Source organism: Streptomyces sp. NPDC001941, assembly GCF_040296945.1.
In the GTDB taxonomy this organism is placed as follows: Bacteria; Actinomycetota; Actinomycetes; order Streptomycetales; family Streptomycetaceae; genus Streptomyces.
In genome coordinates this window covers 56489-114159 of the sequence record NZ_JBEOYE010000018.1, presented here as the reverse complement: position 1 = coordinate 114159, position 57671 = coordinate 56489, and the positions used below count along the sequence as shown (strand labels likewise).

The 57671-nt window shown below is 74.8% G+C and carries 44 protein-coding genes (2 of these 44 running past the window's edge); 23 read left to right on the top strand and 21 right to left on the bottom strand.

The window, feature by feature from the left end; all coding sequences use genetic code 11:
* Positions 1-134 carry the final stretch of a quinolinate synthase NadA gene (nadA, locus tag ABT160_RS15605; RefSeq protein WP_351647736.1) on the top strand. The gene continues 1039 nt to the left of window position 1, outside the view, so only the last 134 of its 1173 coding nucleotides appear in the window; the start codon falls outside the window, past its left edge; it ends in the stop codon at positions 132-134.
* 116 nt (positions 135-250) lie between these two features.
* Here the strand turns inward: nadA and ABT160_RS15600 are convergent, their stop codons facing one another.
* From ABT160_RS15600 to ABT160_RS15580, 5 genes are all read right to left on the bottom strand, one after another.
* Entirely contained in the window at positions 251-3373 is a 3123-nt protein-coding gene (locus ABT160_RS15600; RefSeq protein ID WP_351647735.1) for an efflux RND transporter permease subunit, read from the bottom strand.
* A 158-nt stretch (positions 3374-3531) separates the two neighbouring features.
* A complete protein-coding gene (locus ABT160_RS15595; protein WP_351647733.1) occupies positions 3532-4221 on the bottom strand; it encodes a response regulator in 690 nt (229 codons plus the stop codon).
* Positions 4218-5462 (bottom strand): sensor histidine kinase, encoded by a 1245-nt coding sequence (locus ABT160_RS15590; RefSeq protein WP_351647732.1) that lies wholly within the window; start codon positions 5460-5462, stop codon positions 4218-4220. Before ABT160_RS15590 ends, ABT160_RS15595 begins: the two co-directional genes overlap by 4 nt.
* 78 nt (positions 5463-5540) lie before the next feature.
* Complete coding sequence (gene pspAA, locus ABT160_RS15585; RefSeq protein ID WP_351647731.1) at positions 5541-5819, bottom strand: PspA-associated protein PspAA; 279 nt, start codon at positions 5817-5819, stop codon at positions 5541-5543.
* A gap of 75 nt (positions 5820-5894) precedes the next feature.
* The gene (locus ABT160_RS15580) at positions 5895-6698 is read right to left on the bottom strand and encodes a PspA/IM30 family protein (protein WP_351647730.1); all 804 of its coding nucleotides are present in this window, start codon (positions 6696-6698) and stop codon (positions 5895-5897) included.
* 258 nt (positions 6699-6956) lie between these two features.
* Here ABT160_RS15580 and ABT160_RS15575 point away from each other — a divergent pair, with 258 nt between their 5' ends.
* The 4 genes from ABT160_RS15575 (at position 6957) to ABT160_RS15560 (ending at position 10450) form a co-directional block, all read left to right on the top strand.
* Positions 6957-7553 (top strand): DUF3043 domain-containing protein, encoded by a 597-nt coding sequence (locus ABT160_RS15575; RefSeq protein ID WP_351647728.1) that lies wholly within the window; start codon positions 6957-6959, stop codon positions 7551-7553.
* A gap of 89 nt (positions 7554-7642) precedes the next feature.
* Positions 7643-8368 (top strand): class I SAM-dependent methyltransferase, encoded by a 726-nt coding sequence (locus ABT160_RS15570; protein WP_351647743.1) that lies wholly within the window; start codon positions 7643-7645, stop codon positions 8366-8368.
* Positions 8369-8436: 68 nt separating this feature from the next.
* Entirely contained in the window at positions 8437-9513 is a 1077-nt protein-coding gene (locus ABT160_RS15565) for a S1C family serine protease (RefSeq protein WP_351647727.1), read from the top strand.
* 4 nt (positions 9514-9517) lie between these two features.
* Positions 9518-10450, top strand: a complete 933-nt coding sequence (locus ABT160_RS15560; protein ID WP_351647726.1) for an esterase/lipase family protein — start codon at positions 9518-9520, stop codon at positions 10448-10450.
* A gap of 45 nt (positions 10451-10495) precedes the next feature.
* On the opposite strand, the gene ABT160_RS15555 is transcribed toward ABT160_RS15560, so the two are convergent.
* Positions 10496-10702, bottom strand: a complete 207-nt coding sequence (locus ABT160_RS15555; RefSeq protein ID WP_351647724.1) for a hypothetical protein — start codon at positions 10700-10702, stop codon at positions 10496-10498.
* 92 nt (positions 10703-10794) lie between these two features.
* Here ABT160_RS15555 and ABT160_RS15550 point away from each other — a divergent pair, with 92 nt between their 5' ends.
* On the top strand, positions 10795-11994 hold the full coding sequence (locus ABT160_RS15550) for a bifunctional adenosylcobinamide kinase/adenosylcobinamide-phosphate guanylyltransferase (RefSeq protein ID WP_351647723.1): 1200 nt from the start codon (positions 10795-10797) through the stop codon (positions 11992-11994).
* Positions 11995-12045: 51 nt separating this feature from the next.
* Positions 12046-12903 carry a class I SAM-dependent methyltransferase gene (locus tag ABT160_RS15545; protein ID WP_351647722.1) on the top strand — a complete coding sequence of 286 codons (858 nt, stop codon included), beginning with the start codon at positions 12046-12048 and terminating at the stop codon, positions 12901-12903.
* A gap of 10 nt (positions 12904-12913) precedes the next feature.
* On the opposite strand, the gene ABT160_RS15540 is transcribed toward ABT160_RS15545, so the two are convergent.
* From ABT160_RS15540 to ABT160_RS15515, 6 genes are read right to left on the bottom strand one after another with little or no spacing between them, the layout of a single operon-like run.
* Positions 12914-13972 carry a class I SAM-dependent methyltransferase gene (locus ABT160_RS15540; RefSeq protein ID WP_351647720.1) on the bottom strand — a complete coding sequence of 353 codons (1059 nt, stop codon included), beginning with the start codon at positions 13970-13972 and terminating at the stop codon, positions 12914-12916.
* Complete coding sequence (locus ABT160_RS15535; protein ID WP_351647719.1) at positions 13969-15126, bottom strand: glycosyltransferase; 1158 nt, start codon at positions 15124-15126, stop codon at positions 13969-13971. The genes ABT160_RS15540 and ABT160_RS15535 overlap by 4 nt, the downstream gene beginning before the upstream one ends.
* Positions 15123-15911: an alpha/beta fold hydrolase gene (locus tag ABT160_RS15530; RefSeq protein ID WP_351647717.1), complete on the bottom strand. Its 789-nt coding sequence runs from the start codon at positions 15909-15911 to the stop codon at positions 15123-15125. The genes ABT160_RS15535 and ABT160_RS15530 overlap by 4 nt, the downstream gene beginning before the upstream one ends.
* Positions 15908-16210: an acyl carrier protein gene (locus tag ABT160_RS15525; protein ID WP_351647716.1), complete on the bottom strand. Its 303-nt coding sequence runs from the start codon at positions 16208-16210 to the stop codon at positions 15908-15910. Before ABT160_RS15525 ends, ABT160_RS15530 begins: the two co-directional genes overlap by 4 nt.
* Positions 16207-20529, bottom strand: a complete 4323-nt coding sequence (locus ABT160_RS15520; protein WP_351647742.1) for a beta-ketoacyl synthase N-terminal-like domain-containing protein — start codon at positions 20527-20529, stop codon at positions 16207-16209. The genes ABT160_RS15525 and ABT160_RS15520 overlap by 4 nt, the downstream gene beginning before the upstream one ends.
* 2 nt (positions 20530-20531) lie before the next feature.
* Entirely contained in the window at positions 20532-27707 is a 7176-nt protein-coding gene (locus ABT160_RS15515) for an SDR family oxidoreductase (protein ID WP_351647715.1), read from the bottom strand.
* A 197-nt stretch (positions 27708-27904) separates the two neighbouring features.
* Here ABT160_RS15515 and cobT point away from each other — a divergent pair, with 197 nt between their 5' ends.
* The 3 genes from cobT (at position 27905) to ABT160_RS15500 (ending at position 31547) form a co-directional block, all read left to right on the top strand.
* The gene (gene cobT, locus ABT160_RS15510; RefSeq protein ID WP_351647713.1) at positions 27905-28966 is read left to right on the top strand and encodes a nicotinate-nucleotide--dimethylbenzimidazole phosphoribosyltransferase; all 1062 of its coding nucleotides are present in this window, start codon (positions 27905-27907) and stop codon (positions 28964-28966) included.
* 140 nt (positions 28967-29106) lie between these two features.
* Complete coding sequence (locus ABT160_RS15505; RefSeq protein ID WP_351647712.1) at positions 29107-30870, top strand: phosphatidylglycerol lysyltransferase domain-containing protein; 1764 nt, start codon at positions 29107-29109, stop codon at positions 30868-30870.
* Positions 30867-31547 carry a hypothetical protein gene (locus tag ABT160_RS15500; protein WP_351647711.1) on the top strand — a complete coding sequence of 227 codons (681 nt, stop codon included), beginning with the start codon at positions 30867-30869 and terminating at the stop codon, positions 31545-31547. Before ABT160_RS15505 ends, ABT160_RS15500 begins: the two co-directional genes overlap by 4 nt.
* Here ABT160_RS15500 and ABT160_RS15495 read toward each other — a convergent pair.
* Positions 31490-32251: a hypothetical protein gene (locus tag ABT160_RS15495; protein WP_351647710.1), complete on the bottom strand. Its 762-nt coding sequence runs from the start codon at positions 32249-32251 to the stop codon at positions 31490-31492. The genes ABT160_RS15500 and ABT160_RS15495 overlap by 58 nt on opposite strands.
* A gap of 95 nt (positions 32252-32346) precedes the next feature.
* Between ABT160_RS15495 and ABT160_RS15490 the strand changes: the two genes are divergently transcribed.
* Positions 32347-33111: an adenosylcobinamide-GDP ribazoletransferase gene (locus ABT160_RS15490; protein WP_351647708.1), complete on the top strand. Its 765-nt coding sequence runs from the start codon at positions 32347-32349 to the stop codon at positions 33109-33111.
* A gap of 10 nt (positions 33112-33121) precedes the next feature.
* On the opposite strand, the gene ABT160_RS15485 is transcribed toward ABT160_RS15490, so the two are convergent.
* The 4 genes from ABT160_RS15485 to ABT160_RS15470 form a co-directional block, all read right to left on the bottom strand.
* Complete coding sequence (locus ABT160_RS15485) at positions 33122-33736, bottom strand: spherulation-specific family 4 protein (protein ID WP_351647707.1); 615 nt, start codon at positions 33734-33736, stop codon at positions 33122-33124.
* Between the two features lie 27 nt (positions 33737-33763).
* Positions 33764-35185: a hypothetical protein gene (locus ABT160_RS15480; RefSeq protein WP_502984231.1), complete on the bottom strand. Its 1422-nt coding sequence runs from the start codon at positions 35183-35185 to the stop codon at positions 33764-33766.
* A complete protein-coding gene (gene pelF, locus ABT160_RS15475; RefSeq protein ID WP_351647706.1) occupies positions 35182-36702 on the bottom strand; it encodes a GT4 family glycosyltransferase PelF in 1521 nt (506 codons plus the stop codon). Before pelF ends, ABT160_RS15480 begins: the two co-directional genes overlap by 4 nt.
* A gap of 131 nt (positions 36703-36833) precedes the next feature.
* Positions 36834-38879 carry a hypothetical protein gene (locus tag ABT160_RS15470; RefSeq protein ID WP_351647704.1) on the bottom strand — a complete coding sequence of 682 codons (2046 nt, stop codon included), beginning with the start codon at positions 38877-38879 and terminating at the stop codon, positions 36834-36836.
* Between the two features lie 306 nt (positions 38880-39185).
* Here ABT160_RS15470 and ABT160_RS15465 point away from each other — a divergent pair, with 306 nt between their 5' ends.
* From ABT160_RS15465 to ABT160_RS15440, 6 genes are all read left to right on the top strand, one after another.
* The gene (locus tag ABT160_RS15465) at positions 39186-40697 is read left to right on the top strand and encodes a leucyl aminopeptidase (RefSeq protein WP_351647703.1); all 1512 of its coding nucleotides are present in this window, start codon (positions 39186-39188) and stop codon (positions 40695-40697) included.
* A gap of 283 nt (positions 40698-40980) precedes the next feature.
* Positions 40981-42369 (top strand): dihydrolipoyl dehydrogenase, encoded by a 1389-nt coding sequence (gene lpdA / locus ABT160_RS15460; RefSeq protein WP_351647702.1) that lies wholly within the window; start codon positions 40981-40983, stop codon positions 42367-42369.
* Between the two features lie 54 nt (positions 42370-42423).
* Positions 42424-44199: a 2-oxoglutarate dehydrogenase, E2 component, dihydrolipoamide succinyltransferase gene (gene sucB / locus ABT160_RS15455; protein ID WP_351647700.1), complete on the top strand. Its 1776-nt coding sequence runs from the start codon at positions 42424-42426 to the stop codon at positions 44197-44199.
* A 111-nt stretch (positions 44200-44310) separates the two neighbouring features.
* Positions 44311-44937, top strand: a complete 627-nt coding sequence (locus ABT160_RS15450) for a GntR family transcriptional regulator (protein WP_351647699.1) — start codon at positions 44311-44313, stop codon at positions 44935-44937.
* Positions 44938-45185: 248 nt separating this feature from the next.
* Entirely contained in the window at positions 45186-47885 is a 2700-nt protein-coding gene (gene aceE / locus ABT160_RS15445) for a pyruvate dehydrogenase (acetyl-transferring), homodimeric type (RefSeq protein ID WP_351647698.1), read from the top strand.
* A 95-nt stretch (positions 47886-47980) separates the two neighbouring features.
* A complete protein-coding gene (locus ABT160_RS15440) occupies positions 47981-48991 on the top strand; it encodes a helix-turn-helix transcriptional regulator (protein WP_351647696.1) in 1011 nt (336 codons plus the stop codon).
* Here the strand turns inward: ABT160_RS15440 and ABT160_RS15435 are convergent.
* The gene (locus ABT160_RS15435; RefSeq protein ID WP_351647695.1) at positions 48982-49911 is read right to left on the bottom strand and encodes an SDR family oxidoreductase; all 930 of its coding nucleotides are present in this window, start codon (positions 49909-49911) and stop codon (positions 48982-48984) included. The two genes, ABT160_RS15440 and ABT160_RS15435, sit on opposite strands and share 10 nt — an antisense overlap.
* A gap of 99 nt (positions 49912-50010) precedes the next feature.
* Here ABT160_RS15435 and ABT160_RS15430 point away from each other — a divergent pair, with 99 nt between their 5' ends.
* Complete coding sequence (locus ABT160_RS15430) at positions 50011-50526, top strand: DUF4240 domain-containing protein (RefSeq protein WP_351647739.1); 516 nt, start codon at positions 50011-50013, stop codon at positions 50524-50526.
* A gap of 58 nt (positions 50527-50584) precedes the next feature.
* On the opposite strand, the gene ABT160_RS15425 is transcribed toward ABT160_RS15430, so the two are convergent.
* Positions 50585-51346 (bottom strand): SDR family NAD(P)-dependent oxidoreductase, encoded by a 762-nt coding sequence (locus tag ABT160_RS15425; protein WP_351647694.1) that lies wholly within the window; start codon positions 51344-51346, stop codon positions 50585-50587.
* A 135-nt stretch (positions 51347-51481) separates the two neighbouring features.
* On the opposite strand from ABT160_RS15425, the gene ABT160_RS15420 reads away from it, so the two are divergent.
* Positions 51482-52108: a TetR/AcrR family transcriptional regulator gene (locus ABT160_RS15420; protein WP_351647692.1), complete on the top strand. Its 627-nt coding sequence runs from the start codon at positions 51482-51484 to the stop codon at positions 52106-52108.
* A gap of 127 nt (positions 52109-52235) precedes the next feature.
* Positions 52236-52424 carry a hypothetical protein gene (locus ABT160_RS15415; protein ID WP_351647691.1) on the top strand — a complete coding sequence of 63 codons (189 nt, stop codon included), beginning with the start codon at positions 52236-52238 and terminating at the stop codon, positions 52422-52424.
* Between the two features lie 37 nt (positions 52425-52461).
* Here ABT160_RS15415 and ABT160_RS15410 read toward each other — a convergent pair whose 3' ends face one another.
* The gene (locus tag ABT160_RS15410) at positions 52462-52992 is read right to left on the bottom strand and encodes a GNAT family N-acetyltransferase (protein ID WP_351647690.1); all 531 of its coding nucleotides are present in this window, start codon (positions 52990-52992) and stop codon (positions 52462-52464) included.
* Positions 52993-53035: 43 nt separating this feature from the next.
* Here ABT160_RS15410 and ABT160_RS15405 point away from each other — a divergent pair, with 43 nt between their 5' ends.
* Together ABT160_RS15405 and ABT160_RS15400 are read left to right on the top strand one after the other, a co-directional pair.
* On the top strand, positions 53036-53920 hold the full coding sequence (locus ABT160_RS15405) for a TIGR01777 family oxidoreductase (RefSeq protein WP_351647689.1): 885 nt from the start codon (positions 53036-53038) through the stop codon (positions 53918-53920).
* Positions 53921-54105: 185 nt separating this feature from the next.
* On the top strand, positions 54106-55407 hold the full coding sequence (locus ABT160_RS15400) for an NAD(P)/FAD-dependent oxidoreductase (RefSeq protein ID WP_351647688.1): 1302 nt from the start codon (positions 54106-54108) through the stop codon (positions 55405-55407).
* Positions 55408-55513: 106 nt separating this feature from the next.
* Here ABT160_RS15400 and ABT160_RS15395 read toward each other — a convergent pair whose 3' ends face one another.
* On the bottom strand, positions 55514-56953 hold the full coding sequence (locus ABT160_RS15395) for an NsdA family TPR-like regulatory protein (RefSeq protein WP_351647687.1): 1440 nt from the start codon (positions 56951-56953) through the stop codon (positions 55514-55516).
* A 207-nt stretch (positions 56954-57160) separates the two neighbouring features.
* On the opposite strand from ABT160_RS15395, the gene lipB reads away from it, so the two are divergent.
* Positions 57161-57671: the 5' portion of a lipoyl(octanoyl) transferase LipB gene (gene lipB, locus ABT160_RS15390; protein WP_351647686.1), read on the top strand. The gene runs 287 nt beyond the window's last position; only the first 511 of its 798 coding nucleotides appear in the window; the start codon lies at positions 57161-57163; its stop codon lies beyond the right edge, outside the window.

Below are 57671 nucleotides of genomic sequence, written 5' to 3'. Positions count from 1 at the left end.
GGATCGACCTGCCGCACCTGGTGTGGGCGCTGGAGTCGCTCGCCGAGGGCAAGCTGGTCAACCGGATCCAGGTGGACCGGGAGACCGAGGGCTTCGCCAAGCTGGCCCTGGAGCGGATGCTGGCGCTGCCGTAGCCGGTCGTCGGTACGCCGGTAGCCGGTACGCCGGTACGCCGGTACGCCGGTACGCGGACGAAAAGGGGCGCCCCCTCCCGTGCGGGAGGGGGCGCCCTTCGCGTGCGTACGACCGGTTACGCGTTCACCGGCTCCTTCGGACGCTCCGGCGTGCCGTCCGACTCCGCCTGGCGCCGGGCCTCCTTCTTCGCCCGGCGGCGCTCCTTGCGCAGCTCCACCATGGCGTAGAGGGTCGGCACCAGCAGCAGCGTCAGCAGCGTCGAGGTGACCAGGCCGCCGATCACCACCACCGCGAGCGGCTGGGCGATGAACCCGCCCTCGCCGGTGATCCCGAGGGCCATCGGCAGCAGGGCGAAGATGGTCGCCAGGGCGGTCATCAGGATCGGGCGCAGCCGGTGCCGGCCGCCCTCCACCACCGCTTCGACGACGCCCAGGCCCTGGGCGCGGTACTGGTTGATCAGGTCGATCAGCACGATCGCGTTGGTGACCACGATGCCGATGAGCATCAGCATGCCGATCATCGCCGGGACGCCCATCGGGGTGCCGGTGGCGATCAGCAGGCCCAGCGCGCCGGTCGCCGCGAACGGGATGGAGACCAGCAGGATCAGCGGCTGCACCAGCGACCGGAAGGTCGCGACCAGCAGCATGAAGACGATCGCGACGGCCGCGAGCATCGCCAGGGCCAGGTTGACGAACGCGTCGCTCTGGTCCTGCGAGACGCCGCCGATGGTCGCGGTGGCGCCGTCCGGCAGGTCCAGCGCGTCGATCTTCGACTGGAGCGAGGCGCTGACCGCGCCGGTGTTGTCGCCGACCGGCTTGGCCGTGATCGTGGCCGCCCGCGCGCCGTCGATGCGGGTCGAGGAGACCGGGCCCGGGACCACCTTCACGTCGGCGATGTCACCAAGCTTGACCGGGCCCAGCGGCAGCGCCTTCAGCTGCTCCAGGGTGGCGGCGGGCCTGGCCGAGGTGATGACCACGTCCCGCTCGGTGTCGTCCAGCATCGCCTTGCCGGCCGGGGTGCCGCTGACGGCCTGGGCCACGGCCATGCCGAGCGTGGTGTCGTTGAACCCGGCGTCGGCGGCCCTGGCGTTGGCCTTGACCGAGATCCTCGGCACCGAGGTGGCCAGGTCGCTCTCGACGTCCGTGACGTCCTTGAGCTTGGCGACCTCGCCGCGCACCATCTCCGCGGCCTTGTCCAGGGTGCCCGCGTCGGCGGCCTTGACCACGACGCTCAGGTCCTGGCTGCCGAAGCCGCCGCCCGCGCCGATGGTCGTGTCGCCGATGCCGTCGAGCTTGCCGAGCTCCTCGTCCAGCCGGTCCCGGGTCTTCTCGTACGACGCCGAGTCCTTCAGGGTCACCTGGTAGGAGGCCTGGTTGGCGCCGGTGCCGCCGCCGAAGGCGGCCATGAAGCCCGAGGAGCCGACGGTGACCTGGTAGTCCTTCACCTCGTCCAGGCCCGCGAGGACCTTCTCGATCTTCTTGGAGGACGCGTCGGCGGCCTCCAGGCTGGTGCCGGGGGCGAGCTCCTGCTTGATCGACAGGGTGTCCTGGTCGCCCTGGTCGAAGAAGTTGGTCTTCAGCAGCGGGGCCATGCCGAAGGTGCCGATCAGCACGACGACGGCGATGGCGACGCTGGTGAGGCGGCGCCGGGTGGCGAACCGCAGCACCGGCACGTACAGCCGCTGGAGCCTGCTGCGCTCCTCCTTCTCCTCCGCCTCGCGGCGGGCCCTCTCCGGGTCCTCGGCGGCGCCCTTGGGCGCGCGCAGGAACCAGTACGAGAGGACCGGCACCACGGTCAGCGACACCAGCAGCGAGGCCAGCAGGGCCGCCGTCACGGTCAGGCTGAACGAGCCGAACAGCTCGCCCACCATGCCGCCGACCAGGCCGATCGGCAGGAACACCGCGACCGTGGTCAGGGTGGAGGAGGTCACCGCGCCGGCCACCTCGCGCACCGCGGTGAGGATGGCCTCCTTGCGCTCCTCGCCGTAGCCCAGGTGCCGCTTGATGTTCTCCAGGACCACGATCGAGTCGTCGACCACCCGGCCGATGGCGATCGTCAGGGCGCCCAGGGTCAGCATGTTCAGCGACAGGTCCCGGGTCCACAGCACGATCAGCGCCAGGACCACGGAGAGCGGGATGGAGACCGCGGTGACCAGGGTCGAGCGCAGCGAGGCCAGGAAGACCAGGATCACGATCACCGCGAAGACCAGGCCGAGGGCGCCCTCGGTGGTCAGGCCGGAGATCGACTTGGAGACCGCCGGGCCCTGGTCGGAGACCACGGTCAGCCGGGCGCCCGCGCCCAGGTCCTTGCGCAGCTCGGGGAGCTTGTCCTTGACCGCGTCGGAGATGGCGACGGCGCTGCCGTCCTTGTCCATGGTGGCCATCACCGCGAGGCTGGGCTTGCCGTCGGTGCGGGTGATGGAGGTGCGGCGCGCCTCGGACTGCTTGACCGAGGCGACGTCACCGAGCCGGACCGCCTTGCCCTCGCCCGGCTTGGCGGGCGCGACGCGCAGGTCCTGGATCTGGGCCAGCGAGGTGTAGCCGCCGCCGACCTGGACGGTGCGGCTGGTGCCGTTCTCGGAGAACGAGCCCGCCGGGAAGGTGGCCCCGCCCGCCTTCAGCGCGTCGGCCAGCGACATCGCGTTCAGGCCCGCGGCCGCCAGCTTGGCGTCGTCCGGGGTGACCTCGACCCGCAGGTCCTGCACGCCGTCGACGGAGACCTGGCCGACGCCGTCGATGTCCTGCAGGGCGGGGACGACGGTGCGGTCCAGCTGGTCGGCGAGGGCCTGCTGGTCCTTGTCGGAGGTGACCGCGAGGACCACGGTCGGGATGTCGTCGGTGGAGCCCGCGACGACCTGCGGGTCGACGCCGTCGGGCAGTTGGGCGCGGGCCCGGTTGACCGCCTGCTGGACGTCGGCGACGAGCTGCTTGGTGGACTCGTCTCCGAAGTCGAAGGTGGCCATGATGACGGCGTTGCCCTCGCTCGCCGTGGAGGTCACGCCCTTGATGCCGTCGACGGCCTTCAGGGTGTTCTCGACCGGCTCGACGACCTGCTTCTCCACCACGTCGGGGGACGCGCCCTGGTAGGGCGCCAGGACCGACACCATCGGGAGTTCGATGGAGGGCAGCAGCTGCTGCTTGAGCTGCGGGATGGCGATCGCTCCGAAGACGATCGCGACGATCGACATCAGCCCTATCAGGGCCCGTTGCGCGAGGCTGAATCTGGACAGCCAGGACATGGGGTCTCTCTTCCGTGGCGGTACTCGGCAGGCGGGCGCGACGAGGGTCGGTGCGCCCGCCCTATACGATCTGCCATCCGCCGGGGCCCTTCCGTCGCCCCCAGGTCCCGTCCTGCGGGGGCCCGCCTACCGCGTTCGGAGTACGCGGGGCGCGGCCCCTACTCCACCTTCGGGCGTACCAGGCCCGATTCGTACGCCACGACCACCAGCTGGGCCCGGTCGCGGGCGCCCAGCTTGGCCATCGCGCGGTTCACGTGGGTCTTCACCGTCAGCGGGCTGACCCGCAGCCGGTCGGCGATCTCGTCGTTGGAGTGCCCGCCACCGACCAGCACCAGCACCTCCCGCTCCCGTACCGTCAGCGCCGCCAGGCGGTCCGCGTACGCGCCGGGCTCGCGGCCCTCCTCGGACGAACCGCCGCCCTGCGCGAGGAACTTGGCGATCAGGCCCTTGGTGGCGACCGGGGACAGCAGCGCCTCGCCCGCGGCGGCGATCCGGATGGCGCTGAGCAGCTCGTCGGGCTCGGCGCCCTTGCCGAGGAATCCGGAGGCGCCCGCGCGCAGCGACTGCACCACGTACTCGTCGACCTCGAAGGTCGTCAGCATCACCACCCGCACGCCCGCCAGTTCCGGGTCGGCGCTGATCAGCCGGGTGGCCGCCAGGCCGTCGGTGCCGGGCATCCGGATGTCCATCAGGACCACGTCGGCGCGGGCGGAGCGGGCCAGCGCGACGGCCTCGGCGCCGTCGGCGGCCTCGCCCACGACCTCCATGTCGGGCTCGGAGTCCACCAGGACCTTGAACGCGCTGCGCAGCAGCGCCTGGTCGTCGGCGAGCAGCACCCTGATGGTCATGTGTCCCCCGCGGTCTTCGCTTCGGCCTCGACGGGCAGTATCGCCTGCACCCGGAAGCCGCCGCCGTAGCGGGGTCCCGCGGTGAGGGTGCCGCCCAGCGCGGTCACCCGCTCGCGCATGCCGAGCAGCCCGTGCCCGCCGCCGTCCCCGGTGTCGCTCCCGGTGCCGGGCGGCTGCGGCGCGCCGTCGTCCAGGACGGTGACCTCCACGGTGCGGCCCACCCGCACCACGCTGACCTCGGCCTTGGCGTCGGGCCCGGCGTGCTTGCGGACGTTCGTCAGGGCCTCCTGGACGATGCGGTACGCGGCGAGGTCCACGGCCGCCGGAAGCCGCTCGTCGGTGTCGGTCCGGGCCAGCTCCACCGGCAGTCCTGCCTGCCGGAAGGTGGTGAGCAGCTCGTCCAGGACGCCGAGGCCGGGGGCCGGTTCGGTGGGCGCCTCCGGGTCGCCGGACTGGCGCAGCAGGCCGACGGTGGCCCGCAGTTCGTTGAGCGCGGAGCGGGACGCCTCGCGGACGTGGGCCAGCGCCTCCTTGGCCTGGTCGGGGCGCTTGTCCATGACGTGGGCGGCGACCCCGGCCTGCACGTTGACCAGGGCGATGTGGTGGGCGACCACGTCGTGCAGGTCCCGGGCGATGCGCAGCCGCTCCTCGGCGACGCGCCGCCGGGCCTCCTCCTCGCGGGTGCGCTCGGCGCGCTCGGCCCGCTCCCTGATGGCGTCGACGAAGGCGCGGCGGCTGCGCACGGCGTCGCCGGCCGCCGCGGCCAGGCCGGTCCAGGCGAAGAGGCCGAGGTTCTCCTGGGTGTACCAGGGGGTGGCGCCGAAGGTCATGGCGGCGCCGGTGAGCACCACCATGGTGAGCAGGCCGACGCGCCAGGTGGTGGGGCGGTCGGTGCGCGAGGCCACGGTGTACAGGGCGACCACGGCGCTCATCGCGACCGGGGACGGCGGGTCGTCGACGACCAGCTCGACCACGGTGACGGCGCAGGTGAAGAGCAGCACGCCGACCGGGTTGCGGCGGCGCAGCACCAGGGCGGCGGCGCCGAAGGCCATCAGGACGAGGCTGGCCCCGCCCGGGGTGCGGGCACCGAACCGGGGGCGGCCCTCTGGTCCGTGCGGGCCCGCGAACGACGCGATGATCATGCAGGCCAGCACGACGAGGGCCAGCGCCGCGTCGAGGGCGAGGGGGTGGGCGCGGAGCCAGGCGCGGGTGCGCGTGAGCCCGATTCCGATGGTGGTCACGGACCGACGGTACGCGCAGGTGCCCCGCTCCCGGGCGGGGAGCGGGGCACCCGTGTGCGTTGGAGTGGCCGCCCGGGGTCAGCCCGGGATCAGGCCGTCGTCGCTGAGCATGGCGCGGACCTCGTCCAGGCCCGCGTCGGGCGCGGGCAGGATCAGCTCGGACGGCTCAAGGGCGTCGTCCGGGAGCGGCTCGCCGAGGCGGCGGACCGCGTCGAGCAGGGCGCCGAGGGTGCGGCGGAAGCCGTCCTCGTCGCCCGACTCCATCTCGGCGAGCAGTTCGTCGTCGAGCCGGTTCAGCTCCACGAAGTGGCTGTCGGCCAGCTTCCACTGGCCCTCCCCCATGATCCGAACGATCATGATGTGCCGTCCCTCAGGTGTCGGGCCCGGTCCTGCCGGGACCATGTCCGCCGTGCCGGTGGGCCGCGGGGCCGCCTACTGCTTGTCGAAGCGGGGAGCGGACTGCTCCTGGCTCTGGCGGTCCTGCGGGGCGGCCTGCTGGCCGCCCTCGAGCGCCTGCTGCTGCGCGGAGGGGCCGCCGGCCAGCTCGGCCTTCATCCGCTGGAGCTCCAGCTCGACGTCCGTACCGCCGGAGAGGCGGTCGAGCTCGGCCTGGATGTCGTCCTTGGCCAGGCCGGACTGGTCGTCCAGGGCGCCGGAGGCGAGGAGCTCGTCGATGGCGCCCGCGCGGGCCTGGAGCTGCGCGGTCTTGTCCTCGGCGCGCTGGATGGCCACGCCGACGTCGCTCATCTCCTCCGAGATGCCGGAGAAGGACTCGGCGATGCGGGTCTGCGCCTGCGCCGCCGTGTAGGTGGCCTTGATCGTCTCCTTCTTGGTGCGGAAGGCGTCGACCTTGGCCTGGAGGCGCTGCGCGGCGAGCGTCAGCTTCTCCTCCTCGCCCTGGAGGGTCTGGTGCTGCACCTCCAGGTCGCTGACCTGCTGCTGGAGCGCCGCGCGGCGGGAGAGCGCCTCGCGGGCGAGGTCCTCGCGGCCGAGCGCCAGCGCCTTGCGGCCCTGGTCCTCCAGCTTGGCGGACTGGCCCTGCAGCTGGTTCAGCTGGAGTTCCAGGCGCTTGCGGCTGGTCGCCACGTCGGCGACGCCGCGGCGCACCTTCTGCAGCAGTTCCAGCTGCTTCTGGTACGAGTAATCCAGGGTCTCGCGCGGATCCTCGGCCCGGTCAAGGGCCTTGTTCGCCTTCGCGCGGAAGATCATCCCCATACGCTTCATCACACCGCTCATGGGCTTCGCGCGCCCCCTTCTGACGGACCGGCTCCAGCACTCCAACAGAACCCACAGTACGGGCCCTGACTCCATTACCGCACTGTTCGGGAGCGGATGCGCTCCTCCCCAAGGACGACTGCGCTCCGTCGCGATCCCGCGCAAGGAGTAGGTGGTCCCCGGGGTCGTGGGGTACTGCTCCTGAGAGACGCGGGCCGTTGCCGGATCGTTCCCGTCCGGGCTGGGGTCCGCGCGCCGCACCCCGTACCCTTGGGCTTTGTGTTCCGTAGCCGTTCCAAGGATGAGAAGGCCCCCGCCGCCAAGGCGGGCGACGCCCTCTCCACGCAGCCCCGTGACCCCGAGGCCCCGAAGGGCCGCCCGACCCCGAAGCGCAGCGAGGCCCAGGGCCAGCGCCGCCGGGCGTCGAGCGCTCCCGTCGACCGCAAGGAGGCGATGAAGCGGCAGCGCGAGGCCCGCCGCGTCGACCTCGCCAAGCAGCGAGAGGCGCTGGCCAGTGGCGACGAGCGGTACCTGCCGCCGCGCGACAAGGGGCCGGTGCGCCGCTTCGTGCGCGACTTCGTCGACTCGCGCTTCTGCATCGCGGAGTTCTTCCTGCCGCTCGCGGTGGTGATCCTGGTCCTGTCGATGATCCGGGTCGCCCAGCTGCAGAACATCGCGCTGCTGCTGTGGCTCGGCGTGATCGTGCTGATCGTGATCGACTCCATCGGCATCGCGTTCCGCCTGCGCAAGCAGCTCGCCGAGCGGTTCCCGGACGAGCCGCGGCGCGGCGCGGTGGCCTACGGCCTGATGCGCACGCTCCAGATGCGCCGGCTGCGCCTGCCCAAGCCGCAGGTCAAGCGCGGAGCGCGGCCCTGAGCACCGACGTCTCGGGACTGCGGGGCGCCGTGCAGGGCTTCTCGGGCGCGTCGGCCACCTGGCTGGCGGGCCTGGGAGGGCTGCGCAACATGGTCCGCCAGGAGCTGGTGGCCCGGCAGCTCGACGAGCAGATAGCCGCCCGGTACCCGGTCGGCCAGCGGCTGCGCATCCTGGACGTGGGCATGGGCCAGGGCACCCAGGCGCTGCGCCTGGCCCGGGCCGGGCACACGGTGACCGGCCTGGAGGCCGACCCGGAGATGCTGAAGGTGGCCCGCGAGGCGCTGGCCACCGAGCCCGCCGGGATCCGTGAGCGGGTCCGGCTGATCGAGGGGGACGGCCGGGAGACCGGGGTCCACTTCCTGCCGGGCAGCTTCGACGTGGTGCTGTGCCACGGGGTGCTGATGTACGTCGAGGAGCCGGACGCGATGCTCGCGGGCCTGGCCCGGATGCTGGCCCCCGGCGGCCTGCTCTCCCTGGTCGTGCGGAACGCGGACGCGCTGGCCATGCGGCCGGCGCTGGGCGGGGACTGGGCGGCGACGCTGGCGGCCTTCGACTCGCCGTCGTACACCAACCGGCTCGGCCTGCGGGTGCGCGCCGACCGCCTGGAGGACCTCACCGCGACGCTGGCGGGGATCGCCGCGCCGCTGTACGCCTGGTACGGGGTGCGGGTCTTCAGCGACAACGTGTCCAACGAGGCCGGGCTGCCCGCCGCCGACGAGCTGGAGCGGCTGCTGGCCGCCGAGGAGCGGGCCGGGCGCTCGGAGCCGTACCGCCGGGTGGCCGCGCTGCTGCACCTGTGCGGGGTCCGCGGCTGAGCGGCGCCGCCCCCTGATCGGGTGACTCCCGCAGGCCGTACCGTCCGGACGAAAGTGATACTCCGGACATGGACGCCTCTCGCGCACGCCGCCGTGCCCTGCTGCCCCTGACCGCCGCCGTCTGCGCCGCCGCCCTGGTCGGCGGCTGCTCGGGCGGCTCCTCGCCCGACCGGGGCGCGGCGCCGACCTCGCGGACCACGCAGGCCGCGGCGCCCAAGGCGGACGGCGGCCTACAGTCCGACTACCAGACGGTGATCAAGAACGTACTGCCGTCGGTGGTGCAGATCGACGCCTCGAACAGCCTGGGCTCCGGCGTGGTCTACGACGGGCAGGGCCACATCGTCACCAACGCCCACGTGGTCGGAGACGAGAAGGCGTTCAAGGTCACGGTGGCCACCGGCGAGCAGCCGCTGACCGCGAGGCTCGTCTCCGCCTACCCCGAGCAGGACCTCGCGGTCATCAAGCTCGACAAGGTGCCCGACGGGCTGAAGCCCGCGAAGTTCGCCGACTCCGCCGGCGTGGAGGTCGGCCAGATCGTCCTCGCCATGGGCTCCCCGCTCGGGCTCTCCTCCAGCGTCACCCAGGGCATCGTCTCGGCCGTGGGCCGCACGGTCAGCGAGGGCTCCCGGGGCGGCGGCACCGGCGCCACCATCGGCAACATGGTGCAGACGTCCGCCGCGATCAACCCCGGCAACAGCGGCGGCGCCCTGGTGAACCTGAACAGCGAGGTCATCGGCATCCCGACGCTGGCCGCCACCGACCCGGAGATGGGCGACGGCGCGGCCCCCGGGATCGGCTTCGCGATCCCCTCCTCGATGGTGCGCACGGTCGCGGACCAGATCGTCAAGGACGGCAAGGTCACCGACTCGGGCCGGGCCGCCCTCGGCATCACCGGACGCACCGTCCTGGGCGACGACTACCGCCCGGCGGGCGTCGCGGTCGTCGAGGCCCCCGCGGGCGGCGCGGCGGGCAAGGCGGGCCTGCGCCAGGGCGACATCATCACCCGGATCGGGGACACCGACGTCACCACGATCACCTCGCTCTCCGAGGCGCTGGCCGCCGACGAGCCCGGCCGGAAGGTGCCGGTCACCTACCTGCGGGACGGGGCGACGAAGACCGCCGACGTCACGCTGGGCGAGATGTAGCGCCGTGGGACGCCTGCTGACGGCCGCCGCCGCGGCCCTCGCCCTGCTGGCCGCCGCCACCGGCCAGGCCGCCGCCCGGGACGCGGGCGGCGCCGCGCCCGGGGACCTGACGCCCGAGGTGGTCGCCGACGTCGCCCGCTCGGTGCTGACGCCCGACGCCCCGCCGCGCGGGGCGAACGACTGGTCCTGCCGCCCCACGGCGAAGCACCCGCGCCCGGTGGTCCTGGTGCACGGCGCCACCGAGAACCCGCTGCAGAACTTCGCCTCGCTGGCCCCGGCGCTGAAGGCGGAGGGCTACTGCGTCTACACCGTGGCGTACGGCGAGCTGTCGCCGGGCGCGCTGATCAAGGGCCTCGGGCCGGTGCCGCAGTCGGCCCGGCAGCTCGCGGCGTTCGTGGACCGGGTGCTGAAGGCGACCGGGGCGGCCAGGGCCGACCTGGTGGGGCACTCGCTGGGCGGCGGGATGCTGCCGCGCTGGTACCTGAGGTTCGAGGGCGGCGCGGCGAAGGTCGGGCACCTGGTGGGCATCGCCCCGACCAACCACGGCACCACCGTGAGCGGCCTGGGCGAGCTGGGCAAGGCGCTCAACCTGATCGGCCTGGCCAGCGTGGTCACCGGGCCCTCGATGCCGGACATGCTGGTGGGCTCGGAGGTCAACCGGAAGCTCGACGCGGGCGGCGACACGGTGCCCGGGGTGCGCTACACGGTGATCGCCTCGATGAACGACCTGGCGATGTCCCCGTACACCCGGGAGTTCCTGACGGCGGGTCCCGGCGCGCAGGTCGGCAACACCACCGTGCAGGACCACTGCCCGTTCAGCTTCGTCGGGCACATCGGCATGGTGTACGACCCGGCCGTCGAGCAGCTGGTGAAGAGCGCGCTGGACCCCTCCGACCGGCGGGCCCCGCGCTGCACCCCGGTGGTCCTGCCCTTCTGAGGGGCGGCGGGGCGCGGCGCGGGGCCCGGTCGGAGGGTCAGCCGGTCAGCCCTCGGCGCGCAGCGACATCGGGCCGTAGATCTTGCTGCCGTCCTCGAAGAGGTGCACCTGCTCGGCGCCGCCCTCCAGGAGGTCCTTCCAGACCTCGCCGATCCAGGACTCCGCGTCGCCCTGCGTGGTGAACTCCTCCGGCTCCACCGCCGGGGAGACCTCCGTTCCGTCGGACTTCTCGAACCGCCACGTCCACGCCATGTCCGCCTCCCGAGATCCCACAGATGATCAGGTTCCTGCCCGCAGCGTAGCCGGGCGAGCACGCGCGGGGGCGACGCGGGAGGATCGTGCTTGTGGAACTGACACTGCTCGGCACCGGAGCGCCCGAAGGACTCCCCCGCCCGGACTGCCCCTGCGCCGGGTGCGCTGGCGCCCGGGGACCGCTGGCCCGCGCCGCGACGGCGCTGCTCGTGGACGGGGCGCTGCTCCTCGACCTGACCCCGGGGGCCGCGCTGGCGGCGGCCCGGGCGGGGCACTCGCTGGCCGGGGTGCGCCAGGTGCTGCTGACCCATCCGCACGATGGGCCGCCGGTGGAGCAGCCGGCCGGGCTGCCGTCGGCGGGCCGGGTGCCGGACGGCCGGGAGCTGACGCTGATCAGCGGCCACCGGGTGCGGGCGGTGCCGGTGGACGCGCCGGGCACCGGCTACGAGGTGGTGGCGCCGGAGGGCGAGCGGCTGCTGTACCTGCCGCCGGGCGGCGCGCCGGCCGGTCTCGGGGCGGTGGAGCAGCCGTACGACATGGTGGTGGCCGACGTGACCGGGCGGCCCGCCGCGCTGGCCCGGCTGCGCGGGGCGGGCGCGGTGGCGGCGACGACGGACGTGGTGGCGGCGCACCTGGACCACGACGTGCCGCCGGGGCCCGAGCTGGACCGGCGGCTGGCGGCGGCCGGGGCGCGGGCGGTGCCGGACGGCACGACGCTGGTGGTCGGCGAGTACCACGCGGTGCCGGACGTGCCGCGCCGCACCCTGGTGACCGGGGGCGCCCGCTCGGGCAAGTCGCTGGAGGCCGAGCGGCGCCTGGAGGCGTTCCCGGGGGTGGTGTACGTGGCGACGGGCGGCGGCCGGGACGGGGACGCGGACTGGGCGGCCCGGGTGGGCCTGCACCGGGAGCGGCGGCCCGCCTCCTGGCGCACCGAGGAGACCTGCGACCTGGTGCCGCTGCTCGCGGCGGACGGGCCGCCGCTGCTGGTGGACTGCCTGTCGCTGTGGCTGACGGACGCGATGGACCGGGTGGGGGCCTGGGACGACGACGTGTGGGCCAAGGGCGGCCGGGACGCGCTGCTGGAGCGGACGGCGGAGCTGGTGGCGGCGGTGCGGGCGACCCGGCGGCGGCTGGTGGCGGTGACCAACGAGGTGGGTTCCGGGGTGGTCCCGGCGACCCCGGCGGGGCGGCGCTTCCGCGACGAGCTGGGGCGGCTGAACGCCGCGGTGGCCGCGGAGTGCGAGCACGTGCTCCTGGTGGTCGCGGGCCAGGCGCTGGCGCTGCGCGGCTGACCCGGGCGCGCCTGCTTGCGGCCGGGGCCCGCATGCCGTGGTCTTTCGGACATGACTGTCGTACAGGACAAACAGCACACGATGGACAACGGCAAGGTCCGGGCCCGGCTGGAAGGGGTGCCCGAGACGCTCCTGTGGACGCTGTGGAACCGCGCCGTGGAGGCCGGGCACGAGGACCCCGTGCTCGACGACCCGATGGCGCTGCGGCTGGTGGACTCGATCGACTTCCCCTTCGAGGAGCGGTTCGGGGCGCCCCACCCGCTGTTCGCGCAGATCCAGGGGCTGCGGTCGGTCACCTTCGACCGGGCGGTGCGGGAGTACGTCGCCGACCACCCCGAGGCCACCGTGGTGGCGCTGGGCGAGGGCCTGGAGACCGGCTTCTGGCGGGTGGACAACGGGCGGCTGCGCTGGCTGAGCGTGGACCTGCCCGAGGCCGCGGAGCTGCGCCGCAGGCTGCTGCCGGAGCACGAGCGGGTGCGGGTGCTCGGCTGCTCGGCCACCGACACGTCCACCTGGCTGGACGCGGTGGAGGACCCCGCCAAGGGCGTGGTCGTCACCGCGCAGGGCCTGCTGATGTACCTGCGCCCGCCGGAGGTGCGCGACCTGCTCGCGGCGAGCGCGGGGGCGCTGTCCGGCGGGGCGTTCGTACTGGACTCGATGGCCCGCTGGCTCACCCGGGCCACCCGGCGCGGGAACATGCGCATCGGGACCATGCCCGTCCCGGCGATGCGCTGGTCGATGGCTGCCGACGAGCGGCACAAGCTCCACACCGCGCACCCCGGCATCACCGACGTGCGCGCGCTGACCATGCCGCGCGGCCGGGGCGTGCTCGGCCGGCTGATCGAGCACCAGCACCGGGTGCCGCTGTTCCGCTCGATCTCGCCGGCCGTCACGCTCGTACGCTTCTGAGGCCCCCGGCTCAGTCCTTGCGGGCGATCACGCGGTAGGCGTTGGAGAACCGGGTCCGCCGCAGCAGCGGTTCCAGGGCCCGGTCCACCAGGTGGGCCGCGAACAGCGCCGGGAACGAGGCGTACCAGAAGGCCTTGCGCAGCAGGGCCTCGCGCCGGCCCGGCGCCTTCGCCAGCCACGGCTCGTCGCGGTAGGGCATGTGCCGCACCACCGCGAGCCCGACCGCGCCGACCACGTCGATGGGCACGTGCGGCTCGCGGGTGTCGCTCGCCACCACCGTGAAGCCCTGCTCGGCGAGGGCCCGGCACAGGTTGGCCCGGGTCACGAAGTGCAGGTGCTGCGGCTGGAACCACGGCACCCAGTACTTGCCGAACACCCGGCCCAGCGGCGACTCCGGGTTGGGCACCTCGATCAGCAGGTGCCCGCCCGGGCGCAGCACCGTGTGGGCGGCGGCCAGTTCGGCGCGCGGGTCCACGGTGTGCTCCAGGACGTGGTGCATGCTCACCACGTCGAAGCGGTCCGCCAGGGAGCCGGCGAGCTCGGGCAGGAAGCCCCGGTGCGCCTTCTCGATGCGGCCCGCCCTGGCCGCCGCCTCGACGCTCTCCCCGCAGTCCACGCCCTCGAAGGCGGTGTCGGGGAAGACCTGCTTGGCGACCACGCAGAAGTCGGCGTTGGCGGTGCCGACGTCCAGCCAGCGCCCGGGCCTGGTGTAGGGCGCCACCGAGCGGGCGGCGGCCGCGTACCGCTCCTGGCTGGTGCCCATGGTGAAGGCCTTGCCCCAGGTGCCCTCGCCCAGGCCGTCGTAGAAGTCCCGGTAGTAGAAGTCCAGGCCCTCCGGGCTCAGCCGCGGGTTCTGGAAGCTGTGGCGGCAGCCCCGGCACTGGTCGACGACGAAGGTGCCGGGCTTGCGCTGGATGCTGTCGGTGGTGCGCAGCCGGGTGCGCAGCCGGGTGGAGCCGCACCAGGGGCAGTCGGGGCGCCGGTCCTCGTAGAACCGGTCGGTCCCCAGGGCCAGTTCGCGCTGGTACACCGGGCGCAGCCGGGCGACCTCGGTGGTGGTGTCGGTCATCGCGTCGCTTCCTTGGCTAGCTGCTGGAGGTGGGTGGCGGCCGCGGCGGCGCCGCCGGCCGCGCGGAAGGAGTCGCGCACGCGCGCGGCGCCCGCGCGGCAGTCGGGTCCGTCCAGGACGGTGTCCAGGGCGGCGCCGAGCCTGGTGCTGTCGCTGCGCCCGAAGCGCACCCGCACGCCCGCGCCGGCCGTGGTGACCTGGGCGGCCACCACCGGCTGGTCGTCCCGGATCGGGGCGACCACCAGCGGGACGCCGTGCCACAGGGACTCGGCGACGGTGTTGTGCCCGGCGTGGCAGACGACCGCCGACAGGTGCGGCAGCAGGTCGAGCTGGGGCACCCGGGGCAGCACCAGGACGTCCGCGTCGGGGATGGTGTCCAGGGCGCCGCCCGGGTCGGCGATGACGGCCTGGACCCGGCCGGCCCGCTCCCGTACGGCCTCGGCGCAGGCGGTCAGGAAGCGGGCGCCGACGTCGGTGTTGGCGGTGCCCAGCGAGACCAGGACGGTGTGCCGGTCCGGGTCGAGCCACTCCCACGGGAAGGGCCCCCCGTCGGTGCGGTGGGCGACGGCGGGGCCGACGAACGCGGCCTCGCGGGTGCGCTCCCCCACCAGCGCCCCGGTGGTGAAGGCGAGCACCAGGTCCGGGGAGAAGCGCGGGTCGTGGCGCCGGGCGGGGTCGCCCAGCTTGGTGCGCAGGTCGCCGAGGAGCCCGTGCACCCACTCGTCGACCTTGGGCATCCCGGCGAGCACGTCGGTGAACTCGGCGGAGGTCGTCGCGGACGTCGCGTACGGCACGCCCATCCGCTCGGCCACCAGCGCGCCCGCCAGCGCCTGCTGGTCGGCGACCACCACGTCCGGGCGGAAGTCGTCCACGGCCCGCTCCACGCCCGGCGCCATCGCCTCGGCGAGCGGGGCGAAGAACTCCTCCCACAGGAACCGCAGCGCGGCCACGCCCCGCAGCTCCGGCGGCCTGCGCACGTCGGCGGGCGCGCCGCAGTCGTACACCCGCGCCGCGGGGCCCGCCAGGGCCCGTACGAACTCCGGGTGGCCCGCCCACGCCACCCGGTGTCCCCCGGCCGCCAGTTCGGCGGCCACCGCCACGGCCGGGTTGACGTGCCCGACCAGCGGCGGCACCACGAACAGGAAGCGGCTCACGAGACCGGCTCCCGGTGGGCGCCGCGCACCCAGTCGAGCAGCAGCGGGCCCACCGTCTCCGGGGTGCCCACCAGGACCGAGTGGCCGTGCCCGGTGACCTCCAGGGTCCGGCAGCGCGGCAGCAGCCCGGCCAGCCAGGGCGCCATCGGCGCCAGGTCGGAGTCCGCGCCGTACACCGCGAGCACCGGCACGTCCAGGGAGCGCCAGCGCTCCTCGGCGGGGATGCGGCTGGCCGCGATGTCCTCGGCCAGCGTGGTGTCGTGCAGCAGCCGGCAGGCCCAGCGCACCAGACGGGCCTCGTGGCGGCCGTAGGTGCGCTCGATCCACGGCAGCGTGGCCTCGTCGCGCAGCTTGTGCGCGGAACCGGCGAGCAGCCCGCTCATCTTCCGGGCCCAGGCGGCCGTCGGCGGCTCCGACTCCACCACCAGGACGCTCGCGGTGCGCCCGGGGTGGTGCAGGGCGAAGTCCAGGGCGACGGTGCCGCCGAAGGAGTTGCCGACCAGGTGGACCGGGCCGGTGACCTCCAGGCGGTCCAGGAGCGCGGCCAGGTCGTCGGTGAACTGCTCCAGGCGGTAGCCGGAGCGGGGCCGCTCGCTGCGGCCGTGGCCGCGCTGGTCGTACATCACGACGTCGTAGCCGGCCGCCGCGAACTCGGGGGCCACCGTGAAGTAGTAGCTGGTCAGGTTGTCGGTGGCGATGCCGTGGACCAGGACGACGGTCTCGGCGCCGCGCTTGTCCAGGCGCTCGACGTTGAGCCGCCCGGTGGCGGTCTCCAGGAGGGTCACCGCAGGCGTCCCGCCACGTAGTCGACCAGCCGGCCCACGGTCAGGCCGATGATCTCGGAGAGCTCCAGGGAGGCGAAGAACGCCGGGAAGTCCACGCGGTCGCCGTAGCGCTCGCGCAGCGCCCCGGTGAGCGTGACCAGGTCGATGGACTCCAGGTCGAGGTCCTCCACGAACCGCGTCTCGCGGGTGACCGGGGTCTCCTCGAGCTCGGCGTCGTCGAGCACCGAGCGCAGCGCCTCGGTGATCTGGGCCAGGACGGCGGTCTCGTCCGCCTCGTCGACGGCGATCGGGCTGGTCATGGCTGTTCGGTCTCCTCTGTCCAGGCGACGGTGTACTTCCGGTCCCGCAGGCCGGGCGGGTTGGCCACCCCGGCGGTGCGGATGCGGTGGACGCGGCCGGAGGGGGTGCGGACGCGCGCGGTGTCCCCGGTCGCTTCGACGACGGTGAAGTCGCGGGGGCGCCCGCCAAGGCCGGTGCCCTCGGCCTTGGCGGCGGCCTCCTTGGCGCACCACAGTCGGGTCAGCTGCTCGGCGCCGCCGCCGAGGCGGGCGTACAGCGCGTGCTCGTCGGGGCCGAGCACGGCGTCGACGGTGGCGTCGGTGCGCTCCACGACCTCCTCGATGTCGATGCCGACGGGCGTGCCCGCCGGACGCACCAGGGCGACGGCGGCGTCCTGGCAGTGCGCCAGGGACAGCTCCAGGGGCGGCAGTTCGCGGCCGTGGACGCCCTCGGGCACCGGCCGGCCGCTGGGCTCGTTGCGCACCCGGACCTCGCCCGGGTACACCGGCTCGTCCGGGTCGGCGGCCCACAGGGCGCGGCGGACCGCGTCCTTGGCGGCGATCCGGCCGAGCAGCCACTGCCGCTTGCCGCGCGGCGCGTGCCGCTCGTAGCGCTCGCGCTCGGCACCGGCGAGCTGGTTGCGCATCATCAGGTCCCGCGAGGCCGGGTCGGGCCAGCGCTCGAAGACCAGCTCCCAGCCGCCCGGCCGGGTCTCGGACAGGGTGCTGTGCTCGGGCCTGCGCTTGACCGCGTCGGTCTCCGGCGGCGAGTCGAAGCGCCGGTCCTGCCAGCCCTCGATCCGCGCCCACACCGCGCCGGTCGCCCGGTCGGCGAGCTCGACGTCCGCCTCCAGGAGGGTGTCGGTGAGGGCGGTGACCCGGATGTGGCAGTCCAGCCGGGTGCCGGGGGCGGGGTGCGGGCCGAACAGCTCGGCGCGCCGGATGCCGACGGGGAAGACCACGGTGCGGTCGGTGTGGGTGGCCATCAGCCAGTAGCCGAGCAGCTGGCCCACGTTGTCCAGGAGCGCCCCGGGGGCGGGCGGCGCGGTCAGCTCGCCGCGCACGTGGCGCCCGCCCAGCGCGGTGATCGCGCTGACGCCCTGGAAGAGCGGGCCGTGGAACATCCAGCGCTCGGCGTACATCCGCGCCGCGCTCACCTCGGGCGCCCGCTCGCCGTCCGGCACCGGCCAGCGGGCGGGGGCCGTGCGGTACCCGGCGGCGGTCTCCACCTCGGCGCGGGCGTGCCGCCCGAAGGCCGCGCGGAACCGGCCGGGGGCGCCGGGTTCGAGCACCAGGTCCACGCTGGTGCGCGGCTCGGCGACGACCCACTCCAGGAAGCGGGCGTCGTGCACGGCCACCGGGGTGCCGGCGTCCGCGGGGACGGCGTCGAGCAGCATCTGGACGATGGTGGTCGCGGGCACGACCGGCCAGCGGTCGGCCAGGTCGGGCCAGTCGGGGCGCTGCTTGAAGAAGCAGTGGTCGCGCAGGTACGGCAGCGCGTCCACGCTGATGTCCAGGGTCCGCTTGACCGGGGCGGGGGCGTACGGCGCCGGGGCGGCCGGCGCGGACACCGGTACGGGCCCGGGCGGCCGGACCCGTACGGGCACCGGCCGCGGGGCGCGGGCCCCGCCCAGGGCGCTCACGTCCGCGACCGCCCGGGCCGTCTCGGCGAGCAGCGCGTCCAGCTCCGGCACGCCCGAGGCGGAGGCGGTGGCGGCGACGGGCGCGGCGGCCGGGGCGGCGGGCGCGGTCAGGGTGCCCACCGACGGCGGCAGCGAGACCAGGGCGGCGCCCAGGTCCAGCGGGACGCCCCGGCGGCGGTGGGCCAGCGCGTCGAAGTCCGGGTCGCCGCCGAACGCCCACAGGCCCGCCGCCACGCAGCGCAGCTGGGCCAGGCCCTCGCGGCGCGGGGAGTTGGCGGTGATCGCCAGGTGGTCGCGGCCGGCCAGGGTGTCGCCGACCAGGGCGGGCAGCTGGCCGGTGCCGAGCTGGACGAAGGCCCGGGCCCCGGCCGCGTACAGGCCCTCCACCAGGCCGCGGAAGCGCACCGGTTCCAGGAGGTGGCGGACGAACAGCTCCCGCACGCCCGCGCCGTCGGCGGGGAACGGGGCGCAGGTGGTGCCGGACCACACCGGCACCCGCTGCTCGTGCAGGGCGAAGCGGAGCGTGGCGTCCTGGATGGGCGCCAGGTAGGGCCGCAGCATCGGGGTGTGGAAGCCCGACTCGAAGGGCAGCACCTGGCCGATCACGCCCTCGGCGCGCAGCTCGGCGGCGAGCGCCTCCACCTGGGCGGCGGGGCCGCAGGCGACGGACTGGCGGGGGGCGTTGTCGTGCGAGAGGACCACCCCGGGGTGGCGGTCCAGCGCCGCCGCGACGACCTGCGCGCCCGTCCCGAACGCGGCGAACGCCAGGCCGGGCACCCGCAGCGCCTCCGGGTCGAAGGAGGCCAGGAACGCGTCGACCTCGGCGTCGGCGAACATGCCGCCCGCCACCATCGCGGTCCACTCCCCCACGCTGTGCCCGGCGACCGCGTCCGGGACGACCCCGATCCGCTCCAGGGCCGCCGAGAGGAGCCGGCCCACGCCGACGACGCCCGCGCCGTGCTCGGCGACGTCGCCGACCCGGGCGCCCTGGCGGCCCGGCGCGGGCAGCCCGAAGTGCCGGGCCAGGTCGTCGACCTGGGGCGCGAACTCGGCCTCCAGGCCCGGGAAGAGGAAGGCGGTGCGCCCGCCGCCCGCGCCCAGGACCGGCTCGGGCGCGTACCAGACGTCGCTGCGTCCGCCCCAGGCGCCGCCCCGGGCCACCGCCTTGCGGGCCAGCGAGAGGCGCTTGGCGGTGGGGCCGCTGATGGCGAGCCGGGCCGCGCCCCGGGTGCGGTCCAGGTCGCGCACCCGGGCGTCGTCGGCGTCCAGCAGCGCGGCGAGGGCCTCGGGGGTGTCGGCGGCGAGGCGCAGCAGCGGCTCGGGCTCGCTGACCCGCAGGGCGGGGGCCGGGGCGGCGGACTCGATGACGACGTGGGCGTTGATGCCGCCGAAGCCGAAGGCGTTGACGGCGGCCCGGCGCACCCCGGCGTCCCAGGGCCGGGCCTCGGGCAGCGTGCGGAAGCGGGTGCGCTCCAAGTCGGGGTGGGGCTCGTCGCAGTGCAGGGTGGGCAGCAGCACGCCCCGGTGCACGGCGAGCGCGGCCTTGATCAGGCCGGCCACCCCGGCGGCCGGCATGGTGTGCCCGATCATCGACTTGACCGAGCCGACGACCGCGTCGGGCTCCCGGCCGCTGCCGAACACCTCGGCGAGGGTGGCCAGTTCGGCGCCGTCGCCGTTGGGCGTGCCGGTGCCGTGGGCCTCCAGGAGGCCGATCGAGCCGGGCGCCGCCGGGTCGAGGCCGGCCGCCTCCCAGGCCAGCCGCACGGCGCGGGCCTGGCCGCCCGGGTCGGGGTTGACCAGGGACGCGGCGCGGCCGTCCCCGGCGACGCCGGTGCCGCGCACGACCGCGTACACCCGGTCGCCGTCGCGGCGCGCGTCGGCGAGTCGCTTGAGGACCACCACGCCGGTGCCCTCGCCCATCAGCACGCCGTCGGCGTCCCGGTGGAAGGGGCGGATGCGCTGGCTCGGGGAGAGCGCGCGCAGCCGCTCGAAGACGGACCACAGGGTGATGTCGTGGCAGTGGTGCACCCCGCCCGCGAGCATCACGTCGCAGCGCCCCGCGGCCAGTTCGGCGACCGCCTGGTCCACGGCGACCAGCGAGGAGGCGCAGGCCGCGTCCACGGTGTAGGCGGGGCCGCGCAGGTCCAGCCGGTTGGCGATGCGGGAGGCGGCGAAGTTGGGCACCAGGCCGATGACGGACTCGGGGCTGTCCGGGCCGAGGGCGTCGGTGAAGGCCGTACGGATCTCGGCGAGCCGCTCCTCGGGCAGTTCGGGCATCAGCTCGCGCAGGGTGCGGGCCAGCTGGCGGGCGGTGCGCACCCGCTGGTCGAGCCGGGCCAGGCCCGCGGTGAGGTAGCCGCCGCGGCCCAGCACCACGCCGGTCCTGGCCGGGTCGGCGGAGAGCCCGCCCGCGTCGGCGATCGCGGCGGCGGCGGTGCGCAGCGCGATCAGCTGGTCCGGCTCAGTGGTGGCCACCGAGTCCGGCATCACGCCGAACGCGGTCGGGTCGAAGTCGGCCAGGCCGTCCACGAAGCCGCCGCGGCGGCAGTAGACGTCCTCGGCGTCCAGCCGGCCCGGCGGGACGTCGGAGATCGCGTCGACGCCCGCCACCAGGTTGCGCCAGTACGTGTCGAGGTCGGCGGCGCCCGGGAGGGTCACCGCCATCCCGACGATCGCGACCGGTTCGCGCTGCTCCATGCTCACCAGCCCGACGCGGTGTAGACGACCTCGTCGGTGTCCGCCTCGCCCCAGGCCAGCTCCCGCAGCAGGGCGAGGACGCCCTCCTCCGGGTCGATCAGGCTGATGCCGCGCCGCGCGTACTCGCGGCCCAGCTCCGGGGTGACCATGCCGCCGTGCTCGCCGGACGGCGCCCAGGGGCCCCAGTGCACGGTGAGCGCCCGGCAGCCGGTGGCGTCGCGCCACTGGCGGCCGAGGGCGGCCAGCGCGTCGTTGGCGGCGGCGTAGTCGATCTGGCCGCGGTTGCCGAGCACCGCCGAGATGGAGCCGAACAGCACGGCGAAGCGCGGGAGTTCGGGCAGCCGGTGGACGGCGGCGAGCAGCGCGCGGGCGCCGTCCACCTTGGTGCCGTACACCCGCTGGAAGGAGTCGGCGTCCTTGGCCTCGATCAGCCGGTCCTCGATGACCCCGGCGGCGTGCACCACGCCGTCGATCCGACCGTGCCGGGCGTACGTCTCCTTGACCGCCTGCTGGACCGCCTCGGTGTCGCGCAGGTCGACGGTGCGGTAGCCGGCCCGGCCGCCCGCCGCGCGGACCGCGTCGAGCGTCGCGGCGACCTCGCGGGCCGCCAGGATCCGGGAGGCCTCGCGGTCGATCTCGGCGGGGCGCAGGCCGCCGCCGCGGGCGGCGAGGGCGGTACGCAGCGCCGCCCGGTCGCGGGCGGCCGCCAGGTCGGGGGCCTCGGGGGCGTCGTCGAGCTCGGTGCGGCCGAGGAGTTCGACGTGGCAGCGGGCGGCGCCGGCCAGGGCGATCGCGACGCGGGCGGTGATGCCGCGCGCCCCGCCCGCCAGGACGACCACCGAGCCGTGGCCGAGCCCGAGGGCGTGCGCCTCGGCGGCGCCGTCCCCGGCCGGTCCGGCGCCCGAGGTGGCGAGCGGGCCGAGGTCGGTCGCGTACGGCTCGACGCCGTGCCGCACCCCCTCGGCGCTGACCACGACCGGGGCCCGGTCGGGCGCCAGGAGCTCGCCCACCAGGGCCTCGGCCAGCTGGGCGGCGGGGCGCGAGGTGTCGAGGTCGACGACGCGGGCGACCGCGTCCGGGTACTCGCGGGCGACGGTGCGGAAGAAGCCGCTCAGGCCGGCCGACTGGCGGCTCTCGACGGCCGGGCGGGCGCACAGCAGCCAGCGGGGCGCGCGCCGCAGGACGTTCTTGAACAGCGGGAACTCGGCGGGCAGCACCGGGCCGCCGATGGCGAGCGCCCCCAGGTGCACCACGCCGTCGACCGGTCCCGCGTGGTGCTCCAGGTCGCCGCCCGCGCGGGTGGCGGCGGCGCCCAGCTCCTGGAGCCGGTGGACCAGGGCCTGGGCGACCGGGGTGCCCTCGCCCAGGACCAGGAAGTGCCGCCCGAGCAGGGCGCCCTCCTCGGCGCGGGGGGCCGGGTCGAGGGGGACGGCCCGCAGGAGGTAGCGCTTGGGGGCGCGGACGTCGAGCGCGACGGGCTCGTCGGCGGCGGGGGCTGCGGGGGCCTCGGGGGTTTCCGGGACCGGCTCCGCGACCGGCTCGGGCGCGGCCAGGGCGACCGGCTCGGGCACGGGAACGGGGGCGGGTGCGGCAGGGGCAGGTGCGGCGGACGCGGGGGCCGGGGCGCCGAGGCGGGTGCCCAGCCAGTCGGCGATCGCCTGCGCCGTACGCGCCCGCGTCAGCTCCTCCAGCTCCGCGTCCGGCAACGACCGCAGGTCCATGCCCGAACCCGCCAGCCGCTTGCCCAACTCCCCCGCGATCTCCGTCCGCTTGATCGAGTCGACACTCAGATCCGCTTCCAGGTCCAGATCGGGCTCGATCATCTCCGCCGGATAACCCGTCCGCTCGCTGATCACCGCGACGACCGTGGCGAGGACGTCCACCGGCTCGGGCGCGGGAGCCGGCGCGACAGGGGCGGGAACGACGGGCGCGGCGGCCGGGGCGCCGAGGCGGGTGCCCAGCCAGTCGGCGATCGCCTGCGCCGTACGCGCCCGCGTCAGCTCCTCCAGCTCCGCGTCCGGCAACGACCGCAGGTCCATGCCCGAACCCGCCAGCCGCTTGCCCAACTCCCCCGCGATCTCCGTCCGCTTGATCGAGTCCACGCTCAGATCCGCTTCCAGGTCCAGGTCCGGCTCGATCATCTCCGCCGGATAACCCGTCCGCTCACTGATCACCGCCACCACCACGGACAGCACGTCCACGGCCTCCGGCGCCCCGGCGGCCGGCTCCGGGACCGGTGCGGCCCGTACGGCCTCCGGCTCCCGCACCCACTCCTCCCGCGGCGCCTCCACCGGCACCGGCGCCACCGCCGGTACCGGCGGGGCGACCGGCGCGGCGACCGTGACCGGCCCCGGCGCCGCCCCGAAGTAGGTCAGCAGCACGTCCCGCTGGGCCGCCACCATCTCGCGGCTGCTCCGGAGGAACTCGTTGACCAGTGCGTCCCTGTCGTCCACCGTCGACTCCCGCTCGCTCTCCCGCTCGGACTTCCACTCCTGGCCCGGCCCCGGGCCCCAGCCGATCCGCCGCGCCGGGACCAGCGCCCCGGCCAGCACCCCGCCGTCGGCGGTGCGCACGAGCTGGCCGTCCACGGTCCAGCCGGGCCTGCGCGGTACGGCCCCGGGGTCGGCGACCACCGCGTCGCGCCCGGCGAACAGCCGGGCCGCGGCCACCGGCACCCCGGCCACCGCGAGGCGCGCCAGCGCCTCCAGGTGCCCGGCGAGCCCGGCGCCGGGGCGCGGCTCGAAGGCCACCGCCAGGTGCGGGCGGTCGCCCAGCACGCGGCCGACCAGGCCGGTCAGCACCGTGCCCGGCCCGGCCTCGACGAAGACCCGGGCCCCGGCCTCGTACATCGCCTCGATCTGCTCGGCGAAGCGCACGGGCGCGGCGACCTGTTCGGCGAGGCAGCCGCGCACCCCGTCGGGCCCGGCCGGGTAGGGCGCGGCCGTCAGGTTGGCCCACACCGGGATCTCGGGGGCGCGCACCGCGACCTGGTCGAGGACCCGGGCGAAGGCGTCGGCGGCGCCCGCGACGACGGGGCTGTGGAAGGCGCAGGCGACCGGCAGCCGCCGGGTGGTGCACCCGGCGCGCTCCAGCGCCTCGACGGCCCGCGCCACCGCCTCCGTACCGCCGGAGACCACGGTCTGGTCCGGGGCGTTGCGGTTGGCGGTCACCACCTGTCCCGCGAGGCCCGCAGCGGCGAGCACCAGGTCGGTCTCGTCGGCCCCGGCGGCGACGGCCGCCATGGTGCCGGGGTCGTCCCCGGCGGCGGCCAGGATCGCCTCGGCGCGCCGCTCGCTCAGGTCAGCCAGCGCGTCGGGCGAGAAGGACCCGGCGGCGCACAGGGCGACGAGTTCGCCGTAGGAGTGCCCGGCGGCCATCGCGGGGCGCACCCCGAGGCCGGTGAGCACGTCGTGCACGGCCAGGCCGACCGCGCCGAGGGCCGGCTGGGCGCGGCGGGTGTCGGTGAGGCGCTCGCGCTGGGCGGCCCGCTCCTCGTCGTCGAAGGCGGCGGCCGGGTACATCGCGTCGACCGGGGCGCGCCGCAGGTGCCGCTGGGCCTCGGGGAACGCGGCGAACAGCTCGGCCAGCATGCCGGGCCGCTGGCTGCCCTGGCCGGGGAAGAGGAAGGCGACCTCGCCGGCGGGCCCCGCGGGGTCGGCGAGGAACACCCCGGCGCCCCGCTCGCCCGCCGCCACCGCCCGCAGCCGGTCCTTGAGGGTGTCCTCGCAGTCGGCGACGACGGCGGCGCCGACCGGGCCGCCCTCGGCGCGGCGGGCGGCGGTCAGGGCCAGGTCGCGCAGCCGCCAGGCGCCGGTCCCGGCGAGCTCCTGGAGCTCGGCGGCGTCGGCGGCGGTACGGAACACGAAGAGCTCGGCGGGCCAGTGGTCGGCGCCCTGGCGGGGCGGCGCACCGCCGTCGTGGCCCTGGAGCACCACGTGGAAGTTGGTGCCGCCGAAGCCGAACGCGCTGACGCCCGCGAGCCGTCCGGCGGCCGGGGCGGCCCAGGGCAGCGCCTTGTCGTGGAAGGCGAACGGGCTGCTGCCGGGCTGCCAGGCCGGGTTGGGGCGGTTCATGTGCAGGGTGGGCGGGCGGACCCCGGTGTGCAGGGCCAGGGCCGTCTTGATCAGGCCCGCGAGTCCCGCGGCGCACTTGGTGTGCCCGATCTGGGACTTGACCGAGCCGACGACGCAGTCGCCGGGCGCGGCGCCCGCCTCGGCGAACACCTCGGAGAGCACGCCCAGTTCGGTGCGGTCGCCGACGACGGTGCCGGTGCCGTGGGCCTCCACCAGGCCGACCTCGGCGGGCGAGACGCGGGCCTGGGCGTAGGCGCGCTCCAGGGCGGCGCGCTGGCCCTCGGGGCGGGGCGCGGTCAGGCCGAGGGAGCGGCCGTCGCTGGCGGCGCCGACGCCCTTGATGACGGCGTAGACCCGGTCGCCGTCGCGCTCGGCGTCGGCGAGCCGCTTGAGCACGACGCAGGCGACGCCCTCGCCGAGCGCGATGCCGTCGGCCCCGGCGTCGAAGGGGCGGCAGCGGCCGGTGGGCGACAGGGCGTGCACCGAGGAGAAGAGCAGGTAGTCGTTGATGCCGTTGTGCAGGTCGGCGCCGCCGCACAGGGCGACGTCGGCGGTGCCGGTGACCAGTTCCTTGCAGGCCACGTCGACGGCGGTGAGCGAGGAGGCGCAGGCCGCGTCGACCGTGTAGTTGGCGCCGCCGAGGTCGAGGCGGTTGGCGATGCGCCCGGAGATGACGTTGGCGAGCAGGCCGGGGAAGGAGTCCTCGGTGAGGGTGGGCAGCTGGGCGTCCAGCTCCTCGGGCAGCCGTCCGAGGTAGGAGGGCAGGACGGTGCGCAGGGTGGTGGCGTTGGCGGTGTCGCTGCCCGCCTCGGCGCCGAAGATGACGCAGGTGCGCTCGCGCGGGAAGTCCGTGCCCTCCAGGCCCGCGTCGGCCAGCGCCCGGCGGGCCGCCTCCAGGGCGAGCAGCTGGACGGGCTCGATGGAGGAGAGCGAGGCGGGCGGGATGCCGTAGGCCAGCGGGTCGAAGGGGATGCGCGGCAGGAAGCCGCCCCACTTGGAGGCGGAGACGTCGGCGGACTCGGCGTCCTCGCCGTAGTAGAGCGCGGGGTCCCAGCGGTCGGCGGGCACCTCGCGGACGGCGTCGGCCCCGGCCAGCACGTTGGCCCAGAAGGTGGCGAGGTCGGGGGCGTCGGGGAACATGCAGGCCATGCCGACCACGGCGACGTCGAGCGCGGGCGGCGCGGCGGGCCGGTCGGCGCGCTCGCGGCGGCCGAGCTCGGCGGCCCGGCGGGCGTAGAAGGCGGCGGCGCCCTCGCTCACCCCGTGGTGCAGGTCGGCGATGCGGGTGGTGGCGTCGCGCAGCACGGCGACCTCGCCGGCCATGAACATGCCGTCGGCGAGCTGGCGGGCCTCGTCGACGTCGAGGAGCTCCTCGCCGACCCGTTCCAGGCCCTTGGAGGCGAGCCGCAGCCGGCCGACGTTGAGCCGCTCCAGCTCCTCCCAGGCGTCCCGGTCGGGCACCCCGGCCTCGCGCAGCTCCTCCTTGCGGGCCTGGTAGCCGTCGCTGAACGGGCTGGGCACGCAGCGGGTGGCGTGGCCGGGCGCGGTCTGCAGCAGCGCGGTGCCGCGCGCGGCGAGCACCTGGCGCTGGAAGAGCGGCTGGATGGCGCCGCAGGCGACGGCCTCCTCGGTGAAGAGGTAGGCGGTGCCCATCAGCACGCCGACGGCGACGCCGCGCGCGGTGAGCGGGGCGGCGAGGGCGGCGACCATGGCGGCCGAGCGCTCGTCGTGGACGCCGCCCGCGAAGAGCACCTCGACGTCCTGCGGGTCGAGGCGGTCGGCCTCGGCGTCCAGGTGGTCCGCCAGGACGGCCAGCTGGGCCTCCCAGAGCGGGAAGGAGTTGCGGGGGCCGATGTGGCCGCCGCACTCGGCGCCCTCGAAGACGAAGCGGCGGGCCCCGGCGGCGAGGAACTGGCCGAGCAGTCCGGGCGAGGGCACGTGCAGGAACGTCTTGATGCCGTCGGCCTCCAGCGCGGCGGCCTGGGAGGGGCGGCCGCCCGCGACGATCACGTGGGTGGGCCGCAGCTCGCGGACGGCGGCCAGCTGGGCGGTGCGCACGTCCTCGGGGGCGAAGCCGAGGACGCCGACGCCCCAGGGGCGGTCCCCGAGGGCGGCGCGGGTGCGCTCCAGCAGGGTGCGGGTCTGCTCGGGCCCGGCGAGGGCGAGGGCGACGAAGGGCAGGCCGCCCCCGTCGGCGACGGCGGCGGCGAAGGCGGCCTGGTCGCTGACCCGGGTCATCGGGCCCTGGGCGACGGGCAGCGCGGTGCCCAGGGAGCGGGCGAGGGCGGAGCCGGGGCGCAGCGCGGCGGCGGCCGCGTCGTCGTGCCCGGCCGCGGCCACGGCGTCCCGCACAGCGGTGACGGCGGCGGCCACGGTGGCGTACCGCTGCTCGAAGCGGGCGGCCAGGAACACGTCCTGGCCGGCCGGGACGAGCCGGTCGCGCAGTTCGGCGGGCATCCCGGGGCGGCGGCGGTCGAGCACGCGCTCGCCGCCGACGAGGACGGTCTCGGAGCCGTCCAGGGTGCGCAGCAGGGCGGTGAGGGCGGCGGGCAGCTCGGCCTCTTCGAGCAGGGCGAGCTGGGTGTCGAGGACGACGCCGGCGGCCCCGGCGAGGACGGCGGCCGCGGCGGTGCGCGGGCCGATGCCGCCGCAGGCCCAGACCGGCACGGTGAGGGCGGGGTCGGCGAGCAGGTGCTGGAGCAGGACGTAGGTGGAGAGTTCACCGCAGGGGCCGCCGGACTCGCTGCCGCGGGCGACCAGGCCGGTGGCGCCGTCGCAGACGGCGGCCCTGGCCTCCTCGGCGGAGCGCACCTCGGCCAGGACGTTCGGGGCCGGGACGCGGGCGGCGGGCCAGGGGGCGCCGGGGGCCAGGAGCACGGTGTGCACGGCCGTGCCGAGGTCCTCGGGGGCGAGGGCGCAGTGCGCGGGGACGCGGACGCCGAAGGACCCGGGGGCCCACTGGGCGGCGAGGTCGAGGGCCTCGCGGGCGGGGCGTCCGCCCGCGCCGAGGTCGAGGACGCCGAGGCCGCCCGCTCTGCTGACGGCGGCGGCGACCCGGGCGTTGGGCTCGCCGAAGGGACTGACGCCGATGACGGTGTACGTCACGGAGAGGCTCCATCTCTGCGCGCGGGCGGTGCACATTCAGTAATCGGACAATCCGACACAAACTGGACCGTAGGGGATGCCCTGTACCGCTGCAATGACACTCCGAAGACAGTGCGTCACATGGCGTAAGGAACGGGCGGAATGCGGGCCCGGAGCACTGACGGCTCGTCAAGGGCGGGGCCGGTACTGTTCGGCGAATGAGCAGCCTGAACCTCGACGACTTCTCCGATCTGATCGAGCGCCCCGACGGCGGCATTCGGCGTGACGCCGAGGAACGCCGCGAGCGGCTCACCGTCCCGCCCGGCGCGCTGGGCCGCCTCGACGAGCTGGGCGAGTGGCTGGCCGCCGCCCAGGGCCAGGTGCCGGTCAGGCCCGTCGAGCACCCCCGCGTGGTGCTGTTCGCCGCCGACCACGGCGTCGCCTCGCTCGGCGTGTCGGCCCGTGAGCCCGGCGGCGCCCACCTGCTGGTGCGCGCGGCGCTGGACGGCGAGAGCCCGGTCGCGGTGCTCGCCCGGCGCGCGGGCGTGCCGCTGCGCGTGGTCGACGCGGGCCTGGACTGCGACCCCGCGCTGCTGCCCGAGGAGGTGACGCGCCACCGGGTGCGGCGCGGCTCCGGGCGGATCGATCTGGAGGACGCGCTCACCGACGAGGAGACCGAGGCCGCGGTGCGGCTCGGCATGCGCATCGCCGACGAGGAGGCCGACTCCGGCACCGACCTGGTCGTCCTCGGCGACCTGAGCGTGGGCGGCACCACCCCCGCCTCGACCCTGGTCGCCGCGCTCTGCGGGACCGACGCCTCGGTGGTCACCGGGCGCGGCGGCGCGGGCATCGACGACCTGGCCTGGATGCGCAAGTGCGCGGCGATCCGCGACGCGCTGCGCCGCGCCCGGCCGGTCCTGGGCGACCAGCTCCAGCTGCTGCGCGCGGTGGGCGGCGCCGACCTGGCCGCGATGACCGGCTTCCTGCTCCAGGCCGCCGTGCGCCGGATGCCGGTGATCCTGGACGGCGTGGTGTCGGCGGCCTGCGCGCTGGTGGCGCAGCGGGCCGCGTTCCGGGCGCCGGACTGGTGGGTGGCGGGCCACGACAGCGGCGAGCCGGCCCAGGCGAAGGCCCTGGACCGGATGGCACTCAACCCGCTGCTCGATCATGGCGTCACAGTGGGGGAAGGAACCGGGGCATTGCTCGCGCTTCCGCTCGTCCAGGCAGCCTCCGCCCTCGCGGCGGAGCTGTCGCCGCGCGCGGGGGAAGCGGCGGGCTGACGCGTCCGGTGCGGCCGCCCCGACCACGGGCGCACCCCGCTCACCACGGGGTTCGTCCCGGGCGGCCGCACCAGGAGCAGCCACACGGCGGTCGCCGCGACGCCCGCCATGTCACGCGATGCCCCATATGATCGCGTTTCATGGGAGAGGTCCGTTTGTCCAGCGAAGCCACGCCCCGGGGCACCGCACACACACGCCGCAGCGCCGCGTTCGCGGTCTGGTACCTGCGCGCCGTGACGTTCATCAACTTCCTGAGCGCGGTCTGGGTCTCGCTCGGGCAGGACCTGCGCCGCCACAACACGGACGACTACTTCACCCCGTACCTGCTCACCGCGGGCTTCACCTCCGGCCTGATCACCCTCTTCCTCGCGGTCACCATGCGCCGCCGCAAACGGGCCGCCTGGATCCTCAACCTGGTGCTCAGCGGGCTCTTCCTGGCGCTGTTCCTGCTGGTGATCGTGGTCGACGGCGCGATCCGCTCGCACACCCAGAACTGGATCTCGCTGGTCCTGACCGCCGCGTTCTTCGGCGCGCTGCTGGTGGGCCGCAAGGAGTTCTACGCCAAGGGCGACCGCTCCAACCCCAAGCTGGCCACCGCCGTCGCGGTCGGCGGCCTGCTCCTCACCTCGCTCCTCGCGGCGCTCCTGGTCACCGCCACCAACACCGCCGGCGGCCACGCCTCCTTCCTGGAGCGCTGGCGCTACGGCGCGATGCGCATGGGCTGGCTGGTGCCCAACGACTCGCACGTCCAGGGCATCACCACACCCGGCTGGGCCGACGTCGTGATCAACGTCCTGGCCACCCTGCTGCTGCTCGCCGTCGCCTACGCCGCCTTCCGCGCGCGCCGCGCCGTCGACCCGCTCACCGAGGACGACGAGGAGAAGCTGCGCGCCCTGCTCGACAAGTACGGCGACCGCGACTCCCTGGGCTACTTCGCGCTGCGCCGCGAGAAGAGCGTGGTGTGGTCCCCCAGCGGGAAGGCCGCCGTCGCCTACCGCGTGGTCGGCGGCGTCTCGCTGGCCTCCGGCGACCCGATCGGCGACCCCGAGGCCTGGCCCGGCGCCATCGAGCCGTGGCTGGCCGAGGCCCGCGAGCACGGCTGGATCCCGGCCGTGATGGGCGCGAGCGAGGAGGCCGGCACCATCTACGCCCGGCACGGCCTGGACGCCCTGGAGCTGGGCGACGAGGCGATCGTGGAGACCGCCGAGTTCACCCTGGAGGGGCGCGCCATGCGCACCGTCCGCCAGGCCTTCAACCGGGTCAAGCGGGCCGGCTACCAGGTCCGCATCCGGCGCCACGAGGACATCCCCGCCGAGGAGATGGACGAGCTGCTGCGGCGCGCCGACGACTGGCGCGACGGCGCCACCGAGCGCGGCTTCTCCATGGCGCTGGGGCGCCTCGGCGACCCGGCCGACGGCCGCTGCGTGATGCTGGAGTGCACCGACGGCGACGGCGAGCTGCGCGCCCTGCTGTCCTTCGTGCCGTGGGGCCCCAAGGGCCTGTCCCTGGACCTGATGCGCCGTGACCGGGACTCCGAGAACGGCCTGATGGAGTTCATGGTCATCGAACTGCTCCAGCGCGCGAAGGAGATCGGGATCACTCAGGTCTCACTGAACTTCGCGATGTTCCGCTCTGTCTTCGAGCGTGGCTCGAAGCTCGGCGCGGGACCCGTGCTGAGGATGTGGCGCTCGCTGCTCAGCTTCTTCTCCCGCTGGTGGCAGATCGAGTCGCTGTACCGCGCCAACGCCAAGTACCGACCGATCTGGGAGCCCCGCTTCATGCTCTTCGAGAAGAGTGCCGACCTGCTGCGCATCGGCGTGGCCGCGGGCCGCGCCGAGGGGTTCCTGGAGGCCCCCGGCCTGCCGAAGTGGCTGCACCGCAGACACCTGGAGTCCAAGCGTTGAGAGCCTTCGCGCGCCGCGAGTGGGGCGCGCTGTACGCGACGGTGCGGACCGCGCTCGTCACCCGGGGGTGGCGGGCGGTCCCGATGACGCTCGCCGCCGTCTGCCTGACCTCGCTGTTCCAGCTGGTGCAGAACCAGGACTGGGGCTACCAGCTGGTCCAGGACATCGGGTCCGTACGGGCCGAGGACCCGCTGTGGCTGGCGCTGCTGCGGACCCCGCTGTCGCTGTTCGTCCCGGCGCTCGACCTGCCCGTGTGGGGCGCGCTGGCGCAGGTCCTGCTGGTGTTCGGGATCGCCGAGATCTGCCTGGGCCGCCCGCGCACCCTGCTGCTCGCGTACGTGGCGACGCTGGCCGGGACCCTGTACGCGCGGGTGGGCATCGCGCTCGGCCCGGACGCCTTCCTGGGGCTGCCCGCCGAGGACGCCCAGGTGGTGGACACCGGGCCGTCGGCCGCGGTGGTCGGCCTCGCGGTGTACGTCTGCTTCCGCTACCGGGCGTACGTCACCGCCGCGATGGTGACCGCCGCGATGGTGGTCGAGGTGCTGTTCAAGGACAACCTCGCGGGCAAGGAGCACCTGGCGGCGATCGCCGCGGTGCTGCTGGTGTGCCTGGTGACCCGCTACCGCTCGCGGCGGCCGGGCACCACCCGGTCCGGCGCCCCGCCGATCCACTCCTGAAAGCGCCGCCAGGTCACCGTCCAGCGCTTGTCGTGGTGGTAGGCGCGCAGCCCGCTGCGGGCCCGCAGCCGCGGCCGGCCCCGGTAGAAGCGGCGCGCCCACAGCGAGCCGGGGCGGGCCAGCCGCAGCGCCCCGATCACCGCGAGCAGCGGCACCACCGTGCCGAACAGGGCCATCCGGAACTTCCCCTTGAACAGGGTGACCAGGATGAAGAAGAAGTTGACCAGCAGGTAGAGGATCAGGGTGCCCCGGCTGTGCTGCTCGTCGGGGGTGAGGTCGTTGACGCCCAGCGGCGAGAAGCCGCCCAGGGTCAGCGCCACCACGGCGGCGGTGAGCACCACGATCTCCACGCTCTTGCGGCCCTGCTCGCTCCAGTACACGTCGTCCAGGTGCAGGATCAGCGCGAACTCGTCGAGGACCAGGCCCGCGCCGATGCCGAAGACCAGTGCGCACAGCACCGCCGCCAGGCCGTGCCGGCCGCTGCCGACCGCGCCGAATCCGCCGATGACGGTCAGCAGCACGCCGGGCACCACGTGGTGGATGTGCACCCCGCCGGGGGTGATGTTGCGGAAGGGGCCCTTGCCCGCCCGGATCAGCCGGGTGATCACGCGTGTGACCAGGAAGGTCAGCACGAAGGAGGTCAGGGCGACGAGCATCGGGAGCTTCCCCGGCTCGACGATGTTGCGGTAAAACCAGTGACCCATGCCACCCGCTCCCGTATTGCGCGTTATGCGTAACTTACCGGGCGGGCCGTCCGGCTACTCTGCGGCGACGGACGACCCCCGACCAGGAAGACGCGATGCACGGCATACGGTTCGCCTTCGGCACCCTGACGGTGCTGCCCGCCCGCATCAGCCGCTGGGACCGGGACACGGCCCGCTCCGGGATGCTGTGGGCGCCGCTCGCGGGCCTGGTCGTGGGACTCGCCGCCGCGGCGGCCGGCGGGGCGGCGCTGCTGCTCGGCGCGGGCCCGCTGCTCGCCGCCGTGCTCTCGGCCGCCGTCCCCGCCGTGCTCACCCGGGGCCTGCACCTGGACGGCCTCGCCGACACCGCCGACGGTCTGGGCAGCGCCAAGCCCGCCGAGGAGGCGCTGCGGATCATGAAGCGGTCCGACATCGGGCCGTTCGGCGTGATCACCCTGCTCTTCGTGCTGCTGGCCCAGGTCGCGGCGCTGTACGAGCTGTACGGGGACGGGTGGGCGCACGGCGCGGTGGGCGCCGCCCTCGCGGGCACCACGGCCCGGCTCGCGATGACGCTGGCCTCCCGCCGGGGCGTCCCGGCCGCCCGCCCCGAGGGCCTGGGCGCGGTGGTCGCGGGCACCGTCCCGGCCCGCCCGCTGCTGGCGGTCGCGGCGCTGGTGCTGGCCGGGTGCGCGGGGGCGGGCGCGGCGTGGTCCGGGTACGACGCGGTGCGCGGGGTGCTGGCCGCGCTGGCCGGGCTCGGCGCGGCGGAGGCGCTGCTGCGGCGCTGCGTGCGCCGGTTCGGCGGGGTGACGGGCGACGTGTTCGGCGCGGTGGAGGAGGCCGCGGCGACGGCGGCCCTGGTGGTGCTGACGCTCGGTTAGGACGTACGGGTCAGGCCGCCACGCCGTGCGGGAGGGTGCCCCAGGGGTGGGCGCCGGTGCCCGGGACGGCGCAGCCCACCCCGGTGTCCACGGCGGCCCCCGGCGGCGCCCCGTAGACCAGGTGGCACAGGTGGTCGTCGGCGGGCGGGCGCAGGGCCCGGTAGACGTCCCAGGGCCCCTCGAAGGAGACCAGCAGGTCGGCCAGGCGGGCGTACAGCGGGTGCGGGTGGGCCCCGTGGTTGAGGACCAGGGTGCGCGCCCCGGCCGTGCGGGCCGCGTCCGCGAGGACCTGGTAGTGGGCGAACATCTCCGGCGCGGTCGGCACCTGGTCCAGGAACGCCCCGTCCACCCCGTACCAGGCGCGGTGGGCCCGCAGGTCACGGGTCACGTCCGCGCAGGAGCGGCGCCCGTAGGCGGTGTCCGCGTACCCCAGGACCGGCACCCCGGCCTCCCGCAGCCGCACGGCGACCTCGGCGAACGCCGGGTCGGGCTCCCGGCCCGCGCCGCTGGCCGGGTTGATCACCACCCCGTACAGCCGGGGCGCGGCGGCGATCAGCGCCTCCCACTCGGCGGGGCGGTGCACGGGGTGCTCGTAGTAGGGCACCAGGAGCTTCGCGTGCTTCACGGAGGGGTCCTCACCTAGGGGGCGTGGTCAGGGGCGGTGCGCGGTCGCCCGGCCGAGCAGGGCGCACACCAGGACGGCCAGCAGCGCGGTCGCCGAGCCCGCGACCGCCACCTCCACTGCGCGCGGGTCGGCGCCCGCCGCCAGGGCCGCCGTCTGGGCGGCGGCGGCCAGCACGCACACCACCGCCGCGCCGAGGACGGCGCCGAACGACTGGAGCAGCAGGGCCGCCCACAGCACCGTGCCGAGCAGCAGCAGGCCCGCCAGCCGGCCGGCCGCCAGCTCCGGGGCGCCGGGCCACAGCGCGCTCCCGGCCAGCGTCAGGGCCAGCAGCACCAGGAGGTAACCGCCCAGGCACAGCAGCAGGTTGGCGCCGGTGGCCCGGCGGAACGCCCCGCTGGTCCGGCTGGCCCGCAGACCGCCCAGGCTGCGGCCCCGGAAGCGGCGCAGCAGCCACTCGGCGGGTCCCATGCTCAGGGTGAGCGCCACGGCGGCCGGGGCGCTCACCGCGGCGCCGGGACCGCCCGCGAGGACGTCGCCCACGGCCGCGTACAGCACGAGCACCCCGGTGCCCAGGCCGAACAGGCCGTACGGGACGGAGTCCGCGAGCCTAGGCGCGCCGGGGCCCGAGCGCGGCGCCGGGGGTCCCGCGGGCAGCAGCGCGTGGGCGGCCAGGCCGACCGCCGCGCCCAGCGAGAGCAGCAGCAGGCCCACCCGCAGCGGGACCGGCGGGTCGTGGCTCAGGGCGGGCAGCGCCCCGGCGGCGGTCGGGGCCAGCGCGAGCAGCAGCGCGCGCTCGCGGCCCAGGACCAGCAGGACGGTGGCGGCGGCCAGGTAGAGGGCCTGGCCCGCGGCGAACAGGGCGGCGCCCGCCTCGCCGGGCGCCGCGGCGGTCAGCGCGACCAGGGCGCCGAGCAGGGCCCCCGCGGGGGCGCCGGTGCGCAGCGCGCCGACGGCGGCCTCCCGGTCGCCGAGGCCGAGCCAGGCGTGGGCGCGGTGCGACAGGGCCTGGTTCCACACCCAGCCGGCCACCGCGCCGGCGAGCAGCGGCGCGGTCCCCGCGGGCAGCCCGTGGGCGTCGCGCGGGCCCGGGAGCAGCGGCGCGCCGAGCACGTACGCCAGGCCGGGCAGGGCGAAGACCAGGCCGCGCAGCAGGCAGCCGGCGAGCCCGGCGTGCCAGGGCTCGCCCGGTGGGGGCGGCGGCTCGGCGTGGGCCCGGGGCACCCGGGCGTACAGCTCCTCGGCGAGCGCGAAGGAGTCGGGGTGGCCGTAGGTGAGCCGGATGTGCTCGTCGGTCATCCCGTCGGCCTCCAGGAACGCGGCTATCTCGTCCGGGTGCACGGCCTCGGCGACCAGCGGGCCCATCCGGTCGGCCAGCCGGCCCACCACGTCCCCCGGGCGCGGGGCGACGGGCAGCGACCCGTGCCGGGCGTCCGGCGCGCCGCCGCTCACCAGGCCGACCCGTCCGCCGCGAGCGAGCGGTGCCAGGGGTCGCTCAGCCGGACCGTCCAGTCCCCTGAGGAGGCGGCCGGGGAGAGCGGCTCGGGCGTGCCGGCCAGCTCCAGGTAGATGCGCCGGAAGCCGTCCACCGACCGGCGCAGGGTGAAGCGGTCCACGACCCGGGCCCGGGCCCGGCGCCCCAGGTCGGCGCGGCGGACCGGGTCGCGCAGCAGGGCCAGGGTGGCCCCGGCCATCACGGCGGGCTCGCGCGGCGGCACCACGACCCCGGTGTCGCCGACCGCCTCGCGCACCCCGCCGACGTCGGTGGAGACGGTGGCCCGGCCGCAGGACATCGCCTCGATCAGGGAGTACGGGAAGCCCTCGCTGATGGAGGAGAGCATCACCACGCTGCCCGCGGCGTAGGCCCGGGACACGTCGTCGACCCGGCCCTCGAAGGTGACGCCGTCGGCGCTGCCCAGTTCGGCGGCGAGCTTCTCCAGGCGGACCCGGTAGTCCGCGCCGCCCGGCGGGGCGGCGCCGAACAACCGCAGCCGTACGTCGGGGAGTTCGGCCCGCACCAGGGCGTGGGCGCGCAGCAGCGTCTCCAGGTCCTTGATCGGGTCGATCCGGCCCGCCCAGCTGAGGGTGGGCACCCCGGGCTCGGGCCCGGCGAGCGGGAAGGCGTAGGGGTCGACGCCGTTGTAGACGGTGCGCACCCGCTGGGCGGGGGCGCCGCCCCGCTCCTCCCAGCGGCGGTTGTAGTGGTTGACCGGGGTGATCAGGTCGGCCTTGCGGTAGCCGAGGGTGGTGAGCTCCCGGTAGAAGCCGAGCAGCAGGGCCTTGACCGGCCAGCGGCGGCCCTCGGCGCGGTGGCCGAGGTAGCGCTCGCGCAGGTAGATGCCGTGCTCGGTGAGCAGGAAGGGCACGCCGTCGAACCGCTGGGCGGCGAGGGCGGGCAGGGTGGCCAGGCCCGAGCTGACCGCGTGCGCCACGCAGTCGCCCGGCAGCCGCGCGGCGAGCGGGCGCAGCGCGTGTTCCAGCAGGTCGGTGGCGGTGAGCGCGTCGTGGACGGTGGGGCGGGCCCGGGACAGCGGCAGGTGCGGCAGGGTCCAGATCCACATCAGGGAGCGCAGCGCCGACTCCGAGCGCAGGGCCCCCGACAGCCGTCCCGCGCGGGCCAGTTCGGCCAGTCCGTACAGGCTCTCGCCGAAGTCGCAGCCCGCGGAGGGGTCGAGGAAGGAGAGCAGGAAGCGCTCGTAGGTGTCGGTGAAGGCGCGCCGCTCGCGCCCGAGCAGGGGCCTGCGCCGGGCGGGCGCGGGCCCCCACAGGGGGAACACCGTGTGGCGGCGGAGGTTGCCGGGCAGCTCCCAGCCGACCGGCTCGCGTCCGCTGCCGGTGAGCGCGAGGACCTGGAAGTCGACCTCCGGCATGCCCCGGACGAGCTGGTCGCACCAGGTGCTCACGCCCCCGTGGCCGTGCGGATAGGTGCCTTCGGTGAGCAAGGTGACGTGGCGGCCACGGCCCGGCATGTCTTCCCCCCAGGCCTCGCGGCCGGTTCACGAGCGCGTGTCGGCGCGCTCGTTGTTCGTACGGGTGGTGCGGTGTTCGTACGGGTGGTGCGGTTCCGCTGTCGTGCGGTCCTACGGTCGTGCGGTGCGGGTCACGTCGTCGGGAGCTTCAGGGTGACCGCGCTCTGGAGCAGCTCGGGCGAGGTCCAGGCGGACCGGACGCCGCCGTAGGCCGCGCCGAACACCGAGGTGCCGAGCAGCAGTTGCTTCCTGGTGCCCTCGGGGACGGTGACCGGGGCGGTCACGCCGGAGGGCGCCTTGACGGTGACCGTGTTGCCGATGCGGTACGCGGTGACCTTGCCCTGGGCGAGCGCGGTGTCCCAGGCGGTGCGGCGCTGGAGCTCGGTCCCGGCCTCGCTCTGGCGCGGGTTGACGATCGGCGCGTTGTCCGCGTAGAGCGCCTTGTAGTCGCCCAGGACCTTGTCCAGGACCGGGTAGAGCAGCCGCTCCTCGGCGAGGTTGGACTGGTGGACGTAGGTCGGGCGGGGGTCGTTGCCGAGGACGTGGCCCAGCGCGGTGCGCGCCTCCTGCGGCACGATGTACGCGCCGTAGCCGGTGTTCACGTCGAGCGGGGCGTCCATGCAGGTGGAGGCCGGGTTGTCCTCGCAGACGCCGCTGCCGCCGTGCGCCCGCGAGGTGTACAGCCAGTTGTACTCGTCGGTCATCTCGGCCGCGGTGCCCACGTTGTAGTACACGTTCATCGGATAGCGGGGCACGGTCCGTGCGGCGCCGACCGAACGCTGCGCGGGCTCGCGGGAGTTGTCGCTCGCGGTCCACTTCACGCCGGTGTCGGAGAGCGCGCCGGCCAGGTTGGGGTTGTCGTCCGGCTGCTGCGGCAGGACCTTCAGGCCGGAGTGCTCGCCGGTGACGAGCTCGGTGCGGTCGACGGGCAGGCCCTTGGCGGTGGCCCAGTCGTTGTTCTGCCTGATCTGGCTGACGATGTCCGCCTTCGGCACCCACTGGGTGGCGCCGGCGGCGGTCTTCTTGCAGGTCCAGGGCACCACGCTGACGTCCTGCACGCAGCCGAGGAACTCGTGCGTGTAGGTGTGGTTGATCCAGCGGTACTGGTTGCGGTCGGCGAGCAGCTGGGTGGTGAGCGCGTCGGTGTTGCCGTGCTCGGCCTTCCACTCCTCGCCCTGGCCCGCGTTGTAGACCATGTCCAGGGTGAAGCCGTTGGCCCGCTGCCACTGGGCCGCGTACTGCGCGTCGGCCGCGGTCATCCGGATCGGGCTGTCGCCCTCGCCGTCGTCGCCCGCGCAGTCGAAGTCGCCCGGGGTGCAGTTCCGCTGGGTGTCCCAGCGGGCGTCGGGCGAGAAGACGTCGTCGACGTGGACGGTGAAGTAGTTGCGGCTCTGGCCCAGGTGGACGCCCTGGGTGAGCCACTCCACCATGCCGCGCACCAGGGCCCTGAACTGCTTCTGGTAGCGGTTGTAGGCGAAGGTGACGACCAGCTCGCGGCGGCCGTCGGGGCGCGCGTACTCCCCCAGCAGGCTGCCCCCGTTCGGCCCGGTGACGTACGGCGTGAAACCGGCCAGCGGCTGCGCGGCGAAGCCGTAGCTCTCGGCGACCGAGGCGGAGTTGTCCTCGAAGGTCAGCGACCCCTTGAGGTAGCCGAAGGCGGCGGTCTTGCCGGCCGCGGTGACGGTGGCCTCGGCGCCGTCGAGGACGCCCGAGAAGCCGCCGCTGTCCGTGTAGTTGAGGCCCACCTCGGGGTGGGCCCAGGTGTAGGCGTCGATCTGCCGGATGCCGTAGGTCTTCTCGTACGCCTCAAGGGCCGTCTGCTCCGCCGAACCGGTCCCGAACGGGGCCTCGTTGGGGAGCACGACGCCCTGGAACTTGGCGCGCGGCCGGCCGTCCACGGTGTCGGAGAGGAACGCGGCGTTGATGACCGGGCGGCCCGGGTCGTTCAGCGAGACGGTGCGGTAGGGCACCCCCGAGCCCTTCAGCTCCGAGGTGATCGCGTCGACCGAGCCGCCGCCGTCGTCCACGACGAGGACGGTCAGGTCGACGCGCGGGTCGACGGCCGCGTGGGCCGCGCCCGGCACGCCCGTGGCGAACAGCGCGGCCGCCGCCAGGACGCCGGGGACCCTGGTGGCCGCTGACCGCAGCCGTGACCCCCGGGAAGTGCTGTCGTGCATGTGTACGTCCCCCCTCACAGGGCCCCGGAGTGCGCACCACCTGGGGAGATCCTGTGGAGATGATGCAAAGAGGCCCCTCGCCCCCTTGCGCGAATGAGCATGAGTGTGACGCACCTCTCCTGAGGCTGCAGGTAAACCTGGGAATCAAGCCACGGATGAGTGAATCGCCGACGGCGTGAGCGAAGGCCGCGAGCGCGCGTAGGCTCGGTCCCGGCGGTCCCCACGGACCGAATTACGATGCGGCGGGCACGGTCGGCCCAACCCTCGACCGCCACAGGACTCATACGGAAGCGAGAATTCACCACCGTGACTGCTCTCACTCTCAGCACTGCCGGCGCGGCGACGCTGCGCGCCGACGCCCTCGTCGTCGGCGTCGCCAAGGGCGCGAAGGGGCTCGTCGTGGCCCCGGGCGCCGAGGCCGTGGACAAGGCGTTCGACGGCAAGCTCGCCGCCGTCCTGGAGACGCTGGGCGCCTCGGGTGCCGAGGGTGAGGCCGTCAAGGTCCCCGCCCCCTCCGGCCTGAAGACGCCGCTCGTCCTCGCCGTCGGCCTGGGCGCCGAGCCGGAGGGCGACGCCGGTTACGACGCCGAGGCCCTGCGCCGCGCCGCCGGCACCGCCGCCCGCGCCCTGTTCGGCCAGAAGAAGGCCGCCTTCGCGCTGCCCATCGAGGCCACCGAGGACGCCGAGGCCATCGCCGAGGGCGCGCTGCTCGGCGCCTACGCCTTCACCGCCTACCAGGACGCCAAGAAGGACGCCAAGGGCCCGCTGGCCGAGGTCGCCCTGCTCGGTGCCAAGCCGCGCGACAAGGCCTTCAAGGCCTCCGTCGAGCGCTCGCTGGCGCTGACCGAGGAGATCAACCGCGCCCGCGACCTGGTCAACACCCCGCCGAACGAGCTGACCCCCGAGGCCTTCGCCGCGGTCGCCTCGGCCGCCGCCAAGGAGCACGGCCTCAAGGTCCAGGTCCTCGACGAGAAGGCCCTGGCCAAGGGCGGCTACGGCGGCATCCTGGGCGTCGGCGCCGGCTCCGCCAACCCGCCCCGCCTGGTCAAGATCTCGTACACCCACTCCAAGAACGCCAAGCACCTGGCGTTCGTCGGCAAGGGCATCACCTACGACTCGGGCGGCATCTCCCTGAAGCCGGCCGGCCACAACGAGACGATGAAGTGCGACATGGCCGGCGCCGCCGCCGTGTTCGCCGCCGTCGTCGCCGCGGCCCGCATCGGCCTGGAGGTCAACGTCACCGGCTGGCTGGCGCTGGCCGAGAACATGCCCTCCGGCTCCGCCACCCGCCCGGGCGACGTGCTGCGCATGCTCAGCGGCAAGACCGTCGAGGTCCTCAACACCGACGCCGAGGGCCGCCTGGTCCTGGCCGACGCGCTGTGGAAGGCCTCCGAGGAGAAGCCCGACGCGATCGTCGACGTGGCCACCCTGACCGGCGCCATGGTGCTGGCCCTGGGCAACCGCACCTTCGGCATCATGTCCAACGACGACGCCTTCCGCACCGCGATCCACGAGATCGCGGACGAGGCCGGCGAGCAGTCCTGGCCGATGCCGCTCCCCTCGGACCTGCGCAAGGGCATGGACTCCCCCACCGCCGACATCGCCAACATGGGCGAGCGCATGGGCGGCGGCCTGGTGGCCGGCCTGTTCCTGAAGGAGTTCGTGGGCGAGGGCATCACCTGGGCCCACCTGGACATCGCGGGCCCCGCCTTCCACGAGGGCGCCCCCTACGGCTACACCCCGAAGGGCGGCACCGGCTCGTCCGTGCGCACCCTGGTGAAGCTGGCCGAGCGCACCGCCTCCGGCGACCTGGGCTGACGCCCCAGGAGCGCACGTCACGGCCCCGGACGGTCTCCGTCCGGGGCCGTGGCGATTTCGCCCTCGACGAAATCCGTACGTTCGTACGCACCGGTTACCCGCCCGTACGGACGATCGGCCCGTCTCATGACCCGGCCCCGCGTCCCGTCACCCGGCAACAAGTGCGAAGATGGGTTCTCGGCAGGACAGGGCCCCCACCACAGGGCCGACCCAACAGCGGCCGCACACCAGCCGCCCGGTCATCGCCGACCGGCGAACGGCGCACATGCATGGAGGACGTGACGTGGCGAACGACGCCAGCACCGTTTTCGACCTAGTGATCCTCGGCGGTGGCAGTGGCGGTTACGCCGCGGCGCTCCGGGGCGCGCAGCTGGGCCTGGACGTCGCACTGATCGAGAAGAACAAGCTCGGCGGCACCTGCCTGCACAACGGCTGCATCCCGACCAAGGCCCTGCTGCACGCGGGCGAGGTCGCGGACCAGGCGCGCGAGGCCGCCCAGTTCGGTGTCAAGACCTCCTTCGAGGGCATCGACATCGCGGGCGTCCACAAGTACAAGGACGAGGTCATCTCGGGCCTGTACAAGGGCCTGCAGGGCCTGGTCGCCTCCCGCAAGGTGACGTACATCGAGGGTGAGGGCCGGCTGTCCTCCCCGACGTCCGTCGACGTCAACGGCCAGCGCGTCGAGGGCCGCCACGTCCTGCTCGCCACCGGCTCCGTCCCGAAGTCCCTGCCGGGCCTGGAGATCGACGGCAACCGGATCATCTCCTCCGACCACGCCCTCGTCCTGGACCGCGTGCCGCAGTCCGCGATCATCCTGGGCGGCGGCGTCATCGGCGTCGAGTTCGCCTCGGCGTGGAAGTCCTTCGGCACCGACGTGACGGTTATCGAGGGCCTCAAGCACCTCGTCCCGGTCGAGGACGAGAACAGCTCCAAGCTGCTGGAGCGCGCCTTCCGCAAGCGCGGCATCAAGTTCAACCTGGGCACGTTCTTCCAGGGCGCCGAGTACACCGAGAACGGCGTGAAGGTCACCCTGGCCGACGGCAAGACCTTCGAGGCCGAGGTCCTCCTGGTCGCCATCGGCCGCGGCCCGGTCTCCCAGGGCCTGGGCTACGAGGAGCAGGGCGTCGCGATGGACCGCGGCTACGTCCTGGTCGACGAGTACATGCGCACCAACGTGCCGACGATCTCGGCCGTGGGCGACCTCGTCCCCACCCTGCAGCTCGCGCACGTCGGCTTCGCCGAGGGCATCCTGGTGGCGGAGCGCCTGGCCGGCCTGAAGACCGTCCCGATCGACTACGACGGCGTGCCCCGGGTGACGTACTGCCACCCCGAGGTCGCCTCCGTCGGCATCACCGAGGCCAAGGCCAAGGAGATCTACGGCGCGGACAAGGTCGTCGCCCTGAAGTACAACCTCGCGGGCAACGGCAAGAGCAAGATCCTGAAGACCGCGGGCGAGATCAAGCTCGTCCAGGTCAAGGACGGTGCCGTGGTCGGCGTCCACATGGTCGGTGACCGCATGGGCGAGCAGGTCGGCGAAGCCCAGCTGATCTACAACTGGGAGGCGCTGCCGGCCGAGGTCGCGCAGCTGATCCACGCCCACCCGACGCAGAACGAGGCGCTCGGCGAGGCCCACCTGGCCCTGGCCGGCAAGCCCCTCCACTCCCACGACTGACCCGCACCGGGCGCGACGACCACTTTCCGCAATTCGTTAGGAGCAACTGAAACCATGCCGGTTTCCGTAACCCTGCCGGCGCTCGGCGAGAGCGTCACCGAGGGCACCGTCACCCGTTGGCTCAAGGCCGAGGGCGAGCGCGTCGAGGCCGACGAGCCGCTGCTCGAGGTCTCCACCGACAAGGTCGACACCGAGATCCCCGCCCCCGCCTCGGGCGTCCTGGCCTCCATCAAGGTCGCCGAGGACGAGACCGTCGAGGTCGGCGCCGAGCTGGCCGTCATCGACGACGGCACGGGCGCCCCCGCTGCCGCCCCGGCCCAGGAGGAGGCCCCGGCCGAGGCCGCGGCCCCGCAGGAGGCGCCCGCCGCCCCCGCGCAGGAGGAGGCCCCGGCCGCCCCCGCGCAGGAGGCCGCGCCCGCCGCCGGCTCCGCCGAGGGCACCGACGTGGTGCTGCCCGCGCTGGGCGAGTCCGTCACCGAGGGCACCGTCACCCGCTGGCTGAAGGAGGTCGGCGAGGAGGTCTCCGAGGACGAGCCCCTGCTCGAGGTCTCCACGGACAAGGTCGACACCGAGATCCCGGCGCCCGCCTCCGGCGTGCTGCTGGAGATCGTCGTCGCCGAGGACGAGACCGCCGAGGTCGGCGCCAAGCTGGCCGTCATCGGTGCCAAGGGTGCCGCCCCGGCCCAGGCCGCGCCGGCTGCCCCGGCCGCGCCCGCCGCCGCCGCTCCGGCCGCCCCCGCCGCCCCGGCGCAGGCCCCGGCCGCCCCGGCTGCTCCGGCCGCCCCGGCCCCGGCTCCGGCCCCCGCGGCTCCGGCCCCGGCCGCCGCCGCTCCGGCTCCGGCCGCCCCGGCGCCCGCCGCCGCCCCGGCCGCTCCGGCCGCCACCCCGGCCCCGGCCGAGGACGGCGCCTACGTCACCCCGCTGGTCCGCAAGCTGGCCTCCGAGAACGGCGTGGACCTCTCCGCCGTCAAGGGCACCGGTGTCGGCGGCCGCATCCGCAAGCAGGACGTGCTCGCCGCCGCCGAGGCCAAGAAGGCCGCCCCGGCCCCGGCCGCCGCTCCGGCCGCCGCCGCGGCTCCCAAGGCCCCGGCCCTGGAGACCTCCCCGCTGCGCGGCCAGACGGTCAAGATGACCCGCATGCGCAAGGTCATCGGCGACAACATGATGAAGGCGCTGCACGGCCAGGCGCAGCTCACCTCGGTCGTCGAGGTGGACATCACCAAGCTGATGCGGCTGCGGGCCAAGGCCAAGGACGCCTTCGCCGCCCGTGAGGGCGTCAAGCTGTCCCCGATGCCGTTCTTCGTCAAGGCGGCGGCCCAGGCGCTGAAGGCCCACCCGGTCATCAACGCCCGGATCAACGAGGACGAGGGCACCATCACGTACTTCGACTCGGAGAACATCGGCATCGCCGTGGACTCCGAGAAGGGTCTGATGACGCCGGTCATCAAGGGCGCGGGCGACCTCAACATCGCCGGCATCTCCAAGAAGACCGCCGAGCTCGCGGGGGCCGTGCGCTCCAACAAGATCACGCCGGACGACCTGGCCGGCGCGACCTTCACGATCTCCAACACCGGTTCGCGCGGCGCGCTGTTCGACACGATCATCGTGCCCCCGAACCAGGTGGCCATCCTGGGCATCGGCGCCACCGTGCGCCGTCCGGTCGTCGTCAACCACCCGGACCTGGGCGAGACGATCGCGATCCGCGACATGACGTACGTCGCGCTGTCCTACGACCACCGCCTGGTGGACGGCGCCGACGCGGCCCGCTACCTGACGGCCGTCAAGGGCATCCTGGAGGCCGGCGAGTTCGAGGTCGACCTCGGCCTGTGAGCTGACCGCTGTTAGCAGCCTCACCTGCGGCGCCCCCGTCCCGGAGTGTTTCGGAACGGGGGCGCCGCCGTATTGTCTAAAGGTCCAATGGCCTCCCTAAGGAGTTGCTCCATGACCGTCCCCGTCGTCCACCACTCGCTGCGCGAACAGATCCGCGAGCACATCGTGGAGGGGATCGTCAGCGGCCGCTGGAAGCCGGGCGAGCGCATCGTGGAGCGGCGCATCGCCACCGAGCTGGAGGTGAGCCAGACGCCCGTGCGGGAGGCGCTGCGCGAGCTGGAGTCGCTGCGGCTGATCGAGTCGGCGCCCAACAAGGGCGTACGCGTGCGCAACCTCACCGCGGCCGACCTGGAGGAGAGCTACCCGGTCAGGGCGGGCCTGGAGCAGATCGCGGCGGAGCTGGCGGCGGACCACCTGGCGACCGACTGCTCGGCCCTCGAACCGCACGTGACGGCGCTGTACGAGGCGGACGCGGCGGCCGACGGGACGGGGCAGGTGCGGCACACGGTGGCGTTCCACCGGGAGCTGGTGAAGGCCGCGGGCAACAGTGTGCTGCTGCACACCTGGGAGGGCCTGGGCATCGAGGTCTTCACGGCGCTCTCGATCCGCTGGCTGGGCACGGTGCAGAAGTCGTACGCGGAGGAGCACCAGGACCTCGTGGAGGCGTTCCGGCGCCGGGACCCGGACATCGGCTCCCTGGTGAAGTCGCACGTCCTGGGGTGCGCGCCCCGGGCCTAGCTCCCGGCGAACTGTGGTGCACACCACGTTTCACCTGCGAGAATTCACCAAAATTCGGCACCGCGTGCCCATTTTGATGGCACCCTGTGCCGACTTTTGGCTCTGACAAGAGTTTTTGCCTTCAACACTTTGATCGATCATCGATCGTCGACTTACAGTCTTCGGCGGACCTCCAACAGAGGTCTTCCGCCCTGTCCTGCCAGACAAGGCCCTTTTATCTGCACCCCCCTGTCCGGAAGGCGGCGATCATGACCGATCCCGTAGGCAAGATTCCGAGCGAGCTCGACCAGCTCCCGGACCGTGACACCGAGGAGACCGCCGAGTGGGCGGCCTCCCTGGACGCCGTCACCAAGGCCGCCGGCCCCCACCGGGCCGCCTACCTCATGCGCCGCACGCTCCAGCACGCCGAGGGCGTCGAGGGCCTCGACCTGCCCAAGCTGCTGGAGACGGACTACGTCAACACCATCCCCACCTCCGCCGAGCCGGCCATCGACGGCGACGAGGAGATGGAGCGGAAGATCACCGCCTGGAACCGCTGGAACGCCGCCGCCATGGTGTCGCGCGGCTCCAAGCACGGCGTCGGCGGCCACATCGCCACCTTCGCCTCGGCCGCCTGGCTGTACGAGACCGGCTTCAACCACTTCTTCCACGGCAAGGAGGGGGACGGCTCCGGCGACCAGCTCTACATCCAGGGCCACGCCTCCCCCGGCATCTACGCCCGCGCCTTCCTGGACGGCCGCCTCACCGAGGCGCACCTGGACCACTTCCGCCAGGAGTCCGGCGGCGACGGCCTGCCGTCCTACCCGCACCCGCGCCGGCTGCCCTGGCTGTGGGAGTTCCCCACCGTCTCCATGGGCCTGGGCCCGCTCTCCGCGATCTACCAGGCCCGGTTCAACCGGTACCTGACCAACCGCGGCATCAAGGACGTCTCCAGCTCGCACGTCTGGGCCTTCCTCGGCGACGGCGAGATGGACGAGCCCGAGTCGACGGCGGCCCTGGCACTCGCCTCCCGCGAGGGCCTGGACAACCTGACCTTCGTCATCAACTGCAACCTGCAGCGCCTCGACGGCCCGGTCCGCGCCAACTTCAAGATCGTGCAGGAGCTGGAGGCCCAGTTCCGCGGCGCCGGCTGGAACGTCGTGAAGTCGCTGTGGGGCAACGCCTGGGACGAGCTGTTCCAGCTGGACACCACCGGCGCCCTGATCCGCCGCATCCGCGAGGTGCCGGACGCGCAGGTGCAGACGTACCAGACCCGCGACGCCGCCTACATCCGCCAGGACTTCTTCGGCAAGGACCCGGCGCTCGTCGAGATGGCCAAGCTGCTGTCCGACGACAAGATCCTGGAGTGCTTCCACCTCTCCCGCGGCGGCCACGAGCCCCGCAAGGTGTACGCCGCGTACAAGGCCGCGCTGGAGTTCAAGGGCGCGCCGACCGTCATCCTGGCGCAGACCGTCAAGGGCTTCACCCTCGGTGAGGGCTTCGCGTCCAAGAACGCGAACCACCAGATGAAGAAGCTCTCGGTCGACGAGTTCAAGAACATGCGCGACCTGCTCGAACTGCCGATCTCCGACGACCGGTTCGCCGACGGCCAGGTGCCCTACGGCCACCCCGGCGCCGACTCCCCCGAGGTCCGCTACCTCCAGGAGCGCCGCGCGGCCCTCGGCGGCCCCGCCCCGGCCCGCCGCAGCCACGCCCTGGCCCCGCTGCCCGCCCCGGCCGACAAGGCGTTCGCCGCGTTCGACAAGGGCTCCGGCTCGCAGTCGGTGGCGACCACCATGGCGTTCGTCCGCCTGGTCAAGGACCTGGTCCGGGACAAGGAGACCGGCAAGCGCTGGGTGCCGATCGTCCCCGACGAGGCGCGCACCTTCGGCATGGAGTCGCTCTTCCCGTCGCTGGGCATCTACTCGCCCAAGGGCCAGACGTACGAGCCGGTCGACCGCGACCAGCTGATGTACTACAAGGAGGCCAAGAACGGCCAGATCCTCAACGAGGGGATCACCGAGGCCGGTTCGATGGCCGACTTCATCGCCGCTTCCTCGTCGTACGCGACGCACGGCGAGGCGATGATCCCGTTCTACATCTTCTACTCGATGTTCGGCTGGCAGCGCACGGCCGACCAGATGTGGCAGCTCGCCGACCAGCTCGGCCGCGGCTTCCTCGTCGGCGCCACCGCCGGCCGCACCACCCTGACCGGTGAGGGCCTGCAGCACGCCGACGGCCACTCCCCGGTGATCGCGGCCACCAACCCGGCCGCCCTCAGCTACGACCCGGCGTTCGCCTACGAGATCGCCGCGATCGTCAAGGAGGGCCTGCGCCGGATGTACGGCGAGGCGCAGCCGGGCGAGGACCAGGACGTCTTCTACTACCTGACGGTCTACAACGAGCCGATGCCGCAGCCGGCCAAGCCCGCGGGCGTGGACGAGGGCATCCTCAAGGGCCTGTACCGCTTCAACACCGCGGAGTCGGCCGGCCTGACGCTGCCCGCCAACGCGGGGCGCGTCCAGCTGCTCGGCTCCGGCACGGCGATCCACTGGGCCCTCGCGGCGCAGAAGCTGCTGGCCGAGGAGTGGGGCGTGGGCGCCGACGTGTGGTCGGCGACCTCCTGGACCGAGCTGCGCCGCGACGCGCTGGAGGCGGACGCCGCCCTGCTGCGCGGCGAGGAGCGGGTGCCGTACGTGCGCCAGGCGCTGGCCGGGGCGGAGGGCCCGGTGCTCGCCGTCTCCGACTACATGCGCCAGGTCCCGGACCAGATCGCGCAGTGGGTGGAGCAGGACTACTCGTCGCTGGGCGCCGACGGCTTCGGCCTCTCGGACACCCGTGACGCGGCCCGCCGCCACTTCGGCATCGACGCGCAGTCGATCGTCGTCGCGGCCCTGGCCCAGCTCGCCCGCCGCGGCGAGGTGCCGGCCTCGGCCGTCAAGGAGGCCCGCGAGCGCTACGGCCTGTAGTCCGTAGGAACGCCGTCGCGCACGTGCCCCGCCCGGGTCCTCCCGGTGCGGGGCACTCGTGCGTGCGCGCGGGGCCGCCGTGGCAGGGTGGGGGGATGCGTGCCGCCCGGCTGATCAAGATGGTCCTGCTGCTCCAGTCGCGCCCGATGATGACCGCCGCCGAGCTCGCCCGTGAGCTGGAGGTCTCCGAGCGCACGATCACCCGGGACGCGCTGGCCCTGTCCGAGGCGGGCGTGCCGGTGTACGCGGACCGGGGGCGGGCGGGCGGCTACCGGCTGGTCGGCGGCTACCGGACCCGGCTGACCGGGCTGGCCCGCGGCGAGGCGGAGGCGCTGTTCCTGTCCGGGGTGCCCGGCGCGCTGCGCGGGATGGGGCTGCAGGACGCGGCGTCGGCGGCCCGGCTGAAGGTCTCCGCGGCCCTGCTGCCCTCGCTGCGGGACGCCCCGGACTCGGCGGCCCAGCGCTTCCACCTGGACGCGCCCGGCTGGTACCAGGAGCCCGCGACGCCCGAGCTGCTGCCGGTGCTGGCCCGCGCGGTCTGGGACGACCTGCTGGTGAGCGCCCGCTACCGGCGCCGGGACGCCGAGGTCGAGCGGGAGCTCGCGCCGTACGGGCTCGTGCTGAAGGCGGGCGTCTGGTACCTGTGCGCCCGGGCCGGGACCTCGTACCGCACCTACCGGGTGGACCGCTTCACGGCCGTGGAGGTGGGCGAGCGGGGCTTCGAGCGGGACGAGGACTTCGACCTGCCGGGCTTCTGGGAGGAGCGGGCGGCGCAGTTCGCGCGCTCCCTGCTGCGCGCCGAGGTGGTGGTGCGGCTCTCCCCCGACGGGGCCCGCAGGCTGCCGCGCGCGACCGACCGGGCCGCCGCCACCGAGGCGCTGGCGGCGGCCGGGGAGCCGGACGGGGAGGGCTGGGTGACGGTGCGCCTGCCGGTGGAGTCGGCGGACGTGGCGTACGCGCAGCTGTTCGCCCTGGGCCCGGACGCCGAGGTGCTGGAGCCCGGGGAGCTGCGCGCCCGCTTCGCCGCGGACGCGCGGCGGATGAGCGGGCGGTACGGCTCCCCGGATGGTGCGGGGGACGGTGCGGGGGACGGCCCTCAGCGGTAGTCGGCCGGGTCCGGCTTGCCGGTCTCCAGGGCGACGATGAAGCCGAAGGCGTCCGGCCGGGAGCCGTCGGCGTCGTCGAAGCCGTACTCCTTCGCCAGCTGTCCGCTGGAGAGCGACTGCTTGTTCCAGCGGGCCCGTCCGGGGTCGGCGGCGAGTGCGGCGACCGCGCGCCCGACGAACACCGGGGACTCGGAGATCACGAAGTCGGGGACCTTGGCGATCGCGTCGCGCCAGTTCTCCTCGCGCACGCCGAAGTGGTCCAGCATCTGCTCGGAGCGCAGGAAGCCGGGGGTGAGGGCGACGGCGGTGCACCCGGCGTCCGCCAGGTCGTGGCCGAGGCCGAACGCCAGCCGGATCGGGGCGTTCTTGGCCAGGTCGTAGAAGACGGTGTTGCGGAAGCGGGTGTTGTACGCGGCCGTGCCGTCGGTGACCTCGACGACCAGCCCGCCGGGGTTCCTGATCAGCAGCGGGAGTGCGGCGTGGGCGGTGATGAGGTGCGTCTTCACGCCGAGTTCGAGCATCCGCAGCCCCGCGTCGAGGTCCACGTCCCACATCTTGGTGCCGAACTCCACCAGGTGCTCGCCGCCCCACACGTCGTTGACGAGGACGTCGAGCCGGCCCCGCTCCCGGTCGATCCGCGCGACCAGCGCGGCGACCTGCTCGCGCTCCAGGTGGTCGGTGGGTACGGCGACGCCCTCGCCCCCGGCGGCGGTGACGAGTTCGGCGGTCTCCTCGATGGTCTCGGTGTCACGCCCGACCTCGCTGACCTTCGTTCGGGTGGTGCGTCCGGTCACGTAGACGGTCGCCCCGGCGGCTCCGAGCTGTACGGCGATGGCGCGTCCGGCGCCCCGGGTGGCGCCCGCCACGAGGGCGATCCTGCCGGTGAGGGGCTTGTCGGTGCTCTGCGTGGTGGAGGTCATGCACCTGAGGTTGCCACCCATACCCGACACCTGCTGTCCGGTTTCTTTTCGGCTGCTCCGGGTGCGTCGTACACGCCGAGGCCCGATGCTTGTCCCGTGATGGACGAGACGGAGTTCTGGGAGATCGTCGACAGCACCCGCGCGGCCGCCGAGGGCGACCCCGAGGAGCACGCCGACCTGCTCGTCGAACGACTGCTGCGGTTCGATCCGGACTCCGTGCTCGACTTCGCCCGGCACTTCGAGGCCCGCTACAACCGCGCGTACCGCTGGGACCTGTGGGGAGCCGCCGGCGTGCTCCTCGGCGGGGCGGGCGACGACGCCTTCGACTACTTCCGCTGCTGGCTGATCGGCCAGGGCCGGGAGGTCTTCGAGGGCGCGCTCGCGGAGCCGGACGCGCTGGCGGAGCTCCTGGAGGACTTCGACGACGAGATCGACGGGGACGGCGAGGAGCTGGGGTACGCGGCCGACGAGGCGTACGAGCAGCTGACCGGCGCGGTCGCCCCGGACCTGGGGATCCCGCCCCAGGCCGCGGAGCCGGAGGGCTCGCCGCTCGACCTGGAGGACGACGACGTGCTGGCCGGCCGCTTCCCGCGGCTGTGGGAGCGGTTCGGCTGAGCCCGGGCCGGGGCCCGTGCGCGGCGCGGTCGGGCGCGCGGGCCGGGCGCGGGGCGGGTCAGGCGTGCGTGCCGCCGTCGATGCGGATCTCCGTACCGGTGATGAAGGCGCCGTCCTCGCTGCCCAGCATGGCCACCACGCCCGCGACCGTCTCCGGGCCCGCCATGCCCTTGCCGAGCAGCGGGTAGAGCTTGCCGAGCAGTGACCAGTCGGTGTCCTCGGGCAGGCCGGGGCCGCGCCCGGTGGTCATGTCGGAGGCGATGGAGCCGGGGGCCACCGCGACGGCCCGCAGGCCCTGCTTGCCGTACTCGGCGGCCAGCGCGTGCGTCAGGGACTGCACGCCGCCCTTGGAGGCCGCGTAGGCCGCCATGTAGGGGTGGGCGAAGGCGGCCGAGGTGGACGAGAAGTTCACGATCACCGGCTTCTCGCCCTGGAGCAGCGCCGGTATTGCCTCGCGGGTCACCAGGAAGGTGCCGGTGAGGTTGACCCGCAGGATCCGCTCGAACAGCTCCAGGCTGGTCTTGTGCGTGTGCTCGGAGCGCAGGATGCCGGCCGCGTTGACCAGCACGTCGAGACCGGCGAGCGTCCCGACGGCGGCCGCGACCCCGGCCCGCACCGACGCCTCGTCGGCGACGTCGACCACCAGGGTGGTGAGCTCCCCGGCCGGTCCGGCGTCCCGCGCGGTGGCGGCCAGGCCCTCCTCGCTGACGTCGGCGGCGACGACCCGGCCGCCCTCGGCCAGGATCCGGTGGACGGTGGCCCGGCCGATGCCGGAGCCGCCTCCGGTGACCAGTACGCGGCGTCCTTCGTAACGGTTCATGGGTGCACGTCCCTTGTCTTGTCCGGCGCCGTCCTGTTCCATGCGCCGATGCGTCGCACACGCTACGCCTGGATGGCACGTTTTGCCACTACTGCATTTCATGCCTTCCTGTCGTCGTCGGCATAGGCTGCACACGTGAGCACGCAACCGCCCTCCTCCCTGACCGAGCGCCGCAAGGCCGCCACGCAGCTGGACATCGCCCACGCCGCCGCGGAGCTCTTCGCCGAGCGCGGCCCGGACGGCACCACCGCCGAGGACATCGCCGTACGGGCCGGGGTGGCGCTGCGCACCTTCTACCGGTACTTCCGCTCCAAGCAGGACGCCGTGGGCCCGCTGCTCGCGAGCGGCGGCGACCGCTGGCGCGCCCTGCTGGCGGAGGCCGAGCCGGGCTCCCCGCCGCTGGAGGTCCTCCAGGCCGCGGCGACCCGCTCGCTCACCCCGGCCGACGAGGCGGCGGAGGAGGCCCTGCGCTGGACCCGGGGGCTGCTGCGGGCCGCGGCCGGGGACACCGCGCTGCGGGCCGTCTGGTACCGGGTGAACCAGGAGTCGGAGGAGCGCCTGGTGCCGGTGCTGGCCCGGCTGACGGACGCGGAGCCGCTGGAGGTGCGCCTCGCGGCGGCGGCGGCCACGGACGCGGTGCGGATCGCGCTGGAGACCTGGGCGGTGACGGACGCGGGGACCACCGGCCCGGGCGCCCCGGCCGAGCTCGCGGTGCGCTGCCTGCGCGAACTGGCCGGGGGCCTGCGGCTGTCGCGGGCCTGAGCGCGGGACCGGTCCGCCCGCGCGCCTACGGGACTCCGCGGGCCTGAGCGCGGGACCGGTCCGCCCGCGCGCCTACGGGACTCCGCGGGCCCGAGCGGGTACGGAAGGACGCACCCACGATCCGGAGGTGCCCGTGTCCCGTACCCTGACCCTCGCCCTGACCGCCCTGGCCCTGGTCTCGGCCACCCCCGCGGCCACCGGCTGGGGCCTGCGCAACTGGGTCCTGACGGGCGGCGCGGTGGGGGCGGGGGTGGTCCTGGTGCTGCTGAACGGACGGCGGCGGGGACGGGGGCGGGAGTTCGAGGACCGGTTCTAGGGGTCGCTGTCCGGCCGGTCTCCCTGGGGTCGGGCCCCTAGAAGGCGTGCCCGGGGCGCGAGGCGGCTCCCTCCGGTGCCACCCAGCGCCCCATCGCCACGTCGTCCACGTACCGGCCCTCCAGGCGGAACTCGCCCGGCAGGACCCCCTCGACCTCGAAGCCCTCCGACGCGTACAGCGCGCGGGCCGCCTCGTTCGGCGCGAGCACCCGCAGGGTCAGCCGGGTGGCGCCCTGCCGGACGGTCTCCTCGGCCGCCGCGCGCAGCAGCGCCCGGCCCACTCCCCTGCGGCGGGCGCGCTCGGCGACGGCCAGGCCGCGGATCTGACGGACGTGGCGGTTGCTGGGCAGCGGCGTCGGCGCGACCAGCCGCACCCAGCCGAGCACCCCGCCGTCGGGCTCCTCGGCGACCAGGACCTGCTCGGGGCGGTTGAACATGTCGAAGAACGGCCCGTAGGGCGGCTCGGGCCGGGGCACCACGGCGCTCTCCGGGGACCAGGTGGACCGGTCGATCTCGGCCAGGACGTCACCGTCGGCGACGCGTGCGGGGCGTATCAGGATCTCGTCCATGTCCGCACTGTGCCACGTCCCGCTCCCGGGGGAGGATGGGTTCATGCGGATCGCGATCACCGGCTCCACCGGACTCATCGGCAGCGCCCTGGTGCGCTCCCTGCGCGCTGACGGCCACGAGGTGCTGCGCCTGGTGCGCCACCCCGCCCGCACCGGCGACGAGGTGGAGTGGGACCCCGGGCGGAACCACGTGGACGCCTCCGGGCTGGTCGGCTGCGAGGCGGTCGTCCACCTGGCGGGCGCGGGCGTCGGGGACCGGCGCTGGACCGAGGCGTACAAGAAGGAGATCAGGGACAGCCGGGTGCTGGGCACCACGGCGATCGCCGAGGCGCTCGCCTCGCTGGCGGAGCCGCCGCGCGTGCTGGTCTGCGGCACGGCGCTGGGCTACTACGGCGACACCGGCACCCGTGCGGTGGACGAGGGCGCCCCGGCGGGCGAGGGCTTCCTGCCCTCGGTGGTGGTGGAGTGGGAGGCCGCGGCGGCCCCGGCCGAGGCCGCCGGGATCCGCGTCGCCTACGCCAGGACCGGCCTGGTGGTGGCCCGCGAGGGCGGCGCCTGGGGACGGCTCTTCCCGATCTTCCGGGCGGGGCTCGGCGGGCGGCTGGGCGACGGCCGGCAGTACTGGTCGTTCATCGCGCTGCACGACGAGGTGGCGGCCCTGCGCCACATCATCGACACCGAGTCGCTGTCGGGCCCGGTGAACCTGACCGCGCCCGAGCCGGTGACCAACCGGGAGGTGACCGCGGCGATGGGCCGGGTGCTGCACCGGCCGACGCTGTTCGCCGTGCCGTCCTTCGCGATGCGGCTGGCACTGGGTGACTTCGCCGAGGACGTGCTGGGCAGCCAGCGGGTGCTGCCCGGGCGGCTCCTGGAGTCCGGTTTCACCTTCGCCTTCCCCACCATCGACGAGGCGATCCGGGCCGCCTGAGCCGGTCCGGCCCGGCCGCGCGGGCCCGGGTGGCACCGCGTGCGGCGGCGTGCTCCGGTGCCCCCGCCCGCGCCCCTGGCCAGTTGGCCGACCGGTTTCTAGTCTCCCTGCGAACTCGGGCATTCCGTGGACCTGTTGGGGGCATCACCCTCCCACCAAGCCGCGCCGACCTCGGGGAGGGGCACGTGCTCAGTACCGCACACCACGCGGACGTCGTCATTGTCGGAGCCGGAGTCGCGGGACTCTCGGCGGCCCACCACCTGACCAGCGCCGGGCTCTCGGTGGTGGTCCTGGAGGACGCGCCCGACGTCGGGGGCCGGATGGCCACGGACCACCTGGACGGCTTCCGGCTCGACCGCGTCGGGCAGTTGCTCAACACCTCGTACCCGGAGCTGACGCGCACCCCGGGCCTGGAGGAGCTGGCCCTGCGGCCCTTCTCGCCGGGCGTCCTCGTGCACGGCGGGGGCCGGCGGGTGCGCACCGGCGCCACCGGGAGCACGCGGGGCGCACTCACCATGGCGCGCGCCCTCGCGAGCGCCCCCCGCTCCCTGGACCAGGCGCGGCTCGGCGCCCAGCTCGCCCGGCTCGCCGCCACTCCCGTGCCCCGGCTCCTCGCCCGCCCCGAGCGTGCCGCGCGCACCGCGCTGGCCGGGCGCGGACTGCCCGGGCGCACCGTCACCGGCTTCCTGCGCCCCCTGCTCGCCAGCCTGCTGTGCGACCCGGAGCTGACCACCTCCAGCAGGATCGCCGACCTGACCCTGCGCGGCTTCGCCCGCGGCCGGCTGTGCGTGCCCGCGGGCGGCGCCGCGGAGCTGCCGCGCCGGCTGGCCGCGACCCTGCCCGCCGGGACGGTGCTCACCGGGGTGCAGGTCACGGACGTGTCGATCAGCGGCGTCAGCACCAAGGAGCACGGCGAGTTCGGCTGCCGCGCGCTGCTCCTGGCCACCGGCGCGCGGGCCGCCGCCGCGCTGCTGCCCGGGCTGCGGGTGCCGGACTTCCACCCGGTGACCGTGCTCCACCACACCGCCCCCGCGCCGCCGCTGCGCGACCCCGCGCTGCTGCTCGACGCGGACCGGGGCGGCCCGGTGGCCCACACCACCGTGATGAGCGAGGTGGACCCCTCGCGGGCGCCGCGCGGCCGGGTGCTGGTCACCTCGACGGTCCTGGGCACGCCCGAGGAGCTGGGCGGCGCGCTGGACCGCCGGGTGCGCGGGCACCTGAAGAGGCTGTACGGGACGGGGACCGACGACTGGGAGCTGCTCGCCCTGCACCACGTGCCGGAGGCGGTCCCGGTGATGCGGCCCCCGCACGACCTGCGCCGCCCGGTGCGGCTGCTCGCGGGCCTGTACGTGTGCGGGGACCACCGGGACACCAGCACGGTCCAGGGCGCCCTCTACTCGGGCCGCAGGGCCGCCCACGCGGCCCTGGGAGACCTCGGCGTCCGCCCGGCGGCCGGGACGGTGGCCCTGGAGGCGGTGGCCGCGTAGGAGGGCCCCCAGACGGCTTCCCGGGGCTCCGCCCGGGCCCGGGCCCACGTGGTCCGGGCCCGGAGCCGGGTGGCCCGGGCCCGCGTGGCCCGGACCCGGGGCCGGGTCAGCCGATGGCCGCGACCCGGTCGCGGTAGCCGCGTACCGCCGCCGCGTCCCGGTAGGGCTCCAGGCGGCGCTCGAAGTCCCGCACGTACTCCACCGCGCGCGCCGAGCGCATCTCGGAGGCCTGCTGGGCCGCCTCCGCGCCCAGCGTGCACGCCTGGTCCAGCTCGCCCAGGCCGAGGCGGGCCGTGGCCAGGACGACCCGGCAGAACAGCCTGCTGCGGGCGTAGGCCGGGGCGCGCAGCTGGAGCGAGCGCTCGGCGTGCTGGACCGCGGCCCGGTACTGCTGGAGGTCGCGGTGGCAGTGCCCGAACTCGTCCGCGAGCTGCGCCTCGTCGAAGAACCGCGCCCAGTAGGGCACGTCGTCGCCGGGCCGGGCGGCCTCCAGGGCCCGCTCGGCCCGCACCAGGGCGGCGGTGCAGGCGCGGACCTCGCCGAGGACGCCGTGGCCGCGGGCCTCCACCGCGTGCAGCAGGGCCTGCACGACGGGCGGCGCGGCGGTGCCGACGCCCTGCTGGGCGACCCGGGTGAGCTGCACCGCTTCCCGGCCGTGGCCCAGGTAGACGGCCTGGCGGGCCATGGTGACCAGCACGTAGGAGCCGTAGGCCCGGTCGCCGGCCGCCTGGGACAGCCGCAGGGCCTGGACGAAGTAGCGCTGGGCCAGGCCGTGCGCCGCGATGTCGTACGACGTCCAGCCCGCGAGCCGGGTCAGGTCGGCGGCCGCGGCGAACAGGCGGCGGCCGGTGGCCTCCCCGTACGTGCCGCGCAGCATCGGCTCCGCCTCGTGCTCCAGGTAGCGCACCAGGGCCTGGCGGGCGTGCCCGCCGCCGTAGGCGTGGTCCAGGGTGCGGAAGAGCTCGCCCACGGAGCGCAGGGCGGCGATGTCGCCGCCGCTGACCCGCTGGCCGGGCCCGCGGTCCGTACTGCGCTGGCGGGGCACCACGGGGCGGCCCTGGGCCGGGATCCGGGTGCCCTGGCCGGGCTCGCCGCGGCCGACCCGCTCGTCGGCCCTGCCGATCAGCCAGTCCCGGCTGGGCACCACGAGCCCGGCCGGGGTGAAGGCGATCTTGCGCAGCTCGGCGTGGCTGCCGGAGTCCTTGCGCCACAGCCCGCTGACGATGTCGATCGCCTCTTCGGGGGTGGCGGCGAACTCCAGGCCCGCGTACACCGGCGCGCAGGCGTCGAGCCCGAGGTCCTGGGCGGACAGCCGGCGGCCGAGCCTGCGGGTGAACACCTCGGCGATCAGCGCCGGGGTGGTGCCGCGCGGCTGCTGGCCGCGCAGCCACCGGGTGACCGAGGTCTTGTCGTAGCGCAGGTCGAGACCGTGCTCCAGGCCGAGCTGGTCCACGCGTCGGGCGAGCCCCGCGTTGGAGAATCCCGCTTCCGCGATGAGCGCGGCGAGCTGGCGGTTGGGGATGCGCTGAGGGGGTCGTTCCGTCATCAGCTGTGCGGTCTCCTGCCTTCCGGGCCGGGGGCAGCCCTCATGGAACGGCGCGAATTTAGCGGTGGATCCCGTCATTACCACCACCTTCGCCCCACATTCCTCCGATCGTGTGACGATTGAGGGCGGCGCTGACGCCCGCGGGCCGGGTCGTAGAGTGGCCGGGGGCGCGAAACATGCACCGTGAACGCTGAGGGAGGCACGACGGTGAGCGAGCTGCGGTTTGTCCATCTGGGGTTCGGCGAGGAAGCCGTCGAGTACCAGGGGGCCTGGGACGAGCAGCGCAGGGTCCACGCGGACCGGTTCGAGGATCGGATTCCGGACACCTGCCTCCTCCTGGAGCACCTGCCGGTGTACACGGCGGGGCGGCGCACGGAGGACAGCGAGCGCCCGCTGGACGGGACGCCGGTGGTGGACGTGGACCGCGGGGGCAAGATCACCTGGCACGGCCCCGGCCAGCTGGTGGGCTACCCCATCCTGAAGCTGCCGCGTCCGGTGGACGTCATCGCGCACGTACGCCGCCTGGAGGACGCGCTCATCCGCACCTGTGCCGAGTTCGGTCTGGAGACCACCCGGATCGAGGGGCGCAGCGGCGTGTGGGTGCTCGGCGACCCCGTCGAGGAGCGTCCGGCGGTGGGCGGGCTCTCGCTGGACTTCGACCCGCGCCTGGCGGACGAGGAGTTCGACCCCCGGCTGAACGGCCCGGAGTACGCGCCCT

Coding starts and splice junctions, on each gene's coding strand:
- ABT160_RS15440 (WP_351647696.1), top strand. CDS start 47,981: ATGCGTGCCGCCCGGCTGATCAAGATGGTCCTGCTGCTCCAGTCGCGC.
- ABT160_RS15520 (WP_351647742.1), bottom strand. CDS start 20,529: ATGGAGCAGCGCGAACCGGTCGCGATCGTCGGGATGGCGGTGACCCTC.
- ABT160_RS15450 (WP_351647699.1), top strand. CDS start 44,311: ATGACCGTCCCCGTCGTCCACCACTCGCTGCGCGAACAGATCCGCGAG.
- ABT160_RS15555 (WP_351647724.1), bottom strand. CDS start 10,702: ATGGCGTGGACGTGGCGGTTCGAGAAGTCCGACGGAACGGAGGTCTCC.
- ABT160_RS15580 (WP_351647730.1), bottom strand. CDS start 6,698: ATGAGCGGTGTGATGAAGCGTATGGGGATGATCTTCCGCGCGAAGGCG.
- ABT160_RS15490 (WP_351647708.1), top strand. CDS start 32,347: ATGCACGGCATACGGTTCGCCTTCGGCACCCTGACGGTGCTGCCCGCC.
- ABT160_RS15565 (WP_351647727.1), top strand. CDS start 8,437: ATGGACGCCTCTCGCGCACGCCGCCGTGCCCTGCTGCCCCTGACCGCC.
- ABT160_RS15505 (WP_351647712.1), top strand. CDS start 29,107: ATGGGAGAGGTCCGTTTGTCCAGCGAAGCCACGCCCCGGGGCACCGCA.
- ABT160_RS15545 (WP_351647722.1), top strand. CDS start 12,046: ATGACTGTCGTACAGGACAAACAGCACACGATGGACAACGGCAAGGTC.
- aceE (WP_351647698.1), top strand. CDS start 45,186: ATGACCGATCCCGTAGGCAAGATTCCGAGCGAGCTCGACCAGCTCCCG.
- ABT160_RS15540 (WP_351647720.1), bottom strand. CDS start 13,972: ATGACCGACACCACCACCGAGGTCGCCCGGCTGCGCCCGGTGTACCAG.
- ABT160_RS15595 (WP_351647733.1), bottom strand. CDS start 4,221: ATGACCATCAGGGTGCTGCTCGCCGACGACCAGGCGCTGCTGCGCAGC.
- ABT160_RS15410 (WP_351647690.1), bottom strand. CDS start 52,992: ATGGACGAGATCCTGATACGCCCCGCACGCGTCGCCGACGGTGACGTC.
- ABT160_RS15435 (WP_351647695.1), bottom strand. CDS start 49,911: ATGACCTCCACCACGCAGAGCACCGACAAGCCCCTCACCGGCAGGATC.
- ABT160_RS15495 (WP_351647710.1), bottom strand. CDS start 32,251: ATGGGTCACTGGTTTTACCGCAACATCGTCGAGCCGGGGAAGCTCCCG.
- ABT160_RS15470 (WP_351647704.1), bottom strand. CDS start 38,879: ATGCACGACAGCACTTCCCGGGGGTCACGGCTGCGGTCAGCGGCCACC.
- pelF (WP_351647706.1), bottom strand. CDS start 36,702: ATGCCGGGCCGTGGCCGCCACGTCACCTTGCTCACCGAAGGCACCTAT.
- ABT160_RS15405 (WP_351647689.1), top strand. CDS start 53,036: ATGCGGATCGCGATCACCGGCTCCACCGGACTCATCGGCAGCGCCCTG.
- ABT160_RS15570 (WP_351647743.1), top strand. CDS start 7,643: ATGGTCCGCCAGGAGCTGGTGGCCCGGCAGCTCGACGAGCAGATAGCC.
- ABT160_RS15395 (WP_351647687.1), bottom strand. CDS start 56,953: ATGACGGAACGACCCCCTCAGCGCATCCCCAACCGCCAGCTCGCCGCG.
- cobT (WP_351647713.1), top strand. CDS start 27,905: ATGAGCAGCCTGAACCTCGACGACTTCTCCGATCTGATCGAGCGCCCC.
- ABT160_RS15425 (WP_351647694.1), bottom strand. CDS start 51,346: ATGAACCGTTACGAAGGACGCCGCGTACTGGTCACCGGAGGCGGCTCC.
- sucB (WP_351647700.1), top strand. CDS start 42,424: ATGCCGGTTTCCGTAACCCTGCCGGCGCTCGGCGAGAGCGTCACCGAG.
- ABT160_RS15525 (WP_351647716.1), bottom strand. CDS start 16,210: ATGACCAGCCCGATCGCCGTCGACGAGGCGGACGAGACCGCCGTCCTG.
- ABT160_RS15600 (WP_351647735.1), bottom strand. CDS start 3,373: ATGTCCTGGCTGTCCAGATTCAGCCTCGCGCAACGGGCCCTGATAGGG.
- ABT160_RS15430 (WP_351647739.1), top strand. CDS start 50,011: ATGGACGAGACGGAGTTCTGGGAGATCGTCGACAGCACCCGCGCGGCC.
- pspAA (WP_351647731.1), bottom strand. CDS start 5,819: ATGATCGTTCGGATCATGGGGGAGGGCCAGTGGAAGCTGGCCGACAGC.